The organism is Methylovorus sp. MM2, from assembly GCF_001648895.1.
In the GTDB taxonomy this organism is placed as follows: domain Bacteria; phylum Pseudomonadota; class Gammaproteobacteria; order Burkholderiales; family Methylophilaceae; genus MM1.
Genome location: NZ_LXUF01000001.1, coordinates 1 through 57,671 on the forward strand (window position 1 = coordinate 1; position 57,671 = coordinate 57,671).

Consider the following 57,671-nt stretch of genomic DNA (forward strand, 5'->3'; position numbering starts at 1 on the left):
TTGAGTATCAACTTAAATCAAAGATTTCGCACATCCCAACCAAAGTCAGGCAGCTCGTCCATCTAAGCCAATTTCACCCAATCCATAAGCACTCACACCTATCGATTGTCCAGTTTGTTAAAGAGCGGGTAATTCGTTTCTCGCTACGCTTCGTAACAAGAGGTGCGCATTATACAGGCCGCATCGTATCGGTCAAGAGAAATGTGAAACTTTTATTTCTCTGCTGCATCCTTGCTCGCCGCGTATTACTTAAGCGAGGCGCGCATTTTACAGGTGTCAGAGAAACCGTCAATAGGCTTTTGTGAAATTCTTTTAATTAATTGCTATTTGAGGTGGATTCGCGCGAATTTACGCTTACCGACTTGCGCGACAACAGAGGTGTTCTTTGCAACAGATAATCCCTTGTCTTCGACTTTCTCGCCATCCAGCCTCACGCCGCCCTGTTCGATCATACGCATGGCTTCAGAAGTGCTGGCAACCAGATTAGCCTGCTTTAGTAGCTGACTAATGGATATATGGCCTTGTGATAAGACGATCTCTATCTCCGGGACTTCATCAGGGATTCCACCTTTTGAACGTAGCTCGAAATTTTCCAATGCTTGCCCTGCAGCCGCATGTGAATGGAAGCGGGCAACGATCTCCTGAGCAAAGCGCACTTTAACGTCGCGCGGATTACCGCCCGTGTTTACCGTTTGCTTCCAAAGCGCGATGGCTTCAATCGATTCGAAAGATAGCAGCTCTATATAACGCCACATCAATTCATCTGAGATCGACATGAGTTTGCTGAAGATGTCGTTAGCAGGTTCAGCGACCCCTATATAGTTGCCTAAAGATTTAGACATCTTATTAACGCCATCCAGACCCTCAAGTAGTGGCATAGTCAACACACACTGCTGACTTTGGCCTGCCTGCTTTTGCAATTCACGCCCCATCAGCAAGTTGAATTTCTGGTCGGTACCGCCAAGTTCGACATCCGCCTTTAAAGCAACAGAGTCATAGCCTTGTAGTAACGGGTATAGAAACTCATGGATAGCGATTGGCTGATTACTTTTATAGCGCTTACTAAAATCATCACGCTCAAGCATGCGAGCGACAGTATGGCTGGCTGCAAGCTTTAACATGCCGGCAGCGCCCAGATTGGTCAACCACTGAGAGTTGAAGACTACTTCTGTTTGTTCAGGTTTTAATATCTTGAACACTTGATCAGCATAAGACTTGGCATTCTCTTGCACCTGAGCCTCAGTCAAAGGCGGGCGCGTCGCACTCTTACCAGTTGGGTCACCAATCATGCCAGTGAAATCACCGATGAGGAAAAGCACGTGATGCCCCAAATCCTGAAATTGACGCAGCTTATTAAGTAAGACTGTATGGCCTAAATGCAAATCTGGCGCAGTAGGATCAAAGCCCGCTTTTACCCTCAGCGGCTTGCCTGTCTTTAATTTCTCTATTAATTCCTGCTCTATTAATAGCTCATCGCTACCACGCTTGATGGTTGCTAACTGTGTATCCAACGGGATCATAACAATATGTGTCACCTATTTTAGCTGCGCCTTCACCATACGATTTTTTTCTGTTAGCATGCTCTCTCATTTATGTATTTGAGATAGCGCCAATGCAGCCTTCATCGCCGCAGCAAAGCGAGCTTAGTTCTGAAAAGTCGAGCTATAAACACCGCATTTTAACGCAAAACCTAGCATTTAAAGCACGTAAGCTACGTATCCGTTGGTTAATTGCAATTTCAAGTATTCCGCTTTTCGGTATTTTCACAGCTTTTGGTATTGCTCCTCAAACCATCACGCAGGATATTCCAGTCTCGACGATTATTGAGTCAGTTGCACTTCCACAAATAGATGCGCCGTTTGATCTATCCGCTGTGCAAAATGAAAGTTTCTGGCAAACAGATCAAGTACGCCGTGATGACACGCTGGCAAGTTTGCTCTCACGATTAAATATTCGGAACTCAGAAGCGATCAGCTTTTTACGTAACAGCCCAGATGCGCGCGCGTTTTCATCGCAACTGCGCCCAGGCCGCTCAATTCAGGCACAAACCAACCAAGACGGTGATCTACTCAAACTACAATATCAAGTAGATGCAAATTCTGTATTGAGTGTAGATCGCATTGAGTCAGGTTATCGCGCGCAGATGCAGGCCAATAAGCTTGAAACGCATAGCGTCTTGAAATCAGCCGTCATTAGAAGCTCACTTTTCGGTGCGACCGATGCTGCTGGCATTCCTGACCAGATCGCCATACAGATGGCAGACATCTTTTCATCTGATATCGACTTTCATACCGACTTACGCCGCGACGATCATTTCGTTGTTGTATATGAGGCAAGCTATAGCAATGGTGAACTAGTCAGAACTGGCCAAGTATTAGCAGCCGAATTCGTTAACCAAGGCAAAACCTACCGTGCGGTCATGTATCGCAACCCTGAAGGCCAAGTAAGCTACTACACACCAGATGGTAAAAACCTGCATAAGTCATTCTTACGCTCTCCGCTAGAATTTACACGTATTAGCTCAGGTTTTAGCTTAGGGCGCCTGCACCCTATTCTGAATACAATTCGTGCACACAAAGGTACCGACTTCGCAGCGCCGATTGGCACAGGCGTTAAAGCGCCCGCGGATGGCGTAGTGTCGTTTGCCGGGGTAATGAATGGTTATGGCAATGTTGTCATCATTCAGCACCTCAACGGCATCAGTACTAAATATGGACATCTTTCAAGATTTGCAGCCAATGTTCGCAAAGGTATGAAAGTATCTCAGGGTAATTTAATAGGTTATGTTGGCATGACGGGCTTAGCCACTGGCCCGCATCTACATTATGAATTCATGATCAATGGTGAAAACCGCGATCCGCTCAAGGTCGCTTTGCCAAATGCAATTCCTATCGCACCTAAGTACAAAGCAGCATTTGTCGAGCATAGCGCAAATCTGGTTTCGCAACTTCAACTGCTAAGCAAGAGCAACCTTGCTTTGCTAGAGTGATATCTCACCGCAGTGAAGCGTGAGTTATTCATAGGCTTGATGTCCGGCACAAGCCTTGATGGGGTTGATGCAGTCATCGTTGAGTTTGCCGGACAATCCTGCCAAGTCCTGAATACCTGCGCATTACCATATCCATCAGCGTTACGTTCTGAACTTATGGCGCTACATATGGCAAGTGACAATGAGCTGGAACGCACTGCCTTAATTTCCAACCAGTTATCTTATCTATATGCCGAAGCGGTCCAGCAACTATTAAGTGCTGCGAAGCTACAACCGCGAGATATTACCGCCATTGGCTGTCATGGCCAGACTTTACGCCACCGCCCGGAATTAGGCTTTACTTTGCAGATAGGCAATCCTGCATTGCTGGCCGAGCTCACAGAGATCACAGTCATCGCAGATTTTCGTAGTCGTGATATCGCGGCCGGTGGGCAAGGGGCGCCGCTCGTACCAGCATTTCATCAAGGTGTTTTCGCTGATCCCAGTATCAATCGCGTCATTGTGAATATCGGCGGCATCGCCAATCTAACAAGCCTGCCGATAGATGGAAAGATCATCGGCTTCGACTCTGGACCTGGCAACATGTTGATGGATAGCTGGATTGAAAAACATCTCGATAAACGCTACGATGAAGACGGCAATTGGGCACTTAGTGGCATCCTCATCCATGAGTTATTCGATAAGTTGATCGTCCATCCGTATTTTGATGAGTTACCCCCCAAAAGCACCGGTCGCGACACGTTCAATCTGGCTTGGCTGGAAACATATCTCGATCCAAGATATCTGCCTGAAGATGTGCAGCGCACATTACTTGAGTTAAGTGCCGCCAGCATTGCATTGGCTACACATAAATATTGCGGCACAATAGAGGAAATGTATCTTTGCGGGGGCGGTGCACACAACCATGCACTTTTTCAGCGCTTACAGCAATTATTGCCAGATATAAAAATCCAGCTGAGCGATGAATTAGGCATCGGCATCAATTGGGTAGAGGCAACCGCTTTTGCTTGGCTAGCCAAGCAGTGCTTTAATCAACAGCCAGGCAACCTGCCTGAAGTGACAGGCGCAAAAGGTCTACGCATACTAGGTGCGATTTATGCTTGTTAGAATCAAGTCTGCAACGCATTTTGCTTAAATAAAATAATCTGAATAATTTATGAAAAAACCTACAAAAGTCACACTTACTTTCGATAATGATTTAGCGCCCATTGAACTGCCAATACTTTCAGGGAAGCTTGGCCCCGATGTAATCGATATCCGCAATCTTGGTAAACACGGCATCTTTACCTATGATCCAGGTTTTCTATCGACCGCCTCTTGCAGCTCGGCCATCACGTTTATCGATGGTGATGAAGGCCTGCTTTATTATCGCGGCTACCCGATAGAACAGTTGGCTCAACACTGTGACTTCATGGAAGTATCTTATTTACTCATCCATGGTGAATTGCCAAATAGCGATCAAAAAAAGAGCTTTACTGAGACCATCACCAAACACACTATGGTGCATGATCAAATGACCAATCTTTTCCGTGGATTCAGGCGCGATGCGCACCCGATGGCGGTTATGGTAGGCGTCATCGGCTCGATGTCAGCGTTCTACCACGATGCCATGGATATCCGCGATTCAGACAGCAGGGAGATGTTGGCTTATCGCCTGATTGCCAAAGTACCGACTGTGGCGGCTTGGAGCTATAAGTACAATATGGGTCAGCCCTTCATGTATCCGCGCAACAACTTTAACTATGCTGAGAACTTCATGCATATGATGTTCGCAAACCCCTGTGAAGACTATACGCCCAACCCCATCTTGGCTAAGGCATTGGACCGCATATTGATCCTGCACGCAGATCATGAGCAAAATGCATCGACCTCCACAGTTAGACTAGCTGGCTCAAGTGGCGCAAATCCATTCGCCTGTATCGCAGCAGGTATCGCGTCTTTGTGGGGTCCAGCACATGGCGGTGCAAATGAAGCCGTACTCAAGATGTTGGAAGAGATTGGCGACATCTCGAATATCGGTAAATTCATCGAACGCGCCAAAGATAAGAGCGATAGCTTCCGCCTCATGGGCTTCGGTCACCGTGTGTATAAAAATATAGACCCACGCGCCACCATGATGCGCCAGACATGTCATGAAGTTCTGGAAGAGTTGGGTTTAGGCGATGACCCATTATTCAAGGTGGCGATGGAGCTGGAAAGAATCGCACTCGAAGATGAATACTTCATTAGCAAGCGCCTCTACCCTAACGTCGATTTCTACTCAGGCATCGTGTTACGTGCAATGGGAGTTCCAACCAATATGTTCACTGCAATCTTCGCACTGGCACGTACAGTTGGTTGGGCCGCGCAGTGGAATGAGATGATATCTGATCCTGAAGCCAAGATAGGACGCCCACGTCAGCTATATACAGGCGAGATACGTCGGGCTTTTGTTACTCTTGATAAGCGCTAATCTGCCATAAATCCATGGTTGCCTTTGCGCCACAATAGTGTTGATCAAAAAAATAAAGGGGCTGTGTGCCCCTTTATTTTTTGAAGATCGAATGATCTATGCTGAAAATGATGATCCACAACCACAGGTGCTCGTCGCATTCGGGTTACGAATCACGAATTGAGAGCCTTGCAGGCTATCCTGATAGTCGATCTCGGCACCCATTAAATACTGCAGACTCATCGGATCGATCAATAAGGTCACTTCATCTTTCTGCACTTGCGTATCGTCTTCATTCACGATCTCTTCGAAAGTAAAACCGTATTGGAAGCCGGAGCAACCGCCGCCGCTGACGAATACACGTAGCTTAAGATCTGGCGATCCTTCTTCTTCAATCAGCTCTTTTACCTTTTTTGCTGCATTATCAGTAAAGACTAATGGGCTGGGCATTTCGGTAATAGCGTTCATTTCTAGCTCCTTAAATTCCTAATTTGAATCATTATCCTGCGCACAAAGTGCGTGGTCAATCTTTATCAACAAGCAAAGCAGGATGTGACTCGACAGCACCTTCGCCAAGATAAATCAATTTACCCTCAACTACGGCACCTGTATGCATCTCTAAAGATTTATAATACACATCTCCAACGACCCTGGATTTTGTCTGTAGTTCAATATATTCATTAGCACGTACCGGCCCTTTTATCTTGCCATTGACCACGACATGGGAGACGGTGACCGCACCTTCGATATGCGCACTTTCGCTCAAAACCAGCGTGCTGGCTGTCGACGAGCTTTCGGTCACATTGCCACGAATGCTCCCATCGATGCGTAATCCACCAGTAAAATTAATATCACCATCAATTTTGGTTTCTTCACCAATCAGTGTATCGATTCGGTTCTGTGCTTTGTTTGGGTTGTTCTTTGCAAACATATCTTCCTCTTCGCTATATCAACTGCACTATATATTTACTATGTTATATATCTACGGCACCATCAAGTTGGCAGGTCAGTTTTCTGAGAGATTCTGGGTTGACTAACACCACTCTCAAAAAAGTTTGCTTCTACTACCCCTTTTTGAATATCTGAAGGTAATGTGAAAACGCCATCGATCCGCTGAAAATATTTAAAATTCACGATGATCTCCACTGAATTAGCACCTTCTCCCGTCAGCGGTAACGTTATGATCTTTCCGCCTTGTATAGTATTGAGCGCCAGCTTCATACTACCTTTAACAAAAGCGTCATGCTTGCCTGATTGCACCAGCATAATATGGTATTCATATTGATTAGCTTGTGCGGCCTTATTCAATTTGAAGCTTTGGAGCTTCAATTCGCCAATCACTGCTTTTTCATTGAGTATATTCTGGTAAAAGGCGAGGTCTTCCTTCAACCTGACATCCTCATCCTGTAACTGTGCAAGCTCTTTGGTTAAATTGCTTTGCGCAGCGCGCTCAACCTGCAATTGACGCTCAGCATGTACTACTTTGGCACGCAACTGCTGATTCTCACTCTCAGCCTCGCCAAAATGGCGGGTAAGCTTGGCAACCTCATCTGCTGAATATCGCCAGCTACCGCACACAAAGCCAAGAGCCAGTAGCAAGATGCCCATTAAGATAGACCAATACCAAGGCCGTTGAGAGCGCACTGCAACATGTTTTGCAGTGACTCCAAAGTGACGCTTAAACCCTCGGGCTACTCTTCGCATACCTTGATATCAACCTTATGGTAAAAGCGGCACGACTTCCAGACCGGTATTCTCCGGCAGGCCAAACATGATATTGAGATTCTGCACTGCCTGTCCTGCAGCACCTTTCACCAAGTTGTCGATCACGGACAAGACCACCACAGTATCACCACCTTGCGGCCTATGCACGGCAATACGACATTGGTTAGACCCTCTCACTGACCGAGTCTCAGGATGAGAACCATTAGGCAATACATCCACAAAACGTTCATTCGCATAACGGGACTCGAATAACTGCTGCAAATCGACATCTTTATTCAGCTTTGCATAGAGCGTCGCATGGATCCCACGAATCAATGGTGTCAAATGCGGAACAAAGGTCAAACCAATGGCCTTCTTAGCCATCATAGTGAGCCCCTGGCTGATTTCTGGCAAATGTCTATGGCCTGATACTCCATATGCCTTAAAGTTGTCCCCAGCCTCTGCAAACAGGCTATGTACCTCTGCCTTACGGCCAGCACCGCTCACACCCGACTTCGCATCAGCAATCAAGTAACTCTCATCTACGACGCCAGCTTCGAGCAATGGCATAAATCCTAATTGCACAGCCGTTGGATAGCATCCAGGATTAGCAACTAGCTGCGCAGACTTTATCTGCTCACGATTCAATTCAGGCAAACCATATACCGCTTCTGTAATGAGTTCCGGGCAAGCATGCGTCATGCCATACCATTTCTCCCAAACCGTCACATCCTGGATACGGAAGTCTGCCGCAAGATCGATCACCCTGACGCCTTTGGCGATGAGATCACGGGTCTGTTGCATGGCGATTCCGTTAGGTGTCGCAAAAAAGACCACATCACAGGTACTCAGATCTGTTTGTGCAGGATCGACAAAACTCAGACCGATATAGCCACGCAAGCTCGGGAACATATCTGCTACAGGCAGCCCGGCTTCACCACGGGAAGTGATCGCAGTGATGTCTACATTCGGATGAATGGCTAATAATCTTAATAACTCGACACCGGTATACCCTGTGCCACCAACGATACCGACTTTTACTTTTTTTGTTTGCATAATGATATTTCTTTTTAGTGCTTGATCAGTCTAGTTAAGCATTCCATGTTATCAAAGCTTGAGACTGATTCAAAATGAAGCATTAAAGAACAAACTCATTTACGGCACATTGCGATTAAGCTGAAATGCAAAAAGCCGCAACAAGTGCGGCTTTTTGATATTGCATACAGCTTAAGCTTAGCGCTTGGAGAACTGTTTACGACGACGTGCTTTACGTAGGCCGACTTTCTTACGTTCAACTTCGCGTGCATCGCGAGTAACGAAACCAGCTTTAGACAATGCACTCTTCAGCGCAGCATCATAGTCAATCAGGGCACGTGTGATACCGTGACGCACTGCACCAGCTTGGCCAGATTCACCACCACCGTTGACGTTAACCAGAATGTCAAAGCTACTTACGTTGTCGGTCAATTCTAATGGCTGACGCAAAATCATGCGTGAAGTCACGCGTGAGAAATATTCATCAGCTGGCTTATCGTTGATCACGATATTGCCTTTGCCAGATTTCAGGAAAACACGGGCTGTCGAGCTTTTACGACGGCCAGTACCATAATTATATTTACCAATCATTGTTTAATCCTTACGCTTGGCTTGGAAGAGCCAAAGGTTGAGGCTGTTGTGCAGCATGATCATGCTTGGCACCAGCGTAAACTTTCAATTTGCGGAACATTGCATAGCCCAAAGGACCTTTTGGTAACATGCCCTTTACAGCTTTCTCAAGCGCGCGACCTGGAAAACGTTCTTGCATCTTGCCAAATGTCGTTGTTGAGATACCACCTGGGTAACCTGAGTGACGGTGGTAAAGCTTATTCAAGTCTTTAGTACCAGTCACTTTGATTTTGTCGGCGTTGATTACAACAATATAATCGCCCGTATCAACGTGCGGTGTATAAATAGTTTTATGCTTGCCACGCAAACGGTGGGCAATCTCGCTCGCCAAACGGCCGAGCACTAAATCCGTAGCATCTACTACGAACCAGTCACGCTTTACTTCATGCGTTTTTGCTGAAAAGGTCTTCATCCGGACAACCACTAATCGCTGAAAAAATTAAGAGGGCGATTCTATGTCATAGGTTTACGGTTTGTCAAACGATATCTGGGGTTGAATGCATCTTTCATATTGAATTAATGCACAAATGTATTGGCGACCAAGCCTAACAATATGACGGCGCCTAACCAATTATTATGCAAGAAGGCTTTGAAACAGGAAGCACGCTCCCTGTGCCTAATCAGGAAATAATGATAGATGCTAATGGCGATCGCACCAAGCAGGCCGATGTAGTAAGGCCAATTCAATGTTAAGGTCATGCCGATATAAGTGAGTATAAACAGCATCGCCGCGTAACACAGCATGATGGCGACAACATCATAACGCCCAAACAATATCGCTGAGGATTTGATACCAATCTTCAGGTCATCCTCCCTATCAACCATCGCGTACTCGGTATCGTAGGCAATCGACCAGAATATATTGGCGACCAACATCAACCACGCAACCAAAGGCACAGTTCCTGTCAGCCCTGCATACGCCATCGGAATGCCAAAACCGAATGCAATACCAAGATAGGCTTGGGGAATAGCAAAGAATCTTTTGGTAAAAGGATAACTCGCCGCTAAGAATAAAGCTGCAAACGAGAGTAGGATCGTCAGCTTATTAAGAAACAGCACAAACAAAAAAGCAGATAAAGATAAGACGCCAGCAAGAATCAGTGCTTCTTTCACGCTGACTTCTTTAGTGGCTAAAGGACGCAGACTGGTGCGTTGTACCTGACCATCAAAATCACGATCAGCAATATCATTCATCACGCAACCGGCCGAGCGCATCAATATCGTCCCCATGACGAAGATACAGACGACTATCCAATTGGGATGGCCGTTACCGGCAAGCCATAATGCCCATAGCGTCGGCCAGAGCAATAGCAAGATTCCTATTGGCTTATCCAGCCGCATGAGGCGTTCGTAAGCATCCAACTTCTTTAGCAACGTTTCGAGTTTCATAATGCTAAAACCTCCGGCAAAAATATCTCAGTCACTAAAATAACTGCTTTATTTAATCTGAAGATCGATCGGCGTGCCCACAAGAATGATGGTACGACATCGACACTTTGGGCGACAAGCGCATACAGATCATGATGAGGCAATAACTTTTTATATGCCAGTGGCGTACGCATGACTTTTGGGTTGGTAAATAGCGCTCCACCGAGCGGTTTATTGCCTAATCTACCAAGCCCATGCCATCTGCCACGCATACTATTGCGCGGCAATATACTATGCGCGACGACGACTGGAGTGCCATTAGAAATAAGATGCACATCTCTTACCAAGACTAACTTAGATTTTTTAAGGTTTAGCAAAGCCACCTCATCTTCATAAGGCTTTGCGTAGTGAACATCAATAGGTTTGACAGCAAATCTTTTCGATGCTCGCTGCAACCGACTAGTCAAGGAACCGCCATCAATCAACCAATGATGATAATGCCCACTATTGATAGGCTTATTCAGCCATCCTGCCCGGGTAGAAGATAAGCGGTCGAGAACTTTCAAAACGTGAGATAGACAGACGGGAATTGGACGTTGAGATTCTACCTTAAACTTTGACTAATTCTTCTGCATGCATCAACCATCTGGCTAAATGCTTTTCCACAGCTTGGGGATCATCACTCAGTAATCGATCAGCCAGTTTTTGCACTATCTCCAGCAAATCAGCATCGCGCTCAAGATCAGCAATCTTCAACATCGGCACACCACTTTGCCGTACACCAAGAAATTCGCCCGGGCCACGTAACGCCAAATCTGCTTTTGCGATTTCAAAACCATCATTGGATTCATAGATGATTTTGAGGCGCGCGCGCGCGGTCTCTGAGAGAGGCTTACTTTGATATAAAAGGATGCACGCACTTTTTGCGGCACCACGCCCAACGCGCCCGCGCAATTGGTGTAACTGTGACAGCCCCATGCGCTCTGCATGCTCAATGACCATCAAGCTGGCATTGGGTACATCTACCCCGACCTCAATCACTGTCGTTGCGACCAGTAATTGAATCACACCCGCTGTGAATTCTTGCATGACAGCCTGCTTCTCGGAAGCTTTCATGCGCCCATGCACCAGCCCGACACGTAGATCAGGAAAAGAAACCTGCAAAGTCTCATAAGTATCCATCGCCGTTTGCAGCTGCAATGCTTCGGATTCTTCAATCAGCGGGCAAACCCAATAGGCCTGGCGACCTTCCATACAGGCCTCACGGACGCGCGCAAGCACTTCTTCACGACGTTCATTAGAGACGAGCCTAGTGGCTAAGGGGCTACGGCCGGGGGGCAACTCATCGATCACCGAGACATCTAGATCAGCGTAATAGCTCATGGATAATGTTCGCGGGATAGGTGTCGCCGTCATCATAAGCTGATGCGGCTCTTTGATAGTGCCTGCCTTTTCCCCTTTTTGCCGTAACGACAAACGCTGCTGCACACCGAAACGATGTTGCTCATCGACAATAGCAAGGCCAAGTTTGGCGAATATCACCTGCTCTTGAAATAAAGCATGCGTACCGACAACTAACTTTGCTTTGCCACTCACGATGAGTTCAAGTGCGGCATCGCGTTGCTTTTTATTCTGGCTGCCGGAGAGCCACGCTACCTCAATATTTAAAGGGGATAGCCAGCTTTGCATCTTTTTATAATGCTGTTCGGCCAATATTTCTGTAGGGGCCATGATGGCGACTTGCCAGCCATTTTCAATGGCCTGCAATGCAGCCATCGCAGCAACGATGGTCTTGCCACTGCCCACATCGCCTTGCAAAAGACGTTGCATAGGATGTGACTGCTCAAGATCGCGGCCTATCTCCAACGCGACCTTTTGCTGGGCTGCGGTCAATGCGAATGGCAGACTTTTTAGTAATGCAGTGATCAACGTTCTGGAAGGCTTGAAAGCCGGAGCGCCAACGCGTCGCCGTCGCGCATGGTGCTTACGCATCGAAAGCTGCTGCGCAAGTAACTCATCAAATGCCAAACGACGCCAAGCTGGCGCAGCACGATCTTCCAAAGCATGCATATCGGCATCGGGCAAAGGATGATGTAAGGAATTCAATGCGTCTTTAAAAGAAGGTAAACCTAGTTTGGCATATGTCGACGTCGGGAGCGTCTCATCAAGATCTCCATAACTTAATGCCCATGTAATGCATTTTCGTAAAGTACCTTGCGTTAAACCAGCCGTCGTTGGGTATACGGGAGTCAGTGTCTGCAATACGGGCTCATCCTCCCGCACTGCCCGATATTGGGGATGCACCATCTCCCACCCAAAGAAACCACCGCGCACATCACCCAGTACGCGTAAGTGAGCGCCAACTTTTAGCGCATTGATCTGACTAGGATAAAAATGCAGAAAGCGCAGACTGATCTGGCCAGTATCATCCTGCAATCGACAGATGAGCGCCTTACGAGGTTTATATTGGACTTCGGCTTGAATGATTTCGCCTTCGACTTGTGCCTGCTCACCACTACGTAACGCACGGATAGGGGTGATGCGCGTCTCATCGATATATCGTAAAGGCAGGTGCAGCAGCAGACCTTGTAGATGAGTGATACCCAGCTTTTGCAAGCGGGCTTGCATGGGCTTAGTTATCGCCTTGATGTCAGCCAGCTTGCTCAGGACAGTACTATCTTGATTCGTTAGGGTCGGGATGATTAAAGGACGATGACGCCATCAGCCTCGACTAAAGCACCTCTCGGCAAAGACGCAACACCCACAGCCGCGCGTGCAGGATATGGCTGAGTAAAGTATTCCGCCATGATGCTATTCACCAGCGCAAAATTAGAAAGGTCTGTTAGAAATACATTCAACTTCACCACATCGCTCAATGATCCACCAGACGCCTCAGCCACGGCTTTCAGGTTGGTAAAAACACGATGGATCTGCGCTTCTACGCCATCAACCAGCTCCATGCTGGCTGGATCAAGACCGATCTGACCAGAAAGATAAACCGTGCCATCTACTTTGACTGCTTGTGAATACGTGCCGATGGCCTTAGGTGCATGATCGGTATGGATGATCTCTTTTGCCATTTCTGTTCCTGTTAAATAATAGTAAGTCTTAAAAAATTAATTACGGTTAATGGCTGCCAGTACATCTTGATCATGCCCGGCCAAGTGCTCATCGTACGTCGGTAGAACATCTGCGACAATCTCAAGGCTCTTCCATGGGGCCGCCGGTGTCTCACAGGCTACTTTGGGCACAAAATCAGATGTTTCCAGGATATCCATCTTATGAATATAGCGTGGGCAATTAGGAAAAGTCTCACGCACTTTCACTCGCACGACCAGTTTTGCCTCCGGCCAATTTGCAAGCAACGCATCATCAAGCGTAATTGTCGCCACACCATTGACGCGAATTCGAGCCTGACGATTAAAGTCTATAAACAAAAGGCCAACCTGGCCATTCACCAGCACATTACCCGCTGACATAAACATGCCGTTACCATCATAGATAGGAAAAGCAAGTGTGGTTTCATCCACCACTTTGACTAACCCGACATCTCCACCTTTATATGAACAGTTGGCTTGACCTTTATCATCAACTGTCGCCAGAAAGAACATATTTTGCGCCTCAATGAAAGCTGCATCAGATGGACTGATCAAAGGCTGGATGATGCCAGCTTGCAACCGATCAGCTAGTCGCCTTGTATCGAATTTATCCTGTAATTGCCGATTACCTTCATGAAAATATTCGCTCATAAAATCTCCTCTTCAATTTTTATGTCGGGCTTTTTACCCGATCAGTCATTGTGGTCAATGCTTCTGATTATTGTATTCTTTGTTCAGCGCCTGCACCCTTCACCCGATTGATACGCACGACGTCCGGGATCTTACGCAGACGACGCATTAGTTCGGCCAGATGCGCACGATTCTCGACCTGCACCGTAAAATGCATGTTGGTATAGCTGCTGTCATCCGACTCCATACTCACGTTATCAATATTGGAACCCGCGTCAGCGATAGCCGCTGCAATCTTCGCAAGCATGCCCCGCTGATTAGCCGCCGCAAGCTTAAGGTTGACCTTGAATAAGCGCTTACTGTCAGGATCCCACTCCACATCTAGCCATTTTTCCGGGTCGACACGGAATTTGCGGATGGCAGGGCAATCATGCGTATGAATCACAAGCCCCTTATCTTTATTGATAAATCCTAAGATCGGGTCACCCGGGATAGGACGGCAACACTGTGCGAACTGAACCGCCATGCCTTCAGAACCACGAATGGTAATGGTGCCAAGCTGCTTATTATTTTGCTTGGCCTGACCTTCAAACGGTTCTTCACCCATCGCCAATAACTGATGCGCCACCATCACGTTTAGGCGTTTACCAAGCCCGATGTCGGTCAAAATCTCTTCTTTATTCTTGGCGTTGTAATCGCGCAGCAGTTTCTGCCAATGTGTATCGTTGATCGTCGCGGGATCAGCATGCAAAGCACGCACAGCCTGATTCAGCATACGCTCACCCAAGTGGGCAGACTCACTGGACTGCATCGCTTTAAGGAAATGTCGAATATGCGCACGCGCTTTACCAGAGGCGACATAGTTCAACCATGCGGGATTGGGGTGGGAATGCGCTGCGGTAATGATTTCGACATGATCGCCATTGTGCAGCTCCGTCCTCAATGGCGCTAATTCCTGATTGATTTTCACGGCCACACAGCGATTACCGATATCGGTATGCACGGCATAGGCAAAATCGACCGCTGTCGCGCCTTTGGGCAACGCCATGATCTTGCCTTTAGGCGTGAACACATAGACTTCATCGGGGAATAAATCCACCTTGAAATGTTCAAGGAACTCCAGTGAGTCAGCGCTCTCACTTTGTATATCCAACAAACGTTGCAGCCATTGGTGCGTCTGTTGCTGCAAAGCCGTCAGGTGGGCATCTGTGGTTTTGTAAAGCCAGTGTGCAGCAACACCTGCATCGGCGATATTGTGCATCTCGCTGCTACGTATCTGTACTTCTATTGGCGTGCCAAACGGGCCAAAAAGTGTAGTGTGCAAAGACTGATAGCCATTTGCCTTGGGGATCGCGATATAGTCCTTGAACTTACCGGGAATCGGCTTATACAATCCGTGCAAGACACCTAGCGCCAGATAACAAGTCGGCAAATCTTTCACAATGACGCGAAAGCCGTAGATGTCATAGATCTGCGAGAAAGTAACGGTCTTGCCTGTCATCTTTTTATAGATGCTATATAAGTGCTTCTCACGGCCTGTGATATCAGCATCGATATGCATCTCTTCGAGACGGTGTTTAAGTGAATCGAGAATCTTGCCGACAACTTCTTTACGGTTTCCGCGTGCAGCTAGAATAGCTTTGCTGATGACGCCATAGCGCATCGGATAGAGATACTTGAAGCTCAGATCTTCAAGCTGTTGGTAGATCGCGTTCAGACCTAATCTATTAGCGATAGGCGCATAGATCTCTAGCGTTTCTCGTGCGATCGTACGTTGTTTCTCTGGGCGCATCACATCCAGTGTGCTCATGTTATGCAGACGATCCGCCAGCTTGACGAGAATCACACGCACATCTTGCGACATCGCAAGTAACATTTTGCGGAAATTCTCCGCTTGCGCCTGTGTGGCACTTTGGAATTCGATCTTATCAAGCTTGGAAAGGCCATCAACCAGTTCAGCCACTTGCTTGCCGAACTGCTCACTCACCTCTTGTTTGGTAACGCCAGTATCTTCTACGACATCATGCAATAAAGCTGCGATCAAGGTCGGCACATCCATATGCAATTCAGCAAGGATGCAGGCAACAGATACAGGGTGTGTGATATAGGGTTCGCCGCTCTTACGCATTTGACCTTCATGCGCGGCAGCACTGAAACGGTAAGCTGACCAGACGAGAGCAATATCCTCGAATTTGAGATATTCCCTAAGTCGCAGCGTAAGTTGAGAGTCCTCGCTATCCGCAGGAAGCAAGGGGGGCGGGGATGGTTTTAATGATTCTGCCGAATGTTTTGCGGCTGATTTGGGCATAACATTTTTCTAGTCGAAAAAACAACAAAAATACCCAGCCAGAGCGACCCATGAAATAGGTAGCTTTGGCGGTGAACTTACAGCTTATGCATGTCCACGATTCAGTACTTCCAATCCGACCTTGCCAGATGCGATCTCGCGCAGCGCCAATACGGTCGGCTTGTCTTTCTGACCATGTGTATTTACCAATGGTTCAGAACCATTCGCCAACTGACGTGAGCGATATGCCGCTACTAAAGTTAACTGGAAACGGTTAGGGATTTTTTCCAAACAATCATCGACTGTAATACGTGCCATGAGACTTTCTCCCGAAAAACCTAATAATTAAATGAGCGCATTGATAAGCGCTTGATGTCGTTCTGTCTGTGCCTGCAACTTCAGTCGTTGCGCGCGGATGATTGCGCGCAAATCGTCGAGTGCCACTTCAAAAACGTCATTGATTGTAACATAGTCAAACTCTGCCACATGGCTCATCTCATCCCTTGCGACAGCTAGCCGCTTGGCGATCACTTCTTTGCTATCCTGACCACGATCATGTAAGCGCTGCTCAAGCGCTTCGATAGAGGGTGGCAATATGAAGATGCTAATCGCCTGTGGGTAAAGCCTGCGCACTTGCTCAGCACCCTGCCAGTCGATTTCCAGTATCAGGTCATTGCCTTGCTTCAATACACTATCCACTCTGGTTTGCGAAGTTCCATAGCGTGCGCCATGCACTTCTGCGCTTTCCAGAAAATCGCCTTCGCCCAACATTTCCAGAAATGTCGCCTCATCTACAAAGTGATAGTGTTCAGCATCGACCTCACCCGGCCTTGGTTTGCGGGTCGTATACGAGACAGATAGCTTGATCTGCGGATCTGCGGCCAGCAGTTCGCGCACCAAGCTGGTTTTACCTGCGCCTGAAGCCGCAGTAATAATAAAAAGATTGCCTGATATCATTTAAATATACTTTGCCTTTAACTATTCAATATTCTGTATCTGCTCGCGCATTTGCTCAATCAGTATCTTAAGCCCCATTGAAACTTGCGAGACTTCTGTAGAAACTGATTTCGAGCCTAGCGTATTTGCTTCACGGTTCAATTCCTGCATGAGGAAATCCAAACGCTTACCCGCCGCTGCATCGGCATCGAGAATGCGCTTCACTTCTTCAATGTGGGCGGTTAGGCGCGTTAGCTCTTCATCTACGTCGATACGTTGAGCGAAGATCACCAGTTCTTGTCTGATACGGTCATCGTCAATGCCTTTGATGCTATCTTGCAGCTTGGCAGTCAGCCTTTCCTGATAAGCCTTCACCTGTTGTGGTAATAAAGGTTTGACCTGCGCAACTAAGCGTTCCATCTCTGTCAGGCGTTCAAGAATGATCGCTTTCAGTTTGGCGCCTTCTCGTGAGCGGGATGCGCTCATATCTTCAAGCACTTTGCCCAAACCTTCACGTACAGAAGCTTCCAGATCCCCATCTACAGTATTTTCATTCACGATGACACCTGGCCAGCGCAGGATGTCAGCCACACTCAAAGCGCGGCTCTCGGGGAAGTGCGCCTGTACAGTAGTTGTCATCTGAGCCAATTGTTGCAATACCAGAGGATCAAGCTCAGTCTGTTTAGCGCTATTGGCCAAAGGGATCAGACTCATCCTGCATTCGACCTTGCCACGCCCCAGTTTAGCCGTAATCAGCTCACGCGCCAGTGGTTCAAAGCTACGGACTTTATCATCCAGCTTCATTTGTAATTCGAGATATCGGTGATTGACTGAGCGAAGCTCTATCAATAGTAAACCAGCCGGTATTTCGTGCTCTATTGCAGAAAATCCGGTCATGCTAAAAATCATTTAGTTAATTCCATGTTAAATTTGACCTATGGTACCAAATTCGGCACAAATCATGCCAAAATAGACAGGCACTTACGGTCAATGATGAAGATGTACAACTCGGCAAAGATAGAAGCCTCTCACAATCACGCATTACCAGCCGGACACCAACTACAAGACTATGAAATCAAAAAGGTCTTAAGCGCTGGTGGTTTTAGCTTTGTATACGTCGCACATGATAAGAACAGCCAGACCGTTGCTATCAAAGAATATCTACCGACAGCCTTAGCTCTACGCACAGAAGGCGCGATTGTAAACATTAATTCACCCGAAGCTGCTGCCAGCTTTAAACATGGCATGAAATGTTTCTTTGAAGAGGGTCGTGCCCTCGCTAACATCAATCACCACAATATCGTGCGCGTGCTTAACTTCTTCCGCGAGAATGAGACCGTGTACATGGTCATGCAGTACGAGCGCGGCAAATCCCTGCAAGAAATCATATTAGATCGCCACACACCAATCAGTGAACACTCGGCACGCAGTATATTCAGCGAGTTACTCAATGGATTACGCGAAGTACATACCCACAAACTATTGCATCTTGATATCAAGCCTTCAAATATCTATATCAGGCTGGATGGTTCACCTGTATTGCTGGATTTTGGTTCGGCACGTCATACGCTTTCAGATAACCAGACCTATTTACCGCCTAGTTATACGCCTGGCTTCGCCTCACCAGAACAATATACCGACAGAAAACTGCTAGGGCCATGGAGCGACATATACAGTGTAGGTGCCAGTATCTACGCCTGTATGATGCGTGCCGCCCCCATGGCAGCAGATCTACGTGTCAAGGAAGATAAGCATATCCCTGCAAAAAAAATCGGCAAGGGTATCTATTCAGATAAGCTATTGGATATCATTGATAGTTGCATGGCGTTGAATCACTTTGATCGACCACAAAGCGTATTTGCATTACAAAAAGCGCTAAGAGAGGATTTAGCATCTCACGATAAAAGGTATGGCTTTTTTAATAAACTTAAGACCTACTTGAATAAACCATTATGAAATTTTCTGTGTATCAGGGGAGCAGGCAAGGACCACGTCCTTATAATCAGGATAGGCTCGCCTATTCATACAGCAAGGATGCGATATTGCTGGTCATCGCCGACGGCATGGGCGGGCACAGGCATGGCGAGGTCGCTGCACAGCTAGCAGTGAAAGTGCTAGTAGAGAATTTCCAGTTGCAATCTGAGAGCATGAAGAATCCAGCAGATTTTTTACATCAGAATATTCTGGACATCCATAAAACCATCGACAATATCCGAGAAAAGCGCGGACTGCTTGAATCACCCCGCACCACGATTGTAGCGGCCATCATTCAGCACGATTATTTATATGCCGCCCACGTAGGCGATTCACGACTTTATCATTTCCGAAATAAAAAGATCATTTACAGAACCGAAGATCATTCCGTAGTGCAAATGCTCTACCGCAAAGGCCAGCTGGATACCCAATCCATGCTGATCCACCCGCAACGCCACAAGATCTATAACTGTGTCGGCGGGGATAAGGTGCCGGATATTGAGCTGACCATCAAACACAAGCTGAAAGATGGCGATACGCTCCTGCTTTGCACTGATGGCCTATGGTCGGCGATCAGTGATGATGAGATCAACCAGACGCTACAGAACAATCCCGTCAATGTATCAGTCCCTAAAATGCTCGAGTCTGCAGAAACAGCTGCTGGCAAAGAAGGCGACAATATGAGCGCCATTGCGCTTGAGTGGGGTAACAAACCGGATGATAAATTGTCGGTTTCCACCATGACCATGCCGCTAGGCGCGACAACGACCATCATGAATCCGGTGACTTATCAGCAGACGATTCGTAATGATGCTGGCTTTGACGAGCCGGATCTAACCGATGACGAAATCGAGCGCGCTATCAGCGATATCCAGAACGCCATCCACAAAACTGGCAACTAATTACAAAATAGCAGGCTGATAGCAACGCGTGGTTGGCTTATAATCCAGTTTTAAGCATTCAGGAATCGCCATGCGCCCAAGCAATCGCAAACCAGATCAACTTCGTTCTGTTGAGATCATCCGCCATTACACCAAACACGCTGAAGGCTCTGTGTTAGTGAAGTTTGGTGATACCCATGTACTTTGCACAGCCAGTGTCGATGAAAAAGTGCCCGGTTTCTTGCGCGGCAAGAACCAAGGCTGGGTAACCGCAGAATACGGCATGCTACCGCGCTCGACCGGTAGCCGCATGGATCGCGAAGCGGCAAAAGGCAAACAGTCCGGCCGTACACAAGAGATACAGCGGCTCATTGGGCGCAGCTTGCGCGCGATTATCGATTTACAGAAGCTGGGTGAACGCAGCATTCAGATCGACTGCGATGTCATTCAAGCCGATGGCGGCACCCGAACAGCCAGCATCACAGGTGCTTACGTAGCACTGCATGATGCGATCAGTGGATTACTCGAAAAAGGACTAATTGCAGAATCGCCACTAAAAGATTCAGTCGCAGCGATCTCCGTAGGCGTTTACAAAGGCACGCCTGTACTTGATCTGGATTATATTGAAGATTCGGACTGCGATACCGATATGAATGTGGTAATGACGGGCAACGGCGGTTTTGTGGAAATTCAAGGCACGGCCGAAGGTGAGCCGTTTAATGCAGAAGAGATGAGCAGCATGCTCGCATTGGCGAATAGCGGTATTAAAGAATTATCGATCAAGCAAAAATCTGTATTAGGCCTTTAATTAAGTGACCCAAGCATTGAAAAAACTAGTGATTGCGAGTGGTAACGCGGGAAAACTGCGAGAGATAGCACATTTACTACAGCCACTGAATATCGAAGTATTATCACAATCACACTTTAATGTGCCTGAAGCTGAAGAGCCGTACGTTACATTCATTGAGAATGCTTTGGCAAAAGCACGTCATGCCAGCGAGCATACCGGCTTGCCAGCGTTAGCAGACGATTCCGGTATCTGTGTCGATGCACTGAATGGCGCGCCCGGCGTATTTTCGGCGCGCTTTGCCGGCGAGCCGAAATCCGATGCGCGCAATAATGAAAAGCTGCTGCAAGAACTAAATGGCAAGAACAACCGTCAAGCACACTATTACTGCGTCATCGTGCTGGTGCGCCATGCCAATGACCCGCAGCCAATCATTGTAGAAGGTATCTGGCAAGGCGAGATCTTAACTGTACCTCAAGGTGATGGCGGATTTGGCTACGACCCATTATTTCTTGATGATAAAACTGGAAAAGCGGCTGCCGAGTTGGCGCCTGAGATAAAGAACCGCATCAGCCACCGCGGACAGGCGATGAGTAAACTATTACAAAAACTGGAACACTTGGATTAATGACGAGCACCAAGAACAATTGGCCCAAATGGTTGCGCGACGACGGCAGCGTGGTCTCGTGCACCGAAAAAGTCAAAGTCATGACTGAGAATTTTGACGAGCTTAAACAAATCGCACAGGATGCACTGGAAGATGGCTTGCTGATGGAAGTCGGTGAGAACCAGATGCGTGAAGCCTTGCATAAACTCGTCGACGATCTGATCAATCCATACAATAAGCTCGACTAAGCTTAACCATCGTTTAAGCGATACATTTCATGATTCCTATCATCCCTGTTAGTGATACTCGCCCTTTAGCGGGTGAGATAACGCTCACGGGATTACGTAACCCACCGCCACTCAGCTTATATATCCACATCCCCTGGTGTGTGCGTAAATGCCCTTATTGCGATTTCAACTCTCATGAATCACGCAACCCGATTCCAGAGACCGCTTACGTCGATGCATTGATCGCAGACCTTGAGCAGGCCACCCCGAATATCTGGGGACGTAAGGTACGCAGCATCTTCTTTGGCGGCGGCACCCCCAGCCTTTTTAGTGCTGAAGCCATTGATCGTATATTGAGCAATGTGCGTGCGCTGGTGCAATTGGAATACGATGCTGAGATCACGCTAGAAGCCAACCCGGGCACATTTGAAGCAGAACGTTTTGCCGGATTCAAAACCGCTGGCGTCAATCGTCTCTCACTGGGCATACAAAGCTTTAATGAAAAACACTTAAAATCTTTAGGCCGCATTCACGATGCAAAAGAAGCACGGAACGCCGCAAAGCATGCCATCGACATCTTCGGCAACGTCAATCTAGACCTGATGTACGGATTACCAGAACAAACGATGGAAGAAGCCCTCAATGATATTCAAACAGCCATTGATCTTGGGCCAACGCATATCTCCGCTTATCACTTAACACTCGAGCCGAATACGCCCTTTTACCATAAGCCTCCTGTACTGCCAGACGATGACAGCAGTGCCGAGATGCAGGAATCAATAGAAAACCTGCTCGGCAAACATGGTTATGAGCATTACGAAACCTCTGCTTTTGCCAAACATGGTAAGCGTTGCCGTCACAACCTCAATTATTGGCTCTTCGGTGACTATTTAGGTATTGGCGCTGGTGCGCATAGCAAGCTCAGCTTTCATGACCATATCATGCGCCAATCGCGCACCAAACAACCCAATGCCTACATGAAAGGCACAGTAGATAATACGCATATCGATAGTGAACGCATACTTGAAAAAGAAGATTTCGGATTTGAATTCATGATGAATGCGTTACGACTTACCGAGGGATTCGATATCACACAATTCAGCGCCACAACTGGTAAATCATTAATCTCTATTGAAGCAGCTTTGCGTAAGGCCGAACAAAAAGGCTTGATCTCAAGAACGCCAACCCATATTGCTCCCACGCTACTCGGGCAACGCTTTTTAAATGAGCTTTTACAGCTTTTTATGGATTAGTTCTTTCGGCACAGAGCTATCTACCAACCGTACACCGGTCACTTTATCAGCAGGTACAGGGCGCCCCAACAAGAACCCTTGCAAAGTATCACAACCCAATTGACGCAAGAACTCTTGCTGAATTTCCGTCTCAACACCTTCAGCTACGATACGTAAGTTTAATGTATGCCCTAGCGCGATGATCGCCGATACGATGGCAGCATCATCTGCACCACCCTCCAGATTACTAATAAATGCTCGATCTATTTTGAGCTCACTCGCAGGGAAGCGTTTTAAGTAAAGCAAACTAGAGTAACCCGTACCAAAATCATCAATCGAGATATCCACCCCCAACTCAGTGATGCGCTGGAGTATATCTTGCGTATTATTCACATCCTGCATAGCAGTCGACTCAGTAATCTCAAGCATTAGACTACTTGCAGGCAAGTTGAATTGTGCTAAGGCATTTTTCACGGCATCGATCAAATACTCATGGCTAAATTGCAAGGCTGAAAGATTGACCGCTACTTTCCAATCAACATGCCCAGCGTCATACCAAATACGCATCTGACGACAAGCTTCTATCAATACCCATTCACCAATCGCGATGATCAAGCCAGATTTCTCTGCCATCGGGATAAACTGGTCTGGCGCCACCATACCGCGCTCAGGGTGCTCCCAACGCAAAAGTGCTTCGACCCCAATCATATGGCTATCAATAGCATCGAATTTCGGCTGGTAAAACAGCCTGAACTCTTTACGTTCCAAGGCTACTCGTAAATCTTGTAACCATTGCAACTGATTCTGGGCATTGATATTCATCGATGTCTCGAAAAAATGGTATCCATCTCGTCCTGCACGCTTGGTGTGATACATAGCAGCATCAGCATTCATTGCAAGATCACGATAATTGATGCCATCCTGTGGATAGATAGCTATACCGATACTGGCAGATACACGGAGATCATGTTTATCAACATGGAAAGGTTGTTTAATTGTTTGATTGATCTTGTCGGCAATCGTAGCAGCGTCTTCAGGCACGGCTGGTTCGACCAGCACAACGAACTCATCGCCACCCAGACGCGCTATCGTATCTTGCGCCCGTAATGAATGGCTAACGCGCTCGGCCATTTCGATTAACAATAAATCCCCAACATGATGCCCTAGTGAATCATTGATCGCCTTGAATCCATCAATATCCATGAACATCAATACGAAGCTGCCATGACCTCGCTCGGCTTTCTGTATCGCCTGATGTACTCGGTCTTCCAATAATGCGCGATTAGGTAATTTAGTCAGAGCATCATGCAAACTCTGTTGCAGCAATTCGTAGTTTGCATCCGCCAATGATTGCGCAAGTAGCGCAGTACGAGATTCAAGCCGCGCATCCAGTATCGAAGTCAGCAATGCGATAACCAAAATGGCCACCGTAGCAATTACCACCATGATCGCCAATGAGTCCATATTGGCACCCTGCACAGCTACCGTACATATGCTACCAATGGGAAACTGTGCCGCCGCCATGCCGGTGTAATGCATCCCCACAATCGCTATACCCATGACGATTGCAGCAGCTAGACGCGCCTCCATCACACGGGGAGTGTGCTTGCGTAGGTGAAAAGCAATCCAAAGCGCGGCACCTGAAGCCGCAATCGCAATCAATAATGAGACTGAAAATAACCACGGCTCATACACAATTGCAGGCTGCATACGCATCGCAGCCATGCCCGTGTAGTGCATGGTCGCGATACCAGTCCCCATCACCAGCGCACCAGCGATCAGTCTTTTAATCGGAAGAATCGGCTGGCTGACTTGCCACAAGGCAAACCATGAAACACAAACTGCAATGAGCAATGACAATAAGGTGATATAGATGTCATAACCTAAAGGAATAGGCAGGCTAAAGGCCAGCATACCCACGAAGTGCATGGACCATATACCGGTACCCATCGCAAATGCACCACCCAACAACCACCAATCTGCGGCTCGTCCAGTTGCGGTACTAATACGACCCGCCATATCCAAGGCAGTATATGAGGCAAGAATAGCCACGAGCAGTGATATCACCACCAATGGAATATCATAAAAAGTATCTAGAAAATAAGCTTCAGGCACGATAAAACGACTTTTTTAATTAACAAAAGCTATTGAGCAAGTTTTAGGCCTATCTATAAAGTAAACATCGTAGCTGGTGGATACATTGCAAATAAACAAGCAAATAGCAGCTTTTGCTATGACTATAAAAAACCTAACTACTTATATTTACAGCCAAAATTGTATAATAATTCGTCAGAGTTGATGAGTTGGCATCCTGAATTAGCTAGCATGTTACCCGTCAAATCACACTGGGAATCACGAGTTAACTAAGCCAGCTATTCTTTTCGCAGTAGGTTACGCTGAAGAGGTTGGTTCTATTAAAGCTATCAAAATCCCTAAAATACAGTTATTTTTTGGAGAAATTATTTAGGCTGTAGTTTAAGAAATGAGTGTGACCTAAACCTAACAGGCCAATACTTCATTATTTAAGCTGTTGTTTGGCGTAGGCAATCGCTTTTTTAACCTGTGCTGGTGCTGTACCACCGATATGGTTTCGGCTAGCAAGTGAGCCTTCAAGCGTTAATACCCCAAATACATCATCTGAAATCTGCGCACTGAATTTTTGCAGCTCTTGCAATGGCAAATCTGCGAGATCACAATTCTGTTGCACCGCATATCGAACAGCCAAAGCAACTGCTTCATGTGCATCACGGAAAGGCGTGCCTTTTTTAACAAGGTAATCTGCTAAATCAGTGGCTGTAGCAAAACCTTCCATTGCCGCATTACGCATATTGGTTTTATCTACCTTGATGCCACGCAGCATGTCAGCATAGATCTCGAGCGTGACTAGTAAAGTATCGGCAGTATCGAAAAGAGGCTCTTTGTCCTCTTGGTTATCTTTGTTGTATGCCAGCGGCTGGCCTTTCATCAACGTCAGCAATGCAACAAGGTGGCCGTTGACTCGCCCTGTTTTGCCACGCACTAGCTCTGGTACATCAGGATTCTTTTTCTGCGGCATGATGCTGGAACCGGTACAGAAACGATCCGCAATATCGATAAACCCAAAGCGTGGTGATGACCAAAGGATAAGCTCTTCAGAAAAACGGGAAAGATGCGTCATGACCAAGGCGGCGGCAGCTGTGAATTCAATAGCGAAATCACGATCAGATACCGCATCCAGCGAATTTCGACATACCTCATCAAAACCCAGCTCTTTAGCGACAAACTCACGATCAATCGGGTAGCTGGTACCAGCCAGTGCGGCAGCGCCTAGAGGCAGGCGGTTGATACGTTTACGTGCATCAGCAAAACGCTCGGCGTCCCGTTGCAGCATCTCAAAATAGGCGAGCAGGTGATGACCAAAAGTAACGGGCTGTGCGACTTGCAAATGCGTAAAGCCGGGCATGACGGTATCGACATGCTGCTCTGCAAGCTCCAAAATCGAACCCTGTAATTTACGAATACCTGCAATCACATCATCTACAACGCTACGCAGCCAAAGCCGCACATCGGTAGCCACTTGATCGTTGCGTGAACGACCAGTGTGCAATCGCTTACCTGCGTCACCGATCTTGTCGGTCAAGCGCTTTTCAATATTGAGGTGCACATCTTCCAGATCAAGCAACCATTCAAATGTACCGCTACGAATCTCTTGGCGTATTTCATTCAGACCTTTTTCGATGGCCGTGACATCTTCTTTACTGATGATATCTTGCTTACCCAGCATGCGCGCATGCGCTATCGAACCTTGAATATCAAACTCAGCCAAACGTTTATCGAAATCGACTGAAGCGGTATAACGTTTGACCAGCTCGGCGACGGGCTCATTAAAACGGCCTGACCAGGCTTTATCTTTTGCATCTAATGAATTGATTTTAGGTGATTGTTCTTGCATGCTTGAATATGGTTAAGAATAATAAGGTTATATGGCAAGTATAAAGCAAAACACCGGCTTTTCTAATCAGTTGAGCGAACCAACCTCTATTGGACAGCCTACTTTCCGGCAGTGTGTCCGGTTACCGGATTTCCGCAATCTGGGGATATGCCTGCGCATGCTGGTCATTGTGAACATGATGGTTGTTATCGCAGCCGTCTTTCAGGCAGACAATGCTACAGAGACCTTCACCATATTGACCAAGCTACTGGCCTTTATTCAGCCAACACTCTTATTAAGTCTATTGCTGCTTTATGTTACTCACCCCGTATTGGCAAAAGTGAGTTATCGCTGGTCAGTATCGGCTGCCATGATATTGATACTACTTGCGACAAGCGGCATCTATTACATTGGCTATATCGTCATGCATATTGATGGTATGCCATCGATAAATCGCATCTGGTTCTTAACTGTAATTGTCAGCGGCATCTTATTTTACTATTTCAACCTGCGTCAGCGGGCACTCACTCCGGCGATTGCAGAAGCCCGTTTGCAGGCCTTGCAGGCTAGAATACGTCCGCACTTTCTATTCAACAGTATCAATGCTGTGCTGTCTCTTATTCGCAGTCAACCCGCACGCGCAGAAGCAGCGCTTGAGGATATGGCAGACCTTTTTCGCGTATTGATGGCAGATAACCGTGACTTGGTACCACTCGCCAAAGAGATAGGATTAAGCCGCCAATATCTGGCACTAGAAAAATTAAGACTAGATGAACGTTTAAATATCGTTTGGCAAATCGACAACATGCCACCAGATGCGCTAATGCCTCCATTGGTATTACAGCCGCTGCTAGAAAACGCCGTTTATCACGGTATAGAGCCACTACCTGAGGGCGGCGAGATCACCATCAAGATATATACCCATCGGGATGAGATACACCTGATATTACATAACCCGTACAGCAGTCAGCCTGGCCAGCATAGCGGCAACAAGATGGCATTGAATAACATTCGTGAACGCCTTGCACTGCATTTCGATGCGGAAGCGAGTCTGACCAGCAAGTCTGTGGATAATATGTATGAAGTCCATATGGTGATCCCTTACAAAAAGAGCGGCTTGTAATGAGCAACGATACGGTATTGGATATCCTCATCGCGGACGACGAAGCACCCGCGCGTAATCGTCTGCGCGAACTGCTTGCTGATATACCCAACCTTCGTATTGTAGGGGAAGCCAAAAATGGCAAGGAATTGCTGGAGCGCGTTAACGAGACACAAGCAGCGCTAGTTTTTCTTGATATCCGCATGCCCGTGATGGATGGGATTGAAGCAGCAGCACACTTGCAGAAGACAACGACACCGCCAGCGATTATCTTCACCACCGCCTTTGATGGTTATGCATTGCAAGCTTTTGATATGAATGCCGTTGATTACCTGCTAAAACCAATTCGCCTAGAACGCTTACAAACAGCGATCAATAAAGCCCACGCGCTACGCCCAGCACAACTGGCTGCAATTAAGCCATTACAGCCAAGACGCGTGTTCTTTAGCGTACACGAGCGTGGACGCGTGATATTGGTGCCGGTTGCAGACGTCATCTACCTGCGCGCAGAACTCAAATACACAACGTTACGCACGCCCGAACGCGAGTACCTGATTGAAGACTCGCTCACCAGCCTAGAGCAAGAATTCGGCGAGCTATTCTTACGCTTACACCGTAATTGTCTGGTCGCCCAAAACAACATCCTCGGTTATGAAAAACGTATGGCAGATGATGGCGAGCATCAATGGGTCGCGTTGTTGAAAGGTATACCTGAGGTCGTCACTGTGAGTCGTCGACAATTGCACGTGCTTAAAGGTTTGAGTGGCTAGGGGAGCTTAATACCCTATGTTAAAATCAGACCAAGCAGTAACCTCATTTACCAAACCATAGAATTGCATCGCATGAGCAAGCCTCTCGATTTTATCCCGCCCAAAAAACTCGTTATCGCCTCACGCGAAAGCGCTTTGGCTTTGTGGCAGGCAGCCCATATTCAAGCCAAACTGCAAGCACTCTATCCAGACACATTGATCGAGATTCTTGGTATGACCACCACTGGCGACCAGATTTTAGATTCTCCATTAGCAAAGATCGGCGGCAAAGGCTTGTTTGTAAAAGAGTTGGAGCAGGCACTGGCTGATGGTCGAGCAGACCTAGCAGTGCACTCGATGAAAGATGTACCGATGCATCTGCCAGAAGGGTTCGCATTAGCCGCAATCGGTGAGCGCGAAGACCCGCGCGATGCATTTGTCTCTAACGATTTCGCTACACTTGAAGACCTGCCAAAAGGCAGTATCGTAGGCACATCGAGCTTACGCAGACAAAGCCAATTACAAGCCCGATTACCGCATTTAAAGATCGAATCGTTACGCGGTAATCTTCAAACACGCTTGCGCAAATTGGATGAAGGCCAATATGCCGCCATTATCCTAGCGGCCGCTGGATTGATCAGGTTAGGGCTAGAATCTCGCATCAAGCAACGTATCTCCATCGAACACAGCATCCCTGCAGTAGGTCAAGGCGCATTGGGAATAGAGATCAATGCGACAAGGCAAGATATGGTGGCCGTACTTGCGCCATTGAACCATGCTGAAACCGCCGCATGTGTCGAAGCAGAGCGCGGAATGAGCCGTGCACTGGCGGGCAGCTGCCAAGTACCATTAGGTGCTTATGCCAAATATCAAGGTGATGAAATCGTCATGAAAGGCTTTGTTGCCAGCATCAATGGCAATGAAATTTTGCGCGAAGAAGTAACAGGCTCACCAAAATCGCCTGAATTATTAGGCCAACAGCTTGCTAAACAACTGATTGCGCGCGGCGCTGATCGCATACTCGCGGCATTAGCGGACAATGCCTGAATCGACCTTAAGCGGCTTTCATGTTGCTGTCACACGCCCGATAGCGCAATCGACAAAACTTTGTGATCTCATCAAATCACATGGCGGACAAACGATCTCTTTCCCTTTGATTGAGATCGTGTCATTGGATGATTACGACGATTTTGATCAAAAGCTTCTTACGCTCGATAATTATGATCTAGCGATATTCATCAGCAGCAATGCTGTGAATCAAGGTATGCCACGTTTATTAACGCATTTGAAGAAGATTCCTCCCACACTCCAATTTGCCGCGATTGGCCCGACCACCGCATCAGAACTACAAAAGTTTGGTGTGCAGGATATTCTGACCCCCGAAAATCGTTTCGATAGTGAATCGCTATTGGCTTTGCCTGCAATGCTAAAAGTAAACGCAAAACGCATCATAATCTTTCGTGGTATCGGCGGTCGTGAGATTCTCGCCAATACACTAAGATCACGTGGTGCAACCGTAGATTTTGCTGAATGTTATCAGCGCATCAACCCTCAAACCAATGCCGATGTTTTATCTGGTTTATGGCAGAATAAACAATTACAGGCTATTGTGGTCACAAGCAGTGAAGCCATGCGTCATTTGCTCGATATTGCCGGGCAGGGTGAGGCAGATTGGATTAAAAATGTTACGCTATGCGTAAATCACGCACGCATCGCTGAATTACCGCTCGAAACAGGGCTCAAGGTAATGATCGCAGAGGCATCGGGTGATGCTGCAATGCTGCAATGCCTGATTGAAGCCGCGACACATTCAAATACTTAACAGAATTAACACGCACATCAGACAATGACTGAACCGAATAAGCCACCTGTTGAAGAAAATACGGGAAAAGACACCTCTGCTGCTTCTGTAGAAGAACTGCTAGACGGTGATGCGCAAGCCATGCAGGACGAACAAGTCGTATCTGATAGACGCAAACTGTCTTTTTTCCCAAAAACAGCCTTATTAATTGCGGTGATCGCACTACTTGCTGTTATCTGGCAAAGCGTCAACGCGCGCCACAATTTTAATCAGCAAGAAAAAGACCTCACCAAACGGCTAGAGCAATTCAATGCCAATAACCAGCAAAGCCTTGCGTTAGCAAAGAATGCGGACGAACGCAGCACAGAAGTTGCGGCCCATACCAGCATACTAGACCAGAAACTTGCTGAGTCACTTGATCAGCAAGAAGCATTACAAACGCTATATATTGAGCTAGCCAATAATCGCGAAGAACGCGTCATCGCCGAGGTCGAACAGTTACTCATCATCGCTAACCAGCAGCTACAACTAGCAGGCAATATCAAACCTGCCTTACTCGCCTTACAAACAGCAGATTCACGCTTACAGCAACTGGATTCTGTGCCCGTCATCCAATTACGTAAAGCGATATCCCAAGATATCCAACGCCTGCAAAATCTACCACTGATTGATATCATCGGCATGAGCCTGCGCATGGAAAGGCTTGCAGAAACAGTCGATGATTTGCCCTTAGTGAGCGAACGTCATCCGGGGAAAACCGTAATACCTACTACGCCCGAGCAAACAACAGCTTGGCATCGTTTAGTCCAAGAGATATGGCACGACCTCAAAACCATGATTCGTATCGAACGTATTGATAGACGCGAACCGCCTTTATTATCGCCTGATCAGGATTTCTTCCTGCGTGAGAACATCAAGTTACGCATCCTCACCGCACGCATCGCCTTGCTGCAACATGATGAAGCCACTTACCGTGCTGATCTGGAAGCGACCGATAAGTGGCTAAAAGCCCATTTTGATACACGTGAAGTCGCCACTCAGAATGCCTTGCTGACCATCAAGCAATTATTAGCGAACGATATTGTGCTGAATGTCCCTGAGATCAGCGAGAGTTTGGGCTTGGTAAGTAAATACAAACTTACGCTGGAACGCGCCAGCAGTAACAATCGCGAGCCTAAAACCAAATCTTCCGGAGCACGATAACCATGCGGTGGTTATTCTGGATCCTATTCATCATTGCCTTGACGATCGGTGTTTCTTTGATTGCAGGCAGCAATGAAGGCTATGTGCTCATCGTTCGGCCGCCTTATCGGATCGAACTATCTCTAAACTTCTTATTGGTTTTGATCGTATTGGTATTCGTATCCTTACATCTAGGCCTGCGCTTAGTTAATTACACGCAACGACTACCTTCAAGTGTACGTACATATAAAGAAGCACAACGTCTGAAGAACGGGCGCAACGCGCTTAAAGAAGCCTTACACGCATTGGGCGAAGGCCATTATCAAGCAGCTGTGAAGTCAGCCACGCGCGCTTTGGATCTTGGAGAGAGTGTAGGCCTTAGCGCACTTGTAGCCGCCCGTGCCTCACACAAACTTAAGCAAAAAAGCCAACGTGACTATTATCTTGCAGAAGCAGAACGCCTAGCGCCGCAAGAGACCATCGCGCGCCTATTGACACAAGCTGAGCTGTTTCTGGATGACCGTTTATATAGCCATGCACTCAATATATTACAGAAACTCGAGAAGATAGAACCCAGACATCCACCAGCATTGCATTTGCTACTCAAAGTAGAAATACATCTTGGTCACTGGGAGCAGGTGCTGAATATCCTGCAACAGCTTGAGAAGATCGACGCTATCGAATCCTGGTTACTGAGAGAGATGCGCCAGCAGGCACATTATCAATCGATCAAACTCTATGCTGATGACTTGGCGACCCTGACGACTTACTGGAAAAAACTACCGGAAGAAGACCGATTGAACAGTCGCTTGGCTTACCTTGCCGCGCAGACGTTCATTCAAGCCAAATCACCTGCCCAAGCTGCAGAAATACTGGGTAAAAGTCTGACTAAAGGCTGGGATACCAAACTAGCGGGTTTATTGGGCGAATGTCTAACTGATCATCCAAACAAACAACTGGAACAAGCTGAATATTGGCTGCAAAACCATGAAGACGATGCCAACCTTCTGCTATCGCTGGGCAAAATGTGCGCCTCTCTCAACCTTTGGGGCAAAGCACAAAGCTATTTTGAGGCTAGTCTGAGTGTGACACCAAGCGCAACGGCGCATCTTGCACTTGCCAAGTTACTGGAAACGCGTGGAGAAAAAGAAGCTGCATATCAACACTACCGTGCCAGCACGCAATTCTTGCAAGACGCCACTTAACATTTAAGTAGAAAAAGTAAACGCATCCGCAAAGAAAGCATCGGCATCCAAGCCCTTTTGCGCAAAAGTACTACGGGCAATATCTACCATCTGTGGCGCGCCACAACAATAAACCTCGTAATCGCTCAAACGCTCAAAATCATCCAATACAGCTTGGTGCACTAAACCTGTCCTGCCTTGCCATTGATCAGTATCTTTAGGCTCTGATAACACCGGAACAAAACGCACATGACTATGCAACGCCTGCCATGCTTGAGGCAAATCTGGCATATACAAGTCTTCCGCTGCCCTCACCCCCCAATACAAGATAATCTTGCGCTTTATGTCATGATGCAACATGTGCTCGATGATACTTTTGATTGGTGCAAACCCCGTCCCACCCGCGACGAAAATAATAGGTTTATCACTCTCCTCCCTTAGGTAAAAACCACCAAAAGGCCCTTCAATACGCAAGATGGTCTTTTCCTGCATCTCATTGAAAACATACTGAGTGAAGTGACCATTCGGGACTAAACGTAAATGTAGCTGAAGGAATTCGTCATCATGCGGCGCATTCGCCAATGAAAAAGCACGGCGCTTGCCGTCTTTGAGCAGGAACTCGATGTATTGACCCGGCAGGAATTGCAAACGCTCGTTGCTCGGCAACTTCATTGAAAGCACCATGACATCAGGGGCCAGCTTTTCCAGTTTCTGTACACGTGTCGGCATGATGCGGGGACGTATGCCATTGGTTGCACTGACCTCACGACATTCGATCACCAGATCAGTCAGCGGTTTAGCGCAGCAGAATAAGGCCAACCCCATGTCTTTCTCTGCTTGAATCAGAGCGCTTGATTGATGTGAACCATGGTCAACCTGCCCCTCAAGCACTTTCCCTTTGCAGGCCCCACAAGCACCGTTGCGGCAGCCATATGGCAGATTAAGCCCGGCGAGAATCGCAGCATCGAGAATCGTATCGTCTGCGACCACAGAGAACTCATGTCCGCTCGGCTGAATGATGACTTGATGACACATAGGATATTGATTAACTAAGGAATTTTTTCGTGAATTTTATCACATGCCGGTTTTTGAAATCATAGCGGCTAATCTTCACGACGGTACTCACCCTCGATCACATCATCATTGGCGGCTTTTCTGGAGGTTGCTTTGGGATTGCCAGAGATTGGCTTAGGGCTTGGTATCAATAATAGAATGGCAGCCAGAATATCGCTCAATACCCCAGGAATAATCAGCAAAATACCCGCAATCAGGTTCTTTGCGCTACCGAATATTGCTTTGACAGGTGTACCACCCTGCATGACCGTTTGTGCCAGGCGACCTATAATCAATGATTTCTCATCCTGTATCAAACGCCAACCCAAGATGGCGATCAATACCAGATAGACCAGTAAGCCTGCCCCGTAGCGATGGCCGAGTTCGACCAACAACCATATCTCCAGTACCGGGAAAACGAGTAGAATCACTAACAGAAAAAATAATGGCATACGTTACATCCGTGCTGTTTTGATTAAGATGACGCTGTTCTGCCTTTTTTCAAGGCTTTCTATCATTTTAAGACATTGCCAATAGTAAACCTGCTTAGACTTACGAATCCATCAATGACAACACCAGCAACCCCTATTCTAGTTTTAACCAATCTGCCAGACACTGCAAGTGCAGAGAAACTAGCAAGCTATTTGGTCGAGGAGCGCCTAGCGGCTTGTGTGAACATCATGGCACCCTGTACCTCTATCTACCAATGGCAAGGCAAGGTAGAACGCACAACTGAGATTTCTTTATTCATCAAATCGACTTCGTTACAATACGATGCGCTAGAGCGGGCGATTCGCCAACAGCACCCCTACGAACTTCCGGAAATCATCCATGTCTCAATCGACGGTGGTCTGGCTGAATATTTGGCTTGGCTCGTTAAGGAAACTTCTGCTTGAAATTACCATTGTCTAAATCACTGCTGTATACATTTCGCGCTTTATTAGCCGCATGCCTTTTGCTATTCACGCTCTCGAATAACATCGCCATGGCTGGTTTTAGCTCAAGCAGCAAGAGCTCTTTTCTGGGTAGCAGTGAAGATACTGCCATCCTTGAACCGGATCAGGCATTCAAACTGGATATCACTGCAAAAAATGCTGATACGCTAGATGCGCTATTTATCATTGCACCCGGCCATTATTTATATCGTGATCGTATCAAGTTTGAGGTCAAATCACCTCAAAATGCTACGGTAAGCACCGAATTGCCGCATGGCGAGATGAAGCAAGACGCGACTTTTGGCGAAACAGAAGTATTCCACCATGACATTGAGGCGAGTCTTAAACTAGCTTTTGCTAGTCAGCCTCCTGAGACGATCACCTTGATTGCAACCTATCAAGGGTGTAGTGAAAAAGGCCTTTGCTACGCGCCGATTAAAAAGATCCTAGATATACCGCTTGATAGCACCAGTCTTTCATCAGCAAATGACGACCCGATTGCCTCTTTACTTAAAAGCGGAAAATTCTGGCTAGTAGCGGTAGGGTTCTTTGGTTTTGGTTTGCTCTTATCTCTGTCGCCCTGTGTGTTACCTATGATCCCTATCCTGTCGGGCATCATCATCGGCGATAAAAGATCGCACCATCAACAAACGAGCAAGCTGCACACATTCAATCTATCGCTCGCTTACACCCTTGGCATGGCGGTCACCTATACGCTTGCAGGCATCGCCGCAGGGTTATCCGGAAAATTGCTGAGTAATACACTGCAAACACCATGGGCGCTAGGCGGTATGGCCTTACTGTTTGTGTTGCTCTCGCTCTCTATGTTTGGCTTCTACGAGCTCAAACTACCGCAATCGATCGAGAACCGTGTACTTAATGTTGCAAGCCGTTTCAAAGGCGGGCGTTTTATCGGCGTATTCATTATGGGTATATTCTCGGCGCTAGTCGTCAGCCCGTGCGTTGTGGCGCCTTTAGCGGGCATCCTACTTTATATCAGCCAGACGCATAACGTCATACTAGGCGGTATCGCGCTATTCACATTGTCGTTAGGCATGGGTGTTCCACTATTGCTAATAGGAGCGTCTGCTGGAAGCTTATTACCAAAAGCAGGTGCATGGATGGAGAGCATGCGCCAGTTCTTTGGTGTAGTCATGCTAGCCGTTGCAATCTGGCTGATAACACCCATTATCCCTAACGGGGTTCAACTATTGCTCTGGGCAGCACTGCTAATTATTCCAGCCATCTATATGCATGCCTTGGATAGCCTGCCGACGGATGCTAGTAAGTGGGCAAAGCTATGGAAGGGGGTTGCCATCATCATGCTCCTCCTCGGCATCGCAATGGTCACAGGGGCAGTTTCTGGCGCAAAATCTCCGCTACAACCACTAGCTGGGCTTAAATTAGGTAGCGCTCCACAAGATGCATTACCTTTTCAGCGTGTAAAAAATCTGGCTGAATTAGAGGCCGCGATCAAGGCATCACCCAATCAAATCGTCATGCTCGATTTTTATGCTGACTGGTGCGTGGCTTGCAAAGAGCTTGAACAATTCACCTTTAGTGACCCCAGAGTCAAAACTGCACTTAAAAACGTGACACTTTTACAGGCAGATGTGACACAGAACGCTGAAGAAGACGTCGCCATGCTCAAAAGATTTGGGCTATTCGGCCCGCCAGGCATTGTGTTCTTTGCATCATCGGGCAATGAGATAACCGATGCCAAAGTCATTGGTTACCAAAATGCAGATCAATTTCTGCTAACGCTCAACAAACTCGCCTTATAAGTATGCATAAAAGAATCAGATTCATACTGCTTGTCATCTTCCTGATGATCATAGGCTCGGGTATTAGATATATGACCATATCTGATGACCCTACCCCTTTGATACGCGATAGCGACACTTCATCTATCACATCATTATCAACCGCTACATTTTTTGCTGGTTCGATTCCTGATGCAACAGGCAAGCAACAGCCACTAAAACAATGGCAGGGCAAGATCACTGTCGTCAATTTCTGGGCAAGCTGGTGTTCTCCCTGTCGCGAAGAAATGCCAGACTTGTCATCCCTGTATCAGGATTATGAGAAGCAAGGCTTGGTAGTACTGGGAATCGCCATGGATGATGTCGAGAAAATCCGTGAGTTCTCCCAAAAGACCTCCGTCAGCTATCCACTATTGGCGGCTGATGAAAAGGCAAGAGAGTTAAGTATCGATCTGGGCAATGATAAAGGTGCCGTCCCCTATACTGTCATTATCGATAGAAATGGTAAAATCGTAAAAACCTACATTGGCCGCATCAACCGCGGGCTAATCGAACCTGTTATAAAATCGCTCATCGCGCCATCTTCAACCAACGAAAATACTGCTATCAAAAACAGTTAAATTCGCTAAATTTCGTTAATTTACTGGACAATATCCCCCTAATTGCGGCAAACTTGCAGGCATGAAATTTTGCCGTTGGTCACAAAAAACCGCTCAATATGGTTGTTAATCACTCAAAATCCGTTCTGGTGCTCCATGGTCCGAACCTTAATTTATTAGGTATTCGCGAACCTGAGCACTATGGCAAAGATACTTTGGATGGTATTAATGAGCATCTGTATAAACAGGCAGAAAAAGCCGGTATTCAGTTAGAAACATTTCAAAGTAACGCTGAATCAGAGCTAATCAGCAAAATACATGCGCAAGTAGGCGCTGTTGATTTCGTGATCATCAACCCGGCCGCGTTTACGCATACGTCAGTAGCATTGCGTGATGCATTTGCAGCGGTCAAGATTCCTTTTATTGAAGTTCATTTATCCAATGTATATGCACGTGAGCCTTTCCGGCATCACTCGTATTTCACGGATATCGCCGTTGGTGTGATCAGTGGCTTAGGTGCTAAAGGCTATTCACTGGCCCTTGATTACGCAATTGATTATTTAAATAGCAAATAACAATAATAATTCCGCATTAAACACACATACGATTTAATTAGAGGTTATCCATGGATTTACGTAAATTAAAAAAACTGATTGATTTGGTCGAAGAGTCTGGCATTTCTGAGCTGGAGCTAACAGAGGGCGAAGAAAAAGTACGTATTAGCCGTAATATGCCTATGCCACAAGGCACCATGCATTATGCGCAACCTTATATGCAACAACCAGCACCTGCCGCTGCCGCGCCAGTTGCTGCCGTTGAAGCCGCTGCACCAGCGGCGATTGAAGGCCATGTTGTGAAATCACCAATGGTCGGTACGTTCTACCGCTCACCATCGCCAGAAGCAAAGTCCTTTATTGATATCGGTAGTACTGTAAGCGTTGGTGATACTTTGTGTATCGTCGAGGCGATGAAGCTACTCAACGAGATCGAGTCAGATCACAGCGGTGTCATCAAGGCTATCCTTGTTGAAAACGGCCAGCCCGTCGAATACGGCGAACCCCTATTTATTATTGGCTAAGAGGTTTTTATGTTTGAGAAAATCCTCATTGCTAACAGAGGCGAAATAGCGCTACGCGTGCAGCGTGCATGCCGTGAGCTTGGTATCAAGACGGTAGCCGTTCACTCAGAAGCTGACCGTGAAGCAAAATATGTAAAACTGGCGGATGAGTCTGTCTGTATCGGGCCTGCACCCTCAAGCCAAAGTTACCTGAATATTCCTGCGGTGATCAGTGCTGCAGAAGTGACCGATGCTGAAGCCATTCATCCTGGTTATGGCTTTCTCTCTGAAAATGCAGACTTTGCTGAGCGTGTAGAGCAAAGCGGCTTTGTGTTCATCGGCCCGCGTGCTGAAACGATTCGCCTCATGGGCGATAAAGTCAGTGCGAAAGACACGATGAAGAAAGCAGGCGTCCCTTGCGTGCCGGGTTCTGAGGGAGCATTGCCTGATGACCCTGAAGTGATCTTGAAGACGGCCAAACAAATCGGCTACCCCGTCATTATCAAAGCTGCTGGTGGTGGTGGTGGACGAGGCATGCGCGTGGTGCATACAGAAGCGGCCTTACTCACATCTGTGAGCATGACAAAGACAGAGGCGCAAACGGCTTTCGGTAATCCAATGGTGTATATGGAGAAATTCCTCGAGCAACCACGCCATATTGAGATCCAGATTCTTGCCGACCAGCATGGTAATGCTGTCTATCTTGGTGAACGCGATTGCTCTATGCAGCGCCGTCATCAAAAGGTATTGGAAGAGGCACCAGCACCGGGGATCAGCGCTAAATTGCGCGATAAAATCGGTGAGCGTTGTGCGGATGCATGTCGTCGTATCAATTATCGTGGTGCTGGTACTTTTGAGTTTCTATACGAAAACAATGAGTTCTACTTCATTGAGATGAATACGCGTGTTCAGGTTGAGCACCCTGTCACCGAACTGATTACCGGTATTGATATCGTTCAACAGCAAATCCTGATCGCCGCTGGTGAGAAGTTGCCATTCCGCCAAAAGGATATCCACTTCCGTGGTCATGCGATCGAATGCCGTATCAATGCGGAAGATCCGTATACTTTCGTGCCTTCTCCGGGTCGTTTGTCTACATTCCATATGCCTGGTGGCCCTGGCGTACGCGTTGATACACATGCCTACTCAGGCTATACAGTTCCGCCACACTACGACTCAATGATTGGCAAACTGATCACTTATGGCGATACACGCGATCAGGCGATTGCCCGTATGCGCATCGCTTTATCTGAGATGGTGGTTGAAGGCATCAAAACCAATGTGCCGTTGCATATTGACCTGATGAACGATGCAGCATTCCACCTTGGCGAGACAAGCATCCATTATCTGGAACATAAACTAGGCATCAGCTCGAAATAATGCTGATGCTGACACGATAATGGCTTGGTTATCGCTAAAAATCGAGGCAAAAGATAATACGGCGGATCTGATTAGCGATTCGTTAATGGATATCGGCGCGTTATCTGCCATCATCGAAGATGCCAATGCTGAAACGCCTGACGAACAGCCTATCTTTGGTGAGCCAGGTGATCCACCACCCGGCATCTGGCAACAAAACGTGGTCAGTGCCTTATTCGACGAAAATATCGTAGTGAATGATGTGATGCAGTCATTAGGCCAAATTACCGGCCTTGATGATCTGCAATACACGACTGAGATCATAGAAGAACAGGATTGGGTACGCGCCACGCAGTCGCAATTCGACCCTATCCGCATTCGTGATGATCTTTGGATCGTGCCTTCATGGCATAGCGCTCCTAATCCTGATGCACTTAATATCATCCTTGATCCGGGCTTGGCATTCGGTACGGGTAGTCACCCCACAACGCATCTTTGCTTAGCTTGGCTGGCAGATCATGTAAAGCCAGAGCACACCATACTCGATTATGGCTGTGGTTCCGGTATTCTAGCCATTGCTGCAAAAAAACTTGGTGCAGTTGAAGTCATTGGTGTTGATATCGATGAGCAGGCGATCTTATCCAGCACATACAATGCAGAACAAAATCAGGTAGATGCGAAATTCTATCTGCCGAATCAACAGCCGAAAGCTCAATTTGATGAAGCGCGATTCGATCTGGTTGTCGCTAATATCTTATCAAGCGCGCTATCGGTTTTAGCGCCAGCTTTGGCAAATGCCTGTAAACTTGGCGGCGAGATTGCGCTTTCTGGTATCTTAAAAGAACAGACAGCGCAGGTTTCAGCGATATATGCGGAATGGTTTGATATGCACCCTCCGGTCTATATGGATAGCTGGGTGTTACTCACAGGTAAAAAAAGATGAGCCTAATCACCACTTGCCCAGAATGTGCGACCAGCTTTCACGTTAAGCCGGAACACCTTTCTGCGCATCGTGGTGATGTCCGTTGCGGTAAGTGCGATCTGGTTTTTAACGCGCTTGATAAATTAGCGCAAACGCCTGATTTACCCCTACCTGTAGCATCTGCTCTTCCTGAAGTCGAAGAGAGCCTACCTTCAGATATTTCATCTGAAACCACTCAAGAACCATCGGCTGAAGTTAGTACCGATAAAGAACTGCCTATTGATGAACCGTTTGTCATCATTGAGCCAGAAATCACAGCGCATGACGTTGAAGACGCCATCATTGCAGATGAGCCCTCTCAAGATATTGATATTTATGAAGAAGTATTAATTGAGCCTGAGAGTTCGGAACCAGTCTTTGTTGAACCAGCCTTGGCTAAAGAAATTGAGCCAGAGGCACAGCAACCAGCAGATATCATTGAAGAAGTAGCCGAAACACCAGCTCCTGAGGACTCGCCTGCAATCATTGATGAAGCCTCTGTTAAGAATAATGCAGCCAAAGCACCCAAAAGCTTCCTCGACGCGGCGCCAAAGAATAAACTCCATAGCACCAACGCACAACGTAAAGTCCCCAAGAGTGTATTGGCTTTATTGATCGGGCTTTTGATCTTGGCCAGCTTGGCACAAGCCACTTATTATCTCAGATCACCTATTGCACTTAAATTTCCAGTGCTGAAACCCTATCTGGTAAGTGCCTGTGGTCATCTAGGTTGCAAGATCGAATTACCGAAAGATGCGACATTATTACTAGTGGATGACTCGAACCTGCAAGAAGATGCAGAGCATGCAGGCGTTATTCATCTTTCGAGCACACTGATCAACAATGCTGAATTCGCGATGTCTTACCCATTACTTGAACTTACGTTGACAGATGCTAACGATAAGCCCTTACTGCGCCGCACTTTCAAGCCGAATGAGTATCTTGTAGCAGGTACGAAAATCAACGATGGCATCCCTGCTGGGGAAGAAGTACATATCAAGCTTTCATTGATAGCCACCGACACCCCGGTTTCGGGTTATCGAGTCTTCGTTACTTACTGAATCAACACCTTTTAAGTCAACACCTGAATAGACGCAGATTTTACTTGTCGGATAGCGTCCGCTAATTTATCAATAGCCCCTGCCCGACTATAACTCTTACGCCATGCCAAGGCAATTCGCCTGCTTGGCACTGGTTCGGAGAATGGAATGACCTTAATCAAAGGATTCTGGTAGCGCTCGATCGCGGCACTGGCGGGTAAGACTGTTATGCCTAAATTCGAGGCTACCATATTGCGTATGGTTTCCAATGAGTTACCTTGCAGAACCTCACCTTTACGTGAAAGATCCGGGCAAGCCTCCATCACCTGATTACTGAAACAATGGCCGCTATTCAGTAACAATACTTTTTCCGAATCTGTAGACAGCTCTTGCGGGCTGATAGACGCGCGTTCTGCCCAAGGGTGGGTACTTGGCACAACCACGACGAAAGATTCATCATAAAGCGGCATAAGCTTGATTGCTGGCGCATCAAAAGGCAGGGCAATGATAGCGACATCAATGATGCCATTCCTTAACTGTACCTCTAGATGAGCGGTTAGATTTTCTTCTACGTCTAACGGCATCTCTGGTGCAGTTTGCCGCAAAGTTGGAATGATCTCCGGTAATAGGTAAGGGCCAACGGAATAAATCACCCCTAACTTCAGTGGTCCGATGAGCTGATTACTACCTTGTTTCGCGATTTCTTTTACACGGTTTGCTTCTTCAAGCGCTTTGATAGCCTGCTCAACGATCTGTTCGCCTATAGGTGTCATCGCGATATCGCTATGGCTACGCTCAAATATTTGTACACCGAGCTCATCTTCAAGTTTTTTAACTGCCAAACTCAATGCTGGCTGACTGACGAATGACTTTTCAGCAGCTCTGCGAAAATTACGCTCTTTAGCCACCGCCACGATAAATCGTAATTCGCTCAGCGTCATATCAATTCCCTGCATCAATAATGATAAGAATTATAAATTAATATTGCCAGCATAAATAGTTATACAAATCGTATGTCGATACTGCAGTAATGTATTGAAGTATTATTCAAAGAAAATATTAAGCTCCCGCTAGTTCATCAACATAATAACTGCGCGTAATTAGGTTATATTTCCTACCTAAAGTTAAGCATCGTCCTACATCATTTTTTCCCCTAAAAGACTATTGTTAGAATTGACTAAATCCTTTTGCAAGAATGCATTAAGATGCCGACTGTATTTGCAATAGCGTGCACCCTATATAAACCAAGGCATTGATTCAAAAATATTTTGTATAGCATTCACTTATCCTCCGCATCACTTTCCCTTCAACCTGATGAATGGAAAAATCATGTATTAGGTGGCATTGGTTTCTCTAATGCCTCAGATACAGCTCACCCTAAAATAACAAACTTTCCTTTTGCCGATGTGGAGATGCCTGTATTAGAAGGCGCGGCTTCAGCATGTGAGATATGGATCAGTGATAGCAGCGTGACCTATGAACAACGCGGTTTGATTCAGTATAGCTACGACGAAAATACACTGTTTGGTGTGTTGCTTATGCCACAGACTTCAGCGCTGGAGCAAATGACGGAATCTGCATTCATGCAGATATTTTCGTTGCTTGAAACCTGTGGTTATCGCTATATCTTCCGCTTCTGGAATTACTTAGCCGATATTAATGGGGTCGATGCAATTGGTAGCGATGGTGCTGACAATGATGAAGCGCTCGAACGCTATCGACAATTTAATATAGGTCGACAGAATGCATTTGTTGCTAGCGGGCGTGAATTGACGGGTAATCTACCAGCCGCTTGTGCACTAGGAACAGCAAACGGCTCGTTGACGGTCGCTTTTATGGCTGGTCGCTCACCGACGTTAGCAATTGAAAATCCTAGGCAAATAAGTGCCTATCAATATCCACAGCAGTATGGTCCTCGTAGCCCCAGTTTTTCGCGGGCTAATCTCGTCTTGCTAAGTGATGGGACACAAAAGGTAGCAGACACTGATCAAACGTTATCGCCACAGAAATTACTGTTTATTTCCGGTACAGCCAGCATTGTCGGACATGAAACAAAACATCATTTGGATGCTGTAGCGCAAACTCGCGAAACTCTGGCCAATATAGAGATCGTGATTCAGGAGGCCAACAAAAAAGTCGGCCTTGGTGAATTCAACATGACCGACTTATTGTACCGAGTTTATGTGCGCCACCCGACTGACCTGCCTGCGATAAGGGCCGAAATGGAGCATGTGCTTGGTCGTTCGTTCAAGGCGGTTTTTCTACAGGCCGATATTTGCCGTACAGATCTTTTGGTTGAGATTGAAGCAACTGCGGCTAGCACGATACGTTTGCCGGAAGAGCAATATGCTTGAGTCAGGGCTGATTGTCGTCTACGACTATCTTGTGCTTTATCTGGGCTTAATCTGGCTCGGCCTGCTGTGCTTGGGTTGGACCATCATTGCCACAGTGCTTTATCCCTTATTACCCACACATATTTCTCGCTCACTGGGCCGCAAGGTCATCATGCAAGGGTTTCACACGTATCTTGCCAGCCTGAGCCTTTCACGCCGCTGCAATTTTGACCTCAGCGCGCTGGATGCTTTACGCGATCAGCCACCTATGATTATCGCCCCCAATCACCCTAGCCTGCTTGATGCCGTGATGGTGATCTCACGCTTACCGAATGTTTCATGCGTGATCAAGGCTGAACTGATGAACAATGTTTTCTTGGGTGCTGGCGCACGTTTTGCCCATTACATTCCCAATGAGTCGATACGCAAAATGGTGGCGCTGGCAATTCAGGATTTTAAACATGGTCAGCATTTGTTGTTATTTCCTGAAGGCACACGCACTACTCACTCTCCCATCAATCCGTTCAAAGGCAGCATTGCCCTGATCGCACATCAGGCGCAAGTGCCAGTACAAACTGTCTTGATCGAAACCAATTCAGCTTATTTAAGCAAGGGCTGGCCATTATTTCGCAAACCTACCTTGCCGCTGCACTACAAAGTTCGCCTCGGCAAACGTTTTGATCCACCAGAAAATACGCAGCGCTTCATAGCGGAGCTTGAGCATTATTTTTCTCATGAGCTTATTCAGGGCTCGGCATTTCTTCCTGCTGGTTCTTTGAGCCACGACCTCACTTACGCTCCAACTTATCATCAGGACATCAGCCCATGACCACTGTATCTACTAGCCATCTCGTCCTGATTCCCAGCTATAACCCCGGTATCAAGGTTTTTGAAACCGTGCGTGCTGCGCGCCAATACTGGAGTCCTGTTTGGGTAGTGATCGATGGCAGCACAGATGATTCCGTCGAAAAACTTAAAGCCATGGCGGCAGAAGATACTGGCTTGCGCATCATTCATTTGGAACAGAACCAAGGCAAAGGTGCCGCTGTATTGCATGGTTTTGAAATCGCCCAAGCTGAAGGTTTTACACACGCGCTAACCATGGATTCGGATGGCCAGCACCCAGCAGACCTGATCCCTGCATTCATGGCGAAATCGATTAGCCAACCACAATCCATGATATTAGGCATGCCGCTGTTTGATGCCAGCGCACCGATAATCAGGGTTAAAGGTCGGCAGTTATCCAACTGGTGGGCCAATGTAGAAACTTTGTGGGCAGGTATAGGCGATTCGCTATTCGGTTTCAGGATTTACCCGATTGCGCCCTTGTGTGAAGTGATGCACAAGCACCGCTGGATGCGTCATTTCGATTTTGATCCCGAAGCGGTCGTCCGCCTGTGTTGGTATGGCGTAAAGCCAATCAATATCTCAGCGCCAGTTTTATATTTCCGCAAAGATGAAGGCGGCGTTTCGCATTTCCGTTATTTACGTGACAACATCCTGCTGACCTGGATGCATAGCCGCTTGCTTGTAGGCTTTCTATTGCGCTTGCCATTGTTAATATTACGGCGTCTACAGGCCCGTTCATCCGCGCGGGTTGAAAAACCAATTTGACGCGAAAACTAGGCTATTAAGAACTTGCTAAATCATGCCGCCATTGATGGAAATAACCTGTCCAGAAATATAAGCCGCCTGTTCTGAAGCCAGAAACCCGATAAGATCAGCCACTTCTTGTGGCGTGCCAGCACGTTTCATCGGCACCATGCGGGCAATCTGCTCCGCTGGAAATGTCTCTTTACTCATTTCCGTCTCAATAATCCCTGGTGCTACTGCATTTACCGTAATGCCACGACTGGCGACTTCCTGCGAAAGTGATTTGGTTGCTGCATTGAGCGCGCCTTTGGCAGCAGAATAATTGACCTGGCCACGATTGCCAGTGATGCCAGAAATAGACGAAACATTGATAATGCGACCCCAGCGACTATGAATCATCGGCATCAACAGGGGTTGGGTCACATTGAAAAATCCATTCAGCGAAACATCGATAACGCGATGCCATTGCTCAGGACGCATGCCAGGCATAACGGCATCATCATGAATACCAGCGTTGTTGACCAATACCTGGATAGGCTGATCTTCAATCAAGGGCATCAGGGCTGCGCTAACTGCCGCGCTATCGGTTACATCGAAACTCAAGGCTGAGGCACTACCGCCCTGCTGGCAAATATCTTCAGCGAGTTGCTGAGCGGTTTGCAAGCCATGGTTGGCATGGATGTAAACATGGTAGCCGTCTGCCGCAAGGCGACGACAGATTGCAGCGCCTATTCCACCGCTACCGCCAGTCACCAGTGCTTTTTTCATGCTATTTCTCCAAAATTTGATACTAGTGAATTGGCATTCACGACAACCGTGGCGCGACCATCCAGCAGCAATTTGCCATCGGCACTGATGTTGAATTGGTACAGGATATTGTTTTCATTGCGCGTGATGCAACTAGCTGTCACCTCAAGGTCAGCAGCAATGGTATCCAAGCGCGGTACATGCAATTGCGTACCCCTGATACTAACCAGATAACCAACTCGCGGCGCAACGCTATCAACTGGGGCCAGCAAAGCACCATGCACCGCCATGGCCTGTGCTGCATATTCGATGCCGCATGCAGCACCCAACTGGTTATGGGCACGCAAGGGGTTGTCAGCGAGTCGATGGCTGTTAGCTGTGCATTGAATATGATCGCCATCCCAGCTGCTTACGCTCTCCAACAGGCACATAGTGCCCTGATGCGGAATATGGCTGGCAATCCAGGCGTGGTCTAGCATGGTTGCCTTTCTATCGGTTCTACCGTCAATGCCAGTCGGCTGTCATCCAAGTAGTCCAACACCACGCTCACTGGTTTTCCCAAAGCGATGGCCGCTAGCAAAGGCAGACCGCGTGCAGCCGGAATAGACAGCCTAATGGCTTCTAAAGCCGCGTCTGGCAATTGATCTGCAACGGCATCGGTGATGCTAAGTGTGATCTTCGCGAGTGTTTGCGGACTAGGTTCTGGCGCTAGCACCAGTGCAATGCCCAGCGAATCGTAAATCTTGCGCACGCTATACATAGGCTCTGGGTAATTGGTATCAGTGGCCACTAGTACGCAGCGTGTTTGATCCACATTCACCTGACTCATGGCCTCCAGCAGGCCAGCACCAAAGCTGGCATCGTGCGCGCAGAGTACGGAAGATGGAGTCATGGCGCCTGTGGCGATGCTGCAATAGCCAGCGGCAGCGTTATGCACTGAGTTATGAAAACGCGTGGGCGAAATTTGCCGGTCATCAGAAGCCAGCATTGCGTTGATGGCATGGCAGTTATACCCATCACCATTGGATAAAGTAAACACGCTGGGTAGACTGGCTGCATCTACTTCAGCTGCATTCATAGCTTCTACCATGATCGCCAGACTCAGCTTGATGATGTCACTGCTGCGCCTTCTTTCTGCTGCTGGCAAGAGCAGAGGCGGTGGCAATACTGTCTTGCTGGGCTGGTAAGGCTGCTTGCCAGTGAGCAAAGGCTGGCTCGAGGGCCAGTCATTAAAGCTCGGTCCAATCAAGCCTATGCCCTCAATATAGGCACTGAGTGTCACAGGGTTACTATTGTTTATGCTTGATTCACTCATGATTAATTAGCCCGTCCAAATACTAGGCTGCAATTAGTGCCACCGAATCCGAAGGAATTACTCAGCACACGCGATATCTTTTGCTCACGGTTCTCCAGTAAATAATTCACACCCAAGGCTGGGTCGAGTTCACGCGTATTCAATCCCGCCGGCATTAAGCCATGTTGCAGCGCCAAGGCAGAAATAACGGCCTCTACGCCACCTGCAGCCCCCAAGGTGTGCCCAGTACCGCCTTTGGTAGAGCTCGATGGCGTCTTGTTGCCAAACACCGCGTTCACGGCCTTGCTCTCGGCCGCGTCATTGCTCTGGGTCGCGGTACCATGCAGGTTAATGTAATCAATATCTCGCGCTTCCAGGCCAGCCATTTTCAGCGCACCTTCCATCGCCATCCTAGCTCCCAACCCCTCAGGATGGGGTGAGGACATATGGTAAGCATCGCTGGATTCGCCTATGCCGAGTAGTAGCACCGCATCACTTGCTGAATTATCTGGGACGCGCTCTAGCAAGGCAAAAGCCGCTGCTTCGCCTACCGAGATACCATCACGCCCAATATCAAATGGACGGCAAGCCTGAGTGGATAACAGACCAAGCGAGTTGAAGCCATATAAAGTGGTCAGGCACAGCGTATCTACGCCACCAACCACCGCGGCATCAATCAGGCCGGTTTCTATCATGCGTCGTGCAGAACCAAACACTTTGGCGCTGGATGAGCATGCAGATGATATCGCCACTGCCGGACCCTTTAGGCCGAAATACTGGCGCGTAAAATCAGCGACTGAAAAGGTATTCTGGGTTTTGTCATAAACAAAATCTGACGGCAAAGCGCCCGTCACAGGATCAAGGCGTCGATAGGCCAACTCCGTTTGTAGAATGCCGGAAGTACTGGTGCCCATGAACACACCAATGCGCGATGCGCCATATTTGGCAACCGCGGCCTTGACCGCATCGGCAAACCCATCCTGCTCCAACCCAAGTTGTGCCAAGCGGTTATTGCGGCAATCAAAATCGGCCAGTCTATCGGGCATCTGAATTGTATCAACCGCAGAAACTCCGCCGATAAAAGTCGGTAAATCCACTGTATCAAAATTACATGGGGTCAGGCCAGAGCGTTGCTCACGCATAGACGCCAGCGTTTGCTGTACGCCACAGCCGATGGCGCTAGTGACCGTAAAATGGGAAAGTAATAATGGCTTCAAGCGTATTCTCTAATCATTAGGCACAGTTTAAAGGGCAGAGTCATCATCGGCTTGGCTCAGGGTCACAAATTTCAGTTTTAGGGCAACGGCTGCATCTAATACAGTCGGCAATGCGGCAAGCAGAACAGGTACATTATCGCTGGTACGTGCGGCATTACCGTCGTGCAATAACAAAATAGCGCCTGGTTTTAGGCCACTTATCAGCTTGTTTTTCACTTTATCGGCGTTGCCTACTCTGGTATCAAAAGCCCTTACCGACCAGCTGACGAGGCGTAAGCCCAGTTTGGCCAATACTGGCTCCAGAAACGGATTACGTAAACCAGCAGGTGCCCGAAAAAATCGGGGTGTTTGCCCAGTAATTGTACTTAGTGTGTTCTGCGCAGCTTCTAATTCACGCTTAAACCCAGCCAAACCCAACAGCGAAAAAGTATGCCAGTGCCTTTGACTATGGTTCTCGATGGCATGCCCACGGTGCACAATCTCACGGCAGATATCTGGATATTTTAGCGCTCTATCGCCTATACAAAAAAAGGTTGCTTTTGCCTGGTATTGATCAAGTATATCCAGCACCTGTGGCGTCACCACAGGGTCGGGACCATCATCAATGGTAAAGGCAATTTCATTTCGGGCGATGGCTGCTGCTGGTAATGTTGTCCAGTTCTCGCCCAACCAATGACTGCGCGGCCAAAGCCCAAGCAGCATAATGATCAGATGGTTTGCAATGAGCACCCCAACCACCCAATGCCATCGATCTGGGTATGCAATCAGCATCAGCAGACCCCAGAGATGGATGGCAAAGGTCGCCCATATAAAGCGGGTAGGTTGCCATGGTCGTGAATGATTCTGCTTAATCAAAGCGGGTCACCCTGCAATTGAGAAGATTCGCTTAAAGATTCTTGTATAAACTGGCGATCCAGAAAATTCTGCCATAACTGTCTCCATATCACCCATTCATGACCACCAGAGATGCTATCAACATGGGTTGGTGGCAATGCTGCCGCCATCATGCGGTGACCTGCAGAAAAGCGGTCATCCTGCCCTATTCCCAGATGTATTGGCATGTTGAGAATAGCGCTCTCTTTCAGCCAGCGCCAAATACGGCGCTCGGTATCTATTGCAGCACCATCTTCTGGATTCCAACTGGTTAAACCCCCTGCCACCATTATTTCATTGGTGGTCATGCGATTACCCGGATAGGGCGCCATTAAAAACATACCAGCAATCTCGTTTGCATAGCGCTCCGCATAGGCCATGGCCAGATAGCCACCGATGGAAATCCCTGCTAGCCAGACAGTTTGGCCAGCAGCTAACGCTGGTTGTACCAACTGATCGTGAATTTCAGCCAGCAAACTATCATCAGCTACTTGGTTAAACGGCAACTCCAGCATGGCGATATCCATGGGCAATTGCTGCGCACGCAAGGCACTGACAAAACCATAGCCTACAAAATCTTCTGGTATACCGTAAGCGCCTGGCAACAGAATCAGCAGTGCAGGCGCAGGTTGTTGAAGCTGATATCGATCAGTCAGTATGCGCATGGTTTCTCCTGGCGAATATGGCTGAAAATACCAAGGCAAGAATAACGCCCGGAGCAACGGTCATGCCCATGGCCTGTAGCACCGGCACGGTAGAAAAGCCCAACAAACCAAACCCAATCACAGTCGCGATATTCGCGAACAGCAACGAGGCAAACGTGCACGGTGCCATCTTGGGCATGACATAAGCCTGATCAAAAAACAGGGCGTAATTAGAGCCGATAGCAACGACCAGCAGCAAACCAATGAGGTGCAGGATAATCAGCTGTACACCGCATAAGGCAAGTCCAGCTGTCACCGTAATGACAGCGGCGGCCAGAGGCATGATGATGCGCCCTACTCTGCTAGCTGAGCGCAGTACCACGAGCAATAGAACGATGATGGCGAGTAATCCAAGCAGGGATAGGACAATCGCTTCGTTCAAATAGGTGCTGTAGAGCTTGTTCGATTCGGCTTTGAGGTCGACAAATAGCGCACCAGCTCCTGCATTTTTACTTAAAGCAGAACGGATGCTATCTGCATCGATCTCGCTACCTTCTGGCGCTGTCAAAGGTAGCAAGGCACTCCAGTGTTGATCTTTGTGAATCAATAGTGCATCGGCGGCCATCGCCATCGACGTATGTTCAAGGTCAGCGCGTTGCAATAAAGGCTGCTCACGTATGGCTGCAACATCGGCCAGAAATGGTGTAAAACGGTTTGCATTGACAGGTAAGCCCTCTACCGCCTGCACCAACCTTGCCGATAAAACCTCATTAGCAGGCAAACTAGCCTGCCTCGCACGTTGGCTGTTCAGGCTAGGCAGATAACGCGCAGGGCTTTCAAAGCTCGCCAGCAGACCTTGCTCGACCAGTGCTTGCAATGGTACTGACGTATGCTCGGCGGCCTCCAATACAGATTCCTGGCTATCGCCAGAAACAACTACCAGATAACGCACATCGGGTGCCCCCATATTGCTGCGTAGACGTTTATCCAGCGCCTGATCGACTGCAGAAATAGGGCTGAGTGAGGCAAGTTCGTGATTCCATAAATTTGCCCGATGGCTATAAATAATGGTGCATGCGGCCAGCACCAGAACCAGCACATAAGCCTTTAAAGCTCTCACACGCTTTGCCTGGCGAGATAGCCACTGATCGATATGGCTGACATCCTGGATGCGAAAATCACTCGGCAGTAAATACGGCAACACGAAACGGGTCATGGCAGCAGCGGCAAGCAAACCCGTGATGGCATACAAGCCTAGTTGTGCCAGGCCTGGGAAACCAGAAATCAATAGCGAAGCGAAACCAAAAACGGAGGTCAACACACCCAGACGTACCGTTGGCCAGGATTGTTGAATCCAATGCTGGCGGCTAGCTTCAGTCTGCCTGCCCTGCTCGGACTGCATGAACAGATAGATGGAGTAATCCACTGCCTCACCAATCAGTGCGGTGCCAAAACCCAATGTAATACCATGCACGACACCGAAACCAAGACTGACTGACGCAATGCCAGCTAAAACTCCCGTCATGACGGGTAGTAAACCCAGCAGCAGTGCACTTAGTGAACGGTAAAGCAGGTAGAGCAATAGCGCGATAAGTAATGAACTGATGATAAATATCAATCTGACCTGTTTTTTAATGCTGTCGCGTGCCGTCACAGAAAATACGCCAGGCCCTGTCATTTCAAATGTGGCTGATGTCGCCGTTGAAGCTTGGGAAAATGCCTGCTGGATAATTTGCATCGCCTGTTTTTGCGCATCGGTATCTGAGCCTGAGGCACGGGTTTGTAGCAAAAGCAACGCAGTTTTTCCATCCTGTGAAGCCCAAGCACCATCAAGCAGTTGCGGGTGATGGCCATTATCCAATTGTTGTAATAACTGCACCATTTCCCCCGTTGGATCATGTGGCAACAGCGACTTGACCAGCAAGCCAGCGGGAGATACCAGCAGGTCTATGCTATCGCCAATTGCGGCATGCAGGCCAGATACGCTAAAGCGTTCAGGAGTGACGATTTCGCTCAGTAGATAGCGGTTATTGAATAGATAGGCGCGGTCACGTTCGGTATTCACCGGCTCGCCATTGTTTACACTGACAAACGCTGGATTGTTACGCAACTGTTGCGTAACAGCTTTGGAAATTCTTGCACGGCTTACTTCGTCGGCACCTTCAATGCCGACCAGTATTAATCGCGATACCAACCCATCACGTAATTGATCCATCAATAACTGTTGTTCAGCGGTAGGTGACCGTGGCAGGAATGCAGACAGGTCAGCGCTAAACGAACTATGACTGATAATACCGATGCATGCCAGAATGAATATTAGCCAAAGCACGATGGCTGTTTTGGCAGATTTCAGTCGCGTAAGGCTTAGCATGCGTTATTCATTCTGCACATCAGGGCGTAGTAATCTTTTCGATGGTCATGACAGAACTGTCGCCATCTGCCTGAGTGATCTGGATAGTACGCAAGTCACCATTCGCGCCATTGATACGGATGCTCTGTACGATCTTTTTCATCTTGGCGTCTATGGGCAGTAACAGCAATGTCCAGTCTTGCGCATCGCCCTGCAGACTTAATTGGTAAGTCTGTTGCAATGCCTTGCTGTCGCCCGCCAGCGTGCCGCGTATGCTATCTATAAAAGCGGCTATCTCTGGATAGTCTTGCAATTGCAAACGATGTTTCTGTTTTCCACGCTCCAGTGTCAGGGTTCTACCATCAAGTATCATGGTTTCCAGCTTGGGTTTTAAGGTACGCTTTTCCAGATGATCTGGTGCGGTATAAAACAATTCGCCGGACGACTCAACTGGTTGATCAAGCATAGCGATGGATTTTTTCTCCACAAAATGGGCATACCCATTGTGGTTCTTCGCCAGAGTCCGCATCAGTTGATCAATGCTCCAGCCAGCCTCCACTTCCGCAGCTTTTGCGCCAGCTACAGACATGGTTAGGCTGCAAACCATGGCTGCGCTGGCCAGTAGGCGCAATAGTGATGGGGAATTATGTGACATATGTTTAACTCTCATTGCGTATTATTTGTCTGCGCGGGACGCCAGAAATCAAAGAAATTAAACCAGTTATAGGGTGTCTTGCGGCAATGTTGTTCAATCAGGCTGGCATAAGTGGTGATCGCATTCTGAATGGCAATAGCGCGTTGCCCAGTGGGAATATCAGAAAAATCCGCCAACGGTTGAAAATGAATCTGGTAACGGTTGCCACCCAAGTAAACCCCTGCCATGAACATCACTGGTCTGCGCAACAGGGCAGCCATGCGAAACGGGCCATTTGGAAACAATGCCACATCGCCGAGAAGATTGATTGGCGTCATAATCTCTTCACCCAAGGTACGGTCGGCCAACATGCCAACCACCGTGCCATCATCAAGTCTTTCGCGTACCTTGAGCATGGAATCAATATGGCCAAGGCCGATGATGTCCTGCCCTGCTTCGGGATTGATCGCGGCCAGCATGGCATTAATCTTCTGCGCATTCTCTTCATGCATAGTCATGGCCACACGCAGATCGGGAATCTGACGACCAATCGCGCGAATCACCTCGAAACTGCCCATGTGCGCGCCCATGAGAAACAGGCCGTTACCCTCAGCAAGTTGCTGGCGGATGGCTTCTTTTCCCACGATTTCTATATCGAACAGATCAAAACGTTTATTAATCAGGTAAATACGGTCATGGATGGTAGAAGCAAACCAAAAGAAATGACGGTATAAATCAAGAAAAGTAGCTCGACGCGCCAATGCGCGGTTCAGATATTCACATGAGGCTTGGCGATTGGCGGCTGAAAACAACAGAAAATACGCGCTGATTGGGTGCAAGAACAGCCTGCCGACAGAACGCCCCATCTTCAGCGATATCCAGCTCATGATGCGCAGCAGCGACATATTGCTGCGCTCTTTGGATGCAAGCCAAAGTTGTGTTTCTGCTTGTTTAGTATCAGGTTCGGTCACAAGTATGGTTTCAGGATTCAAAGGCTGGTTCAAGGCAAAGCATTCAAAACGATAGACCCTGTGACGATTTTGCGTATTCCCGCCAGCACATCAAATCTAATCGCACCATTGGCTTGGGTTTCATAGTCGATCACCGCAGACTCGCCCGGTGTTAAGGGGCTGAGGAATTTAACTGCATTGATCTGGCAAGTTTGCAGTGGTTGGCCGCTGGCTTGTACTAAAGCGTGCAATACTTCATCAAGCAAAACCACTCCAGGCACGATGGGTGTACCTGGGAAGTGACCAGCAAAAGCTGGATGGTCGGCGGCGATGATGAGGTCGACTTGCGTGCTCATGCTAGCTGCTTCCCGACTTCAGCTTCGATTAGTGTTTTTAGTGCTTCGCGGGGCAGTTTGCCTGTGCTGTTGCGTGGCAATTCGTCGACAAAGATCAAACGACGCGGCAAAAACACGGCGTCCATACGCTCACGCAAGGCCTGGATAAGCACTTGCGAATCAAGTGTAGGCGCTACTACACAGGCGACTAGGCGGGTAACATGGTCATGCGAAATCTCATCCGGCATGAAAAAAGCGCCATCCAAGACGCCAGGTATCGAATTCAATAAATGATTCAAGCTAGCAAGTGAACCGCGCTTGCCCGCAATGTTGATAATGTCAGAGGTACGCCCGCACAGCAGGAAATAATTCTCCCGCGTGGTTTCAATCACATCGTTTAACGGCACGGGGACTTCTATATGCGCGCCCGTAGCCCATGTCTCAGTCCCGCGCTGGGTGAGCTGCACACCCGGCAATAACTGCCATTCATCACTTTGTGTCGGGCGACGACTAGCAACCTGGCCAGTCTCGGTACTGCCGTAGATTTCAATCAATGGGCACTGGGTTTTTGCTTCTATGGCTAATGCCAGTTGCGGTGATAGTGGTGCAGTTGCCGAAACCACTAAAGCCAATTCTGCTATATCAAGTTCTGATTCAAACAACAAACGCATATGCACAGGCGTAGAAACCAGTACACGCGGTACAGGCAGCATCTGGATAGCTTCGCAAATGTCAGCAGGATAGAACGGATGCCCACTAACCAATGCATTGCCGCTATGCAGCGCCACCATCACTGTGGATTCAAGCCCGTACATATGTTGCGGTGGAACCGTGCCGAGAATGGCATAAGAACGATCATTCAATAAACCCAAGCATTCAGCTTCCGCTCTTACATTGCGTACCAGCGCACCCCAGCATTTGGAATGTGGCAATGGACGCCCCGTAGTGCCAGAGGTAAACAGGATGGCGACTTGTTGTAGCGCATCTATTTCTGGTATCTCTCGCTTTGTTAATTCTCTTGGGGGTATATCGCGCTCTGCTGGGTAAAGCATCAGCGGTAAACCAATCGTGCAGTTGGCGCTGTCGTGCAGACAAAATACATCCGCCGCGAAATCCTTCAGTTGCCTCACCATTTCAGGGGTGTGGTTAGGCGGTAACAAACTGACTTTTCCACTCACAATAGCTGCCGCCAAGCCTACTGTGAAGTGATAACGATCATAGCAGATGTTCAGTAAATATTTGCCAGTTGGCATGAACGCAGCAAGTTGTGCGACATCCTCCAAAAACTGCGCAACCGTGATTGCAACGCCTTTACGCCATGCAACTATTTCATCGACTGACTGATGACTGACCAGCGGATACTGGGCGGAAAAGCCTAAATCACCCATAGGCATCAGTGCGCACGAGTGGAAGCATTGCGATAAGCCCGCACTGCATCAAGAATATGGCCGGGTGGCACATCAGGTAACAAAATTCGGCGTACCAGATATTCAAGCGCAAACATGAGTGCAGTCAAAGGCAAAATCATAAAGTTAGCGAAAATCGACCAGATTGCTAATGGCGCCATGAAAAACAAGAGCGTTGAGATACCTGCCATCACACCAAAAAATATCACCCATGCTATAGTGACCAGGTGGGCATAGCGCTGGTGTCTGGGTGAGAGCGGGCCATGCATCATAGTGGCAAATTCAACACAAATAGGGGTATGGCCAGACTGTAGTGTACGGCCAAAGGTTAACAGCAGAATGATTTGCAGACTGACATCCTGCACCCAGAAAATAAAACCGGTGTGGCGTGCGACTAAAGGCCAGGCAAGCCCGGTAACAATAAGCGTAGCAAGAAATAGCGCAATACCGGCAACACGGTATCCAGAACGTGCCACCATTGCCAGACCAATAGCCAATATCGGAAAAACCGCCAGAACAACGCCTAGTGTGCTAGGTTGGCCGGATACATTTACGCAATGTACCAACACCGCATAAATCAGCCCCATGGCCGCAATGCCAAACAAACGGGCAATACGGTTTATTTCCGGCATTAACGCGTTCTTTGCTTGGCGACGTACTCGGTCAGACTACCTAAAGAACTGAAGATTTTGTGATTATCCTCGTTATCGGCTTTTAGTTGCAGTCCATAACGTTTTGAAACAACCAAGGCAACCTCCAAGATATCAATAGAATCAAGGCCCAACCCATCACCATACAATGGGGAATCCGATAGAATTTCCTCGGGCGCAACCTCCAGATTTAATGATTGAACCATTAACTCCGCGATTTCTAACTGAAGAGATGCATTGCTTAACGGGCTGACTAGATTAGTTTCTTGCATAATGACCTTCAGTATTTTCCAGCAATAACATTAATATGATTTTTCAGAAAACCGTTTAGCTTGAGCCACAAGCTCAAGTAAAAATAGTGATCAATTATAAAGAAAAATGGATGCGCCTTATTAGTTTATGACCTAATTTTAGTGTGAAAAATCCCCAGCTACTTACCCGAACCTAATTAAATAGTCCCATACTGGGCACTACCCAACGAAGCTAATCAAACAGATGGAATACATCCAATCCACGCGAAATCTTAATAAAAGAAAACCATCGAAATCTTCGAAAGAATAACTAGATGAAAAAACGGAAGATCAAGCCAAAAGTGATGCTTCTTTTGCAGCTTTTACATGCAAAAAAATCTTAAAATAGCAAAAACATAAGCAGTGCAACAATGGTAGGCGGTAATGCGCCCAGCAGCAAACCACCGGCTCCTATTGATTGATCTGCAAATCCATTTTTCAGAAGCGCGGCACCTGCCGGGTTAGGCGCATTAGCAATCACAGTCAGTCCACCGCCAGCCACAGCGCCAGCCACCAGCATATATTTTGCCTCATCCGAAATCCCTGTAATCAATGAGCCTAAATACGTCAGGGCCGCATTATCCGTCACAGCGGTTAACAGGGCGGCACTAAAAAACAAGGCCGTGGGCTCTAATCTTGAGACAATGGGCTGAAGCCACCATTGCTGCATACCGCCCAAGACGACTAAGCCCGCCAGAAAAAATCCAACCAGTAAACCCTCTTTAAGAATCAGCGGACTTTGGTAACGCTCATAGGCTTGGGTAAAGCCTAGAAATAGCATAAACAACCCGATAAAAATGACCATATGGTGAGCAAACATCACGACACCAGCCAAAAACAATAG

The 57,671-nt window shown here is 47.6% G+C and carries 62 protein-coding genes (1 of these 62 running past the window's edge); 27 read left to right on the plus strand and 35 right to left on the minus strand.

Translation table 11 applies throughout. The features are described from left to right. Positions 1 to 305: hypothetical protein (locus A7981_RS12185; RefSeq protein WP_217234040.1), on the plus strand; the 305-nt coding region annotated here is incomplete at its 5' end. Positions 306 to 323: 18 nt separating this feature from the next. Here the strand turns inward: A7981_RS12185 and tyrS are convergent. Then, positions 324 to 1,520, minus strand: a complete 1,197-nt coding sequence (tyrS, locus tag A7981_RS00005) for a tyrosine--tRNA ligase (protein ID WP_067262245.1) — start codon at positions 1,518 to 1,520, stop codon at positions 324 to 326. Positions 1,521 to 1,612: 92 nt separating this feature from the next. Here tyrS and A7981_RS00010 point away from each other — a divergent pair, with 92 nt between their 5' ends. Genes A7981_RS00010 through gltA form a run of 3 tightly spaced genes read left to right on the plus strand, consistent with a single transcriptional unit; the run spans position 1,613 to position 5,441 of the window. After that, positions 1,613 to 2,989: a M23 family metallopeptidase gene (locus A7981_RS00010; RefSeq protein WP_067262248.1), complete on the plus strand. Its 1,377-nt coding sequence runs from the start codon at positions 1,613 to 1,615 to the stop codon at positions 2,987 to 2,989. A gap of 12 nt (positions 2,990 to 3,001) precedes the next feature. After that, positions 3,002 to 4,096 carry an anhydro-N-acetylmuramic acid kinase gene (locus tag A7981_RS00015; RefSeq protein ID WP_088178017.1) on the plus strand — a complete coding sequence of 365 codons (1,095 nt, stop codon included), beginning with the start codon at positions 3,002 to 3,004 and terminating at the stop codon, positions 4,094 to 4,096. A 49-nt stretch (positions 4,097 to 4,145) separates the two neighbouring features. Beyond that, positions 4,146 to 5,441, plus strand: coding sequence for a citrate synthase (gltA, locus tag A7981_RS00020; RefSeq protein ID WP_067262264.1), 1,296 nt, complete (start codon positions 4,146 to 4,148; stop codon positions 5,439 to 5,441). 96 nt (positions 5,442 to 5,537) lie between these two features. On the opposite strand, the gene erpA is transcribed toward gltA, so the two are convergent. From erpA to A7981_RS00095, 15 genes are all read right to left on the minus strand, one after another. Continuing rightward, the gene (gene erpA / locus A7981_RS00025) at positions 5,538 to 5,888 is read right to left on the minus strand and encodes an iron-sulfur cluster insertion protein ErpA (RefSeq protein WP_067262266.1); all 351 of its coding nucleotides are present in this window, start codon (positions 5,886 to 5,888) and stop codon (positions 5,538 to 5,540) included. A gap of 55 nt (positions 5,889 to 5,943) precedes the next feature. Then, a complete protein-coding gene (locus A7981_RS00030; RefSeq protein ID WP_067262269.1) occupies positions 5,944 to 6,351 on the minus strand; it encodes a polymer-forming cytoskeletal protein in 408 nt (135 codons plus the stop codon). A gap of 62 nt (positions 6,352 to 6,413) precedes the next feature. After that, entirely contained in the window at positions 6,414 to 7,124 is a 711-nt protein-coding gene (locus A7981_RS00035; RefSeq protein ID WP_067262270.1) for a DUF6776 family protein, read from the minus strand. A 15-nt stretch (positions 7,125 to 7,139) separates the two neighbouring features. After that, positions 7,140 to 8,180, minus strand: coding sequence for an N-acetyl-gamma-glutamyl-phosphate reductase (gene argC, locus A7981_RS00040; RefSeq protein ID WP_067262273.1), 1,041 nt, complete (start codon positions 8,178 to 8,180; stop codon positions 7,140 to 7,142). Between the two features lie 177 nt (positions 8,181 to 8,357). Then, positions 8,358 to 8,750: a 30S ribosomal protein S9 gene (rpsI, locus tag A7981_RS00045; protein WP_067262276.1), complete on the minus strand. Its 393-nt coding sequence runs from the start codon at positions 8,748 to 8,750 to the stop codon at positions 8,358 to 8,360. A gap of 10 nt (positions 8,751 to 8,760) precedes the next feature. After that, positions 8,761 to 9,201 carry a 50S ribosomal protein L13 gene (gene rplM / locus A7981_RS00050; protein WP_067262277.1) on the minus strand — a complete coding sequence of 147 codons (441 nt, stop codon included), beginning with the start codon at positions 9,199 to 9,201 and terminating at the stop codon, positions 8,761 to 8,763. A 104-nt stretch (positions 9,202 to 9,305) separates the two neighbouring features. Further along, positions 9,306 to 10,178: a 4-hydroxybenzoate octaprenyltransferase gene (ubiA, locus tag A7981_RS00055; RefSeq protein WP_067262279.1), complete on the minus strand. Its 873-nt coding sequence runs from the start codon at positions 10,176 to 10,178 to the stop codon at positions 9,306 to 9,308. Beyond that, positions 10,175 to 10,723, minus strand: coding sequence for a chorismate lyase (locus A7981_RS00060; protein ID WP_067262282.1), 549 nt, complete (start codon positions 10,721 to 10,723; stop codon positions 10,175 to 10,177). The genes ubiA and A7981_RS00060 overlap by 4 nt, the downstream gene beginning before the upstream one ends. 43 nt (positions 10,724 to 10,766) lie before the next feature. After that, positions 10,767 to 12,857, minus strand: a complete 2,091-nt coding sequence (recG, locus tag A7981_RS00065) for an ATP-dependent DNA helicase RecG (RefSeq protein WP_067262285.1) — start codon at positions 12,855 to 12,857, stop codon at positions 10,767 to 10,769. Between the two features lie 2 nt (positions 12,858 to 12,859). Continuing rightward, the gene (locus tag A7981_RS00070) at positions 12,860 to 13,237 is read right to left on the minus strand and encodes a RidA family protein (RefSeq protein WP_067262288.1); all 378 of its coding nucleotides are present in this window, start codon (positions 13,235 to 13,237) and stop codon (positions 12,860 to 12,862) included. A gap of 36 nt (positions 13,238 to 13,273) precedes the next feature. After that, positions 13,274 to 13,906, minus strand: coding sequence for a pyridoxamine 5'-phosphate oxidase family protein (locus A7981_RS00075; RefSeq protein ID WP_067262292.1), 633 nt, complete (start codon positions 13,904 to 13,906; stop codon positions 13,274 to 13,276). Between the two features lie 67 nt (positions 13,907 to 13,973). Next, positions 13,974 to 16,193, minus strand: coding sequence for a bifunctional (p)ppGpp synthetase/guanosine-3',5'-bis(diphosphate) 3'-pyrophosphohydrolase (locus A7981_RS00080; protein ID WP_067262294.1), 2,220 nt, complete (start codon positions 16,191 to 16,193; stop codon positions 13,974 to 13,976). Positions 16,194 to 16,277: 84 nt separating this feature from the next. After that, positions 16,278 to 16,490 (minus strand): DNA-directed RNA polymerase subunit omega, encoded by a 213-nt coding sequence (gene rpoZ, locus A7981_RS00085; RefSeq protein WP_067262297.1) that lies wholly within the window; start codon positions 16,488 to 16,490, stop codon positions 16,278 to 16,280. A gap of 27 nt (positions 16,491 to 16,517) precedes the next feature. Continuing rightward, entirely contained in the window at positions 16,518 to 17,129 is a 612-nt protein-coding gene (gene gmk / locus A7981_RS00090; RefSeq protein WP_067262300.1) for a guanylate kinase, read from the minus strand. Between the two features lie 21 nt (positions 17,130 to 17,150). Further along, on the minus strand, positions 17,151 to 18,017 hold the full coding sequence (locus A7981_RS00095; protein WP_067262303.1) for a YicC/YloC family endoribonuclease: 867 nt from the start codon (positions 18,015 to 18,017) through the stop codon (positions 17,151 to 17,153). Between the two features lie 108 nt (positions 18,018 to 18,125). On the opposite strand from A7981_RS00095, the gene A7981_RS00100 reads away from it, so the two are divergent. From A7981_RS00100 to hemW, 6 genes are all read left to right on the plus strand, one after another. Next, a complete protein-coding gene (locus A7981_RS00100) occupies positions 18,126 to 19,064 on the plus strand; it encodes a serine/threonine protein kinase (RefSeq protein WP_371440348.1) in 939 nt (312 codons plus the stop codon). After that, positions 19,061 to 19,984, plus strand: a complete 924-nt coding sequence (locus A7981_RS00105; RefSeq protein WP_067262306.1) for a PP2C family serine/threonine-protein phosphatase — start codon at positions 19,061 to 19,063, stop codon at positions 19,982 to 19,984. The genes A7981_RS00100 and A7981_RS00105 overlap by 4 nt, the downstream gene beginning before the upstream one ends. Positions 19,985 to 20,054: 70 nt before the next feature. After that, complete coding sequence (gene rph / locus A7981_RS00110; RefSeq protein ID WP_067262307.1) at positions 20,055 to 20,771, plus strand: ribonuclease PH; 717 nt, start codon at positions 20,055 to 20,057, stop codon at positions 20,769 to 20,771. 16 nt (positions 20,772 to 20,787) lie between these two features. Then, on the plus strand, positions 20,788 to 21,378 hold the full coding sequence (gene rdgB, locus A7981_RS00115) for an RdgB/HAM1 family non-canonical purine NTP pyrophosphatase (RefSeq protein WP_067266284.1): 591 nt from the start codon (positions 20,788 to 20,790) through the stop codon (positions 21,376 to 21,378). Then, the gene (locus A7981_RS00120; RefSeq protein ID WP_067262310.1) at positions 21,378 to 21,605 is read left to right on the plus strand and encodes a hypothetical protein; all 228 of its coding nucleotides are present in this window, start codon (positions 21,378 to 21,380) and stop codon (positions 21,603 to 21,605) included. Before rdgB ends, A7981_RS00120 begins: the two co-directional genes overlap by 1 nt. A gap of 29 nt (positions 21,606 to 21,634) precedes the next feature. Continuing rightward, the gene (gene hemW, locus A7981_RS00125) at positions 21,635 to 22,837 is read left to right on the plus strand and encodes a radical SAM family heme chaperone HemW (RefSeq protein WP_067262312.1); all 1,203 of its coding nucleotides are present in this window, start codon (positions 21,635 to 21,637) and stop codon (positions 22,835 to 22,837) included. On the opposite strand, the gene A7981_RS00130 is transcribed toward hemW, so the two are convergent. Both A7981_RS00130 and argH read right to left on the minus strand, forming a co-directional pair. Beyond that, the gene (locus A7981_RS00130) at positions 22,817 to 24,931 is read right to left on the minus strand and encodes a bifunctional diguanylate cyclase/phosphodiesterase (RefSeq protein WP_067262314.1); all 2,115 of its coding nucleotides are present in this window, start codon (positions 24,929 to 24,931) and stop codon (positions 22,817 to 22,819) included. The two genes, hemW and A7981_RS00130, sit on opposite strands and share 21 nt — an antisense overlap. Before the next feature lie 403 nt (positions 24,932 to 25,334). Further along, positions 25,335 to 26,747: an argininosuccinate lyase gene (gene argH, locus A7981_RS00135; protein ID WP_067262316.1), complete on the minus strand. Its 1,413-nt coding sequence runs from the start codon at positions 26,745 to 26,747 to the stop codon at positions 25,335 to 25,337. Positions 26,748 to 26,778: 31 nt separating this feature from the next. Here argH and A7981_RS00140 point away from each other — a divergent pair, with 31 nt between their 5' ends. The 6 genes from A7981_RS00140 (at position 26,779) to A7981_RS00165 (ending at position 32,765) form a co-directional block, all read left to right on the plus strand. Beyond that, complete coding sequence (locus tag A7981_RS00140; RefSeq protein WP_067262318.1) at positions 26,779 to 27,849, plus strand: sensor histidine kinase; 1,071 nt, start codon at positions 26,779 to 26,781, stop codon at positions 27,847 to 27,849. Continuing rightward, a complete protein-coding gene (locus tag A7981_RS00145) occupies positions 27,849 to 28,598 on the plus strand; it encodes a LytTR family DNA-binding domain-containing protein (protein WP_067262321.1) in 750 nt (249 codons plus the stop codon). Before A7981_RS00140 ends, A7981_RS00145 begins: the two co-directional genes overlap by 1 nt. A gap of 72 nt (positions 28,599 to 28,670) precedes the next feature. Continuing rightward, positions 28,671 to 29,624: a hydroxymethylbilane synthase gene (gene hemC / locus A7981_RS00150; RefSeq protein ID WP_067262324.1), complete on the plus strand. Its 954-nt coding sequence runs from the start codon at positions 28,671 to 28,673 to the stop codon at positions 29,622 to 29,624. Then, positions 29,617 to 30,399 (plus strand): uroporphyrinogen-III synthase, encoded by a 783-nt coding sequence (locus A7981_RS00155; RefSeq protein ID WP_067262327.1) that lies wholly within the window; start codon positions 29,617 to 29,619, stop codon positions 30,397 to 30,399. The genes hemC and A7981_RS00155 overlap by 8 nt, the downstream gene beginning before the upstream one ends. 24 nt (positions 30,400 to 30,423) lie before the next feature. Further along, positions 30,424 to 31,581 carry a uroporphyrinogen-III C-methyltransferase gene (locus A7981_RS00160; RefSeq protein WP_254258450.1) on the plus strand — a complete coding sequence of 386 codons (1,158 nt, stop codon included), beginning with the start codon at positions 30,424 to 30,426 and terminating at the stop codon, positions 31,579 to 31,581. Between the two features lie 2 nt (positions 31,582 to 31,583). Next, on the plus strand, positions 31,584 to 32,765 hold the full coding sequence (locus tag A7981_RS00165) for a heme biosynthesis HemY N-terminal domain-containing protein (protein WP_067262330.1): 1,182 nt from the start codon (positions 31,584 to 31,586) through the stop codon (positions 32,763 to 32,765). 3 nt (positions 32,766 to 32,768) lie between these two features. On the opposite strand, the gene A7981_RS00170 is transcribed toward A7981_RS00165, so the two are convergent. Together A7981_RS00170 and A7981_RS00175 are read right to left on the minus strand one after the other, a co-directional pair. Further along, complete coding sequence (locus A7981_RS00170) at positions 32,769 to 33,779, minus strand: CDP-6-deoxy-delta-3,4-glucoseen reductase (RefSeq protein WP_067262333.1); 1,011 nt, start codon at positions 33,777 to 33,779, stop codon at positions 32,769 to 32,771. Positions 33,780 to 33,847: 68 nt separating this feature from the next. Further along, entirely contained in the window at positions 33,848 to 34,249 is a 402-nt protein-coding gene (locus A7981_RS00175; RefSeq protein ID WP_067262338.1) for an FxsA family protein, read from the minus strand. A gap of 114 nt (positions 34,250 to 34,363) precedes the next feature. Here A7981_RS00175 and cutA point away from each other — a divergent pair, with 114 nt between their 5' ends. The 8 genes from cutA (at position 34,364) to A7981_RS00215 (ending at position 41,532) form a co-directional block, all read left to right on the plus strand. Next, the gene (gene cutA, locus A7981_RS00180) at positions 34,364 to 34,693 is read left to right on the plus strand and encodes a divalent-cation tolerance protein CutA (RefSeq protein WP_067262340.1); all 330 of its coding nucleotides are present in this window, start codon (positions 34,364 to 34,366) and stop codon (positions 34,691 to 34,693) included. After that, positions 34,690 to 36,516 carry a protein-disulfide reductase DsbD gene (gene dsbD, locus A7981_RS00185; RefSeq protein WP_256365538.1) on the plus strand — a complete coding sequence of 609 codons (1,827 nt, stop codon included), beginning with the start codon at positions 34,690 to 34,692 and terminating at the stop codon, positions 36,514 to 36,516. The genes cutA and dsbD overlap by 4 nt, the downstream gene beginning before the upstream one ends. Before the next feature lie 71 nt (positions 36,517 to 36,587). Then, complete coding sequence (locus tag A7981_RS00190; protein WP_165595525.1) at positions 36,588 to 37,115, plus strand: TlpA disulfide reductase family protein; 528 nt, start codon at positions 36,588 to 36,590, stop codon at positions 37,113 to 37,115. Between the two features lie 98 nt (positions 37,116 to 37,213). Beyond that, positions 37,214 to 37,669: a type II 3-dehydroquinate dehydratase gene (gene aroQ / locus A7981_RS00195; protein WP_067262342.1), complete on the plus strand. Its 456-nt coding sequence runs from the start codon at positions 37,214 to 37,216 to the stop codon at positions 37,667 to 37,669. Between the two features lie 50 nt (positions 37,670 to 37,719). After that, entirely contained in the window at positions 37,720 to 38,172 is a 453-nt protein-coding gene (gene accB, locus A7981_RS00200) for an acetyl-CoA carboxylase biotin carboxyl carrier protein (RefSeq protein ID WP_067262344.1), read from the plus strand. Positions 38,173 to 38,181: 9 nt separating this feature from the next. Next, positions 38,182 to 39,531: an acetyl-CoA carboxylase biotin carboxylase subunit gene (accC, locus tag A7981_RS00205; protein ID WP_067262348.1), complete on the plus strand. Its 1,350-nt coding sequence runs from the start codon at positions 38,182 to 38,184 to the stop codon at positions 39,529 to 39,531. A gap of 19 nt (positions 39,532 to 39,550) precedes the next feature. Then, positions 39,551 to 40,453: a 50S ribosomal protein L11 methyltransferase gene (prmA, locus tag A7981_RS00210; protein WP_067262349.1), complete on the plus strand. Its 903-nt coding sequence runs from the start codon at positions 39,551 to 39,553 to the stop codon at positions 40,451 to 40,453. Further along, positions 40,450 to 41,532 carry a zinc-ribbon and DUF3426 domain-containing protein gene (locus A7981_RS00215; RefSeq protein ID WP_067262352.1) on the plus strand — a complete coding sequence of 361 codons (1,083 nt, stop codon included), beginning with the start codon at positions 40,450 to 40,452 and terminating at the stop codon, positions 41,530 to 41,532. Before prmA ends, A7981_RS00215 begins: the two co-directional genes overlap by 4 nt. Before the next feature lie 11 nt (positions 41,533 to 41,543). On the opposite strand, the gene A7981_RS00220 is transcribed toward A7981_RS00215, so the two are convergent. Beyond that, positions 41,544 to 42,452, minus strand: a complete 909-nt coding sequence (locus A7981_RS00220) for a hydrogen peroxide-inducible genes activator (RefSeq protein ID WP_067262355.1) — start codon at positions 42,450 to 42,452, stop codon at positions 41,544 to 41,546. 327 nt (positions 42,453 to 42,779) lie between these two features. On the opposite strand from A7981_RS00220, the gene A7981_RS00225 reads away from it, so the two are divergent. The 3 genes from A7981_RS00225 to A7981_RS00235 are packed head-to-tail and all read left to right on the plus strand — an operon-like array spanning position 42,780 to position 45,458. Next, the gene (locus A7981_RS00225) at positions 42,780 to 43,865 is read left to right on the plus strand and encodes a hypothetical protein (RefSeq protein ID WP_254258452.1); all 1,086 of its coding nucleotides are present in this window, start codon (positions 42,780 to 42,782) and stop codon (positions 43,863 to 43,865) included. Then, a complete protein-coding gene (locus A7981_RS00230; protein ID WP_067262358.1) occupies positions 43,858 to 44,673 on the plus strand; it encodes a 1-acyl-sn-glycerol-3-phosphate acyltransferase in 816 nt (271 codons plus the stop codon). The genes A7981_RS00225 and A7981_RS00230 overlap by 8 nt, the downstream gene beginning before the upstream one ends. Next, positions 44,670 to 45,458, plus strand: a complete 789-nt coding sequence (locus tag A7981_RS00235) for a glycosyltransferase family 2 protein (protein WP_067262361.1) — start codon at positions 44,670 to 44,672, stop codon at positions 45,456 to 45,458. Before A7981_RS00230 ends, A7981_RS00235 begins: the two co-directional genes overlap by 4 nt. A 27-nt stretch (positions 45,459 to 45,485) precedes the next feature. Here the strand turns inward: A7981_RS00235 and fabG are convergent, their stop codons facing one another. The 14 genes from fabG to A7981_RS00305 all read right to left on the minus strand — a co-directional run. After that, positions 45,486 to 46,205, minus strand: a complete 720-nt coding sequence (gene fabG, locus A7981_RS00240; protein ID WP_067262364.1) for a 3-oxoacyl-ACP reductase FabG — start codon at positions 46,203 to 46,205, stop codon at positions 45,486 to 45,488. Continuing rightward, a complete protein-coding gene (locus tag A7981_RS00245; RefSeq protein WP_067262366.1) occupies positions 46,202 to 46,663 on the minus strand; it encodes a 3-hydroxylacyl-ACP dehydratase in 462 nt (153 codons plus the stop codon). The genes fabG and A7981_RS00245 overlap by 4 nt, the downstream gene beginning before the upstream one ends. After that, positions 46,657 to 47,499: a beta-ketoacyl synthase chain length factor gene (locus A7981_RS00250; protein WP_067262369.1), complete on the minus strand. Its 843-nt coding sequence runs from the start codon at positions 47,497 to 47,499 to the stop codon at positions 46,657 to 46,659. Before A7981_RS00250 ends, A7981_RS00245 begins: the two co-directional genes overlap by 7 nt. Positions 47,500 to 47,501: 2 nt before the next feature. Then, positions 47,502 to 48,695 (minus strand): beta-ketoacyl-[acyl-carrier-protein] synthase family protein, encoded by a 1,194-nt coding sequence (locus A7981_RS00255; RefSeq protein WP_067262372.1) that lies wholly within the window; start codon positions 48,693 to 48,695, stop codon positions 47,502 to 47,504. Positions 48,696 to 48,722: 27 nt separating this feature from the next. Further along, a complete protein-coding gene (locus tag A7981_RS00260; protein ID WP_254258454.1) occupies positions 48,723 to 49,550 on the minus strand; it encodes a polysaccharide deacetylase family protein in 828 nt (275 codons plus the stop codon). After that, positions 49,547 to 50,233, minus strand: coding sequence for an alpha/beta fold hydrolase (locus A7981_RS00265; RefSeq protein ID WP_067262375.1), 687 nt, complete (start codon positions 50,231 to 50,233; stop codon positions 49,547 to 49,549). The genes A7981_RS00260 and A7981_RS00265 overlap by 4 nt, the downstream gene beginning before the upstream one ends. Then, complete coding sequence (locus tag A7981_RS00270; RefSeq protein WP_067262377.1) at positions 50,217 to 52,583, minus strand: MMPL family transporter; 2,367 nt, start codon at positions 52,581 to 52,583, stop codon at positions 50,217 to 50,219. The genes A7981_RS00265 and A7981_RS00270 overlap by 17 nt, the downstream gene beginning before the upstream one ends. Positions 52,584 to 52,602: 19 nt before the next feature. Beyond that, positions 52,603 to 53,217, minus strand: a complete 615-nt coding sequence (locus tag A7981_RS00275; protein WP_174545127.1) for a LolA-related protein — start codon at positions 53,215 to 53,217, stop codon at positions 52,603 to 52,605. An 11-nt stretch (positions 53,218 to 53,228) separates the two neighbouring features. Beyond that, positions 53,229 to 54,200 (minus strand): acyl-CoA synthetase, encoded by a 972-nt coding sequence (locus tag A7981_RS00280; protein WP_254258456.1) that lies wholly within the window; start codon positions 54,198 to 54,200, stop codon positions 53,229 to 53,231. After that, positions 54,197 to 54,502 carry a hypothetical protein gene (locus A7981_RS00285; RefSeq protein ID WP_067262385.1) on the minus strand — a complete coding sequence of 102 codons (306 nt, stop codon included), beginning with the start codon at positions 54,500 to 54,502 and terminating at the stop codon, positions 54,197 to 54,199. The genes A7981_RS00280 and A7981_RS00285 overlap by 4 nt, the downstream gene beginning before the upstream one ends. Then, on the minus strand, positions 54,499 to 55,869 hold the full coding sequence (locus A7981_RS00290; protein WP_067266302.1) for an AMP-binding protein: 1,371 nt from the start codon (positions 55,867 to 55,869) through the stop codon (positions 54,499 to 54,501). Before A7981_RS00290 ends, A7981_RS00285 begins: the two co-directional genes overlap by 4 nt. Before the next feature lie 5 nt (positions 55,870 to 55,874). Continuing rightward, positions 55,875 to 56,519: a hypothetical protein gene (locus A7981_RS00295; RefSeq protein WP_067262388.1), complete on the minus strand. Its 645-nt coding sequence runs from the start codon at positions 56,517 to 56,519 to the stop codon at positions 55,875 to 55,877. Further along, entirely contained in the window at positions 56,519 to 56,809 is a 291-nt protein-coding gene (locus A7981_RS00300) for a phosphopantetheine-binding protein (RefSeq protein WP_067262391.1), read from the minus strand. The genes A7981_RS00295 and A7981_RS00300 overlap by 1 nt, the downstream gene beginning before the upstream one ends. Before the next feature lie 358 nt (positions 56,810 to 57,167). Then, a protein-coding gene (locus A7981_RS00305) for a putative Na+/H+ antiporter (RefSeq protein ID WP_174545128.1) crosses the window boundary here: on the minus strand, positions 57,168 to 57,671 show its final stretch. It continues 753 nt past the right edge of the window; 504 of the gene's 1,257 nt are visible here — the last part of the coding sequence; its start codon lies beyond the right edge, outside the window; it ends in the stop codon at positions 57,168 to 57,170.

Coding starts and splice junctions, on each gene's coding strand:
- accB (WP_067262344.1), top strand. CDS start 37,720: ATGGATTTACGTAAATTAAAAAAACTGATTGATTTGGTCGAAGAGTCT.
- A7981_RS00155 (WP_067262327.1), top strand. CDS start 29,617: ATGCCTGAATCGACCTTAAGCGGCTTTCATGTTGCTGTCACACGCCCG.
- A7981_RS00105 (WP_067262306.1), top strand. CDS start 19,061: ATGAAATTTTCTGTGTATCAGGGGAGCAGGCAAGGACCACGTCCTTAT.
- fabG (WP_067262364.1), bottom strand. CDS start 46,205: ATGAAAAAAGCACTGGTGACTGGCGGTAGCGGTGGAATAGGCGCTGCA.
- A7981_RS00140 (WP_067262318.1), top strand. CDS start 26,779: ATGGCAAGTATAAAGCAAAACACCGGCTTTTCTAATCAGTTGAGCGAA.
- A7981_RS00265 (WP_067262375.1), bottom strand. CDS start 50,233: ATGCGCATACTGACTGATCGATATCAGCTTCAACAACCTGCGCCTGCA.
- erpA (WP_067262266.1), bottom strand. CDS start 5,888: ATGAACGCTATTACCGAAATGCCCAGCCCATTAGTCTTTACTGATAAT.
- A7981_RS00165 (WP_067262330.1), top strand. CDS start 31,584: ATGCGGTGGTTATTCTGGATCCTATTCATCATTGCCTTGACGATCGGT.
- A7981_RS00245 (WP_067262366.1), bottom strand. CDS start 46,663: ATGCTAGACCACGCCTGGATTGCCAGCCATATTCCGCATCAGGGCACT.
- hemW (WP_067262312.1), top strand. CDS start 21,635: ATGATTCCTATCATCCCTGTTAGTGATACTCGCCCTTTAGCGGGTGAG.
- A7981_RS00095 (WP_067262303.1), bottom strand. CDS start 18,017: ATGATTTTTAGCATGACCGGATTTTCTGCAATAGAGCACGAAATACCG.
- A7981_RS00145 (WP_067262321.1), top strand. CDS start 27,849: ATGAGCAACGATACGGTATTGGATATCCTCATCGCGGACGACGAAGCA.
- A7981_RS00175 (WP_067262338.1), bottom strand. CDS start 34,249: ATGCCATTATTTTTTCTGTTAGTGATTCTACTCGTTTTCCCGGTACTG.
- A7981_RS00235 (WP_067262361.1), top strand. CDS start 44,670: ATGACCACTGTATCTACTAGCCATCTCGTCCTGATTCCCAGCTATAAC.
- hemC (WP_067262324.1), top strand. CDS start 28,671: ATGAGCAAGCCTCTCGATTTTATCCCGCCCAAAAAACTCGTTATCGCC.
- A7981_RS00075 (WP_067262292.1), bottom strand. CDS start 13,906: ATGAGCGAATATTTTCATGAAGGTAATCGGCAATTACAGGATAAATTC.
- A7981_RS00030 (WP_067262269.1), bottom strand. CDS start 6,351: ATGTTTGCAAAGAACAACCCAAACAAAGCACAGAACCGAATCGATACA.
- A7981_RS00190 (WP_165595525.1), top strand. CDS start 36,588: ATGACCATATCTGATGACCCTACCCCTTTGATACGCGATAGCGACACT.
- A7981_RS00300 (WP_067262391.1), bottom strand. CDS start 56,809: ATGCAAGAAACTAATCTAGTCAGCCCGTTAAGCAATGCATCTCTTCAG.
- rplM (WP_067262277.1), bottom strand. CDS start 9,201: ATGAAGACCTTTTCAGCAAAAACGCATGAAGTAAAGCGTGACTGGTTC.
- A7981_RS00215 (WP_067262352.1), top strand. CDS start 40,450: ATGAGCCTAATCACCACTTGCCCAGAATGTGCGACCAGCTTTCACGTT.
- A7981_RS00275 (WP_174545127.1), bottom strand. CDS start 53,217: ATGTCACATAATTCCCCATCACTATTGCGCCTACTGGCCAGCGCAGCC.
- rpoZ (WP_067262297.1), bottom strand. CDS start 16,490: ATGGCACGTATTACAGTCGATGATTGTTTGGAAAAAATCCCTAACCGT.
- A7981_RS00250 (WP_067262369.1), bottom strand. CDS start 47,499: ATGAGTGAATCAAGCATAAACAATAGTAACCCTGTGACACTCAGTGCC.
- argH (WP_067262316.1), bottom strand. CDS start 26,747: ATGCAAGAACAATCACCTAAAATCAATTCATTAGATGCAAAAGATAAA.
- rpsI (WP_067262276.1), bottom strand. CDS start 8,750: ATGATTGGTAAATATAATTATGGTACTGGCCGTCGTAAAAGCTCGACA.
- tyrS (WP_067262245.1), bottom strand. CDS start 1,520: ATGATCCCGTTGGATACACAGTTAGCAACCATCAAGCGTGGTAGCGAT.
- A7981_RS00295 (WP_067262388.1), bottom strand. CDS start 56,519: ATGCCGGAAATAAACCGTATTGCCCGTTTGTTTGGCATTGCGGCCATG.
- ubiA (WP_067262279.1), bottom strand. CDS start 10,178: ATGAAACTCGAAACGTTGCTAAAGAAGTTGGATGCTTACGAACGCCTC.
- A7981_RS00170 (WP_067262333.1), bottom strand. CDS start 33,779: ATGTGTCATCAAGTCATCATTCAGCCGAGCGGACATGAGTTCTCTGTG.
- aroQ (WP_067262342.1), top strand. CDS start 37,214: ATGGTTGTTAATCACTCAAAATCCGTTCTGGTGCTCCATGGTCCGAAC.
- prmA (WP_067262349.1), top strand. CDS start 39,551: ATGGCTTGGTTATCGCTAAAAATCGAGGCAAAAGATAATACGGCGGAT.
- rph (WP_067262307.1), top strand. CDS start 20,055: ATGCGCCCAAGCAATCGCAAACCAGATCAACTTCGTTCTGTTGAGATC.
- A7981_RS00285 (WP_067262385.1), bottom strand. CDS start 54,502: ATGAGCACGCAAGTCGACCTCATCATCGCCGCCGACCATCCAGCTTTT.
- A7981_RS00270 (WP_067262377.1), bottom strand. CDS start 52,583: ATGCTAAGCCTTACGCGACTGAAATCTGCCAAAACAGCCATCGTGCTT.
- A7981_RS00120 (WP_067262310.1), top strand. CDS start 21,378: ATGACGAGCACCAAGAACAATTGGCCCAAATGGTTGCGCGACGACGGC.
- accC (WP_067262348.1), top strand. CDS start 38,182: ATGTTTGAGAAAATCCTCATTGCTAACAGAGGCGAAATAGCGCTACGC.
- argC (WP_067262273.1), bottom strand. CDS start 8,180: ATGCAAACAAAAAAAGTAAAAGTCGGTATCGTTGGTGGCACAGGGTAT.
- A7981_RS00160 (WP_254258450.1), top strand. CDS start 30,424: ATGACTGAACCGAATAAGCCACCTGTTGAAGAAAATACGGGAAAAGAC.
- A7981_RS00230 (WP_067262358.1), top strand. CDS start 43,858: ATGCTTGAGTCAGGGCTGATTGTCGTCTACGACTATCTTGTGCTTTAT.
- A7981_RS00035 (WP_067262270.1), bottom strand. CDS start 7,124: ATGCGAAGAGTAGCCCGAGGGTTTAAGCGTCACTTTGGAGTCACTGCA.
- A7981_RS00070 (WP_067262288.1), bottom strand. CDS start 13,237: ATGGCAAAAGAGATCATCCATACCGATCATGCACCTAAGGCCATCGGC.
- gmk (WP_067262300.1), bottom strand. CDS start 17,129: ATGATATCAGGCAATCTTTTTATTATTACTGCGGCTTCAGGCGCAGGT.
- gltA (WP_067262264.1), top strand. CDS start 4,146: ATGAAAAAACCTACAAAAGTCACACTTACTTTCGATAATGATTTAGCG.
- A7981_RS00080 (WP_067262294.1), bottom strand. CDS start 16,193: ATGCCCAAATCAGCCGCAAAACATTCGGCAGAATCATTAAAACCATCC.
- A7981_RS00290 (WP_067266302.1), bottom strand. CDS start 55,869: ATGGGTGATTTAGGCTTTTCCGCCCAGTATCCGCTGGTCAGTCATCAG.
- A7981_RS00220 (WP_067262355.1), bottom strand. CDS start 42,452: ATGACGCTGAGCGAATTACGATTTATCGTGGCGGTGGCTAAAGAGCGT.
- A7981_RS00010 (WP_067262248.1), top strand. CDS start 1,613: ATGCAGCCTTCATCGCCGCAGCAAAGCGAGCTTAGTTCTGAAAAGTCG.
- cutA (WP_067262340.1), top strand. CDS start 34,364: ATGACAACACCAGCAACCCCTATTCTAGTTTTAACCAATCTGCCAGAC.